The sequence below is a fragment of the Cobetia sp. Dlab-2-AX genome (assembly GCF_024124625.1).
Taxonomy (GTDB): Bacteria; Pseudomonadota; Gammaproteobacteria; order Pseudomonadales; family Halomonadaceae; genus Cobetia.
Genome location: NZ_JAMXRV010000008.1, coordinates 1 through 57,671, shown reverse-complemented (window position 1 = coordinate 57,671; position 57,671 = coordinate 1). Strand labels below are relative to the sequence as shown.

Annotated in this window: 40 protein-coding genes and 2 pseudogenes (1 of these 42 running past the window's edge); 14 read left to right on the top strand and 28 right to left on the bottom strand. The window is 53.0% G+C overall.

Translation table 11 applies throughout. The features are described from left to right. The 18 genes and pseudogenes from NH396_RS13390 to NH396_RS13305 form a co-directional block, all read right to left on the bottom strand. Positions 1-372 carry the 5' end (the start) of a glycosyltransferase gene (locus tag NH396_RS13390; RefSeq protein ID WP_253064337.1) on the bottom strand. 2,904 nt of this gene lie to the left of the window's left edge, so the window shows 372 of its 3,276 coding nt (coding positions 1-372); its start codon is at positions 370-372; the stop codon falls past the left edge of the window. Positions 373-441: 69 nt separating this feature from the next. After that, positions 442-579 carry a hypothetical protein gene (locus NH396_RS13385; RefSeq protein WP_253064335.1) on the bottom strand — a complete coding sequence of 46 codons (138 nt, stop codon included), beginning with the start codon at positions 577-579 and terminating at the stop codon, positions 442-444. Positions 580-604: 25 nt separating this feature from the next. Next, complete coding sequence (locus tag NH396_RS13380; RefSeq protein WP_253064333.1) at positions 605-1,684, bottom strand: ISAs1 family transposase; 1,080 nt, start codon at positions 1,682-1,684, stop codon at positions 605-607. Positions 1,685-1,782: 98 nt separating this feature from the next. Next, positions 1,783-3,299: pseudogene (locus NH396_RS13375) on the bottom strand (IS3 family transposase). A gap of 266 nt (positions 3,300-3,565) precedes the next feature. Then, positions 3,566-4,432: a class I SAM-dependent methyltransferase gene (locus NH396_RS13370; RefSeq protein ID WP_253064331.1), complete on the bottom strand. Its 867-nt coding sequence runs from the start codon at positions 4,430-4,432 to the stop codon at positions 3,566-3,568. A gap of 25 nt (positions 4,433-4,457) precedes the next feature. After that, a complete protein-coding gene (locus NH396_RS13365) occupies positions 4,458-4,700 on the bottom strand; it encodes a hypothetical protein (RefSeq protein WP_306424414.1) in 243 nt (80 codons plus the stop codon). Positions 4,701-4,732: 32 nt separating this feature from the next. Beyond that, positions 4,733-6,457, bottom strand: a complete 1,725-nt coding sequence (locus NH396_RS13360; protein ID WP_253064329.1) for a hypothetical protein — start codon at positions 6,455-6,457, stop codon at positions 4,733-4,735. A 769-nt stretch (positions 6,458-7,226) separates the two neighbouring features. Beyond that, positions 7,227-8,069, bottom strand: coding sequence for an ATP-grasp fold amidoligase family protein (locus NH396_RS13355; protein WP_253064327.1), 843 nt, complete (start codon positions 8,067-8,069; stop codon positions 7,227-7,229). Positions 8,070-8,097: 28 nt separating this feature from the next. Continuing rightward, complete coding sequence (locus tag NH396_RS13350) at positions 8,098-11,619, bottom strand: glycosyltransferase (RefSeq protein ID WP_253064325.1); 3,522 nt, start codon at positions 11,617-11,619, stop codon at positions 8,098-8,100. 102 nt (positions 11,620-11,721) lie between these two features. Then, the gene (wecC, locus tag NH396_RS13345) at positions 11,722-13,002 is read right to left on the bottom strand and encodes a UDP-N-acetyl-D-mannosamine dehydrogenase (protein ID WP_253064323.1); all 1,281 of its coding nucleotides are present in this window, start codon (positions 13,000-13,002) and stop codon (positions 11,722-11,724) included. Positions 13,003-13,104: 102 nt separating this feature from the next. Further along, entirely contained in the window at positions 13,105-14,235 is a 1,131-nt protein-coding gene (gene wecB / locus NH396_RS13340; protein WP_253064321.1) for a UDP-N-acetylglucosamine 2-epimerase (non-hydrolyzing), read from the bottom strand. A 43-nt stretch (positions 14,236-14,278) separates the two neighbouring features. Next, a complete protein-coding gene (locus tag NH396_RS13335) occupies positions 14,279-14,581 on the bottom strand; it encodes a hypothetical protein (RefSeq protein WP_253064319.1) in 303 nt (100 codons plus the stop codon). Between the two features lie 225 nt (positions 14,582-14,806). Beyond that, complete coding sequence (locus NH396_RS13330; RefSeq protein WP_253064309.1) at positions 14,807-15,565, bottom strand: hypothetical protein; 759 nt, start codon at positions 15,563-15,565, stop codon at positions 14,807-14,809. Positions 15,566-15,648: 83 nt separating this feature from the next. Further along, the gene (locus tag NH396_RS13325) at positions 15,649-16,734 is read right to left on the bottom strand and encodes a chain-length determining protein (RefSeq protein ID WP_253064307.1); all 1,086 of its coding nucleotides are present in this window, start codon (positions 16,732-16,734) and stop codon (positions 15,649-15,651) included. A gap of 91 nt (positions 16,735-16,825) precedes the next feature. Continuing rightward, entirely contained in the window at positions 16,826-17,515 is a 690-nt protein-coding gene (locus tag NH396_RS13320; RefSeq protein WP_253064305.1) for an ABC transporter ATP-binding protein, read from the bottom strand. After that, positions 17,512-18,342 carry an ABC transporter permease gene (locus NH396_RS13315; RefSeq protein ID WP_253064303.1) on the bottom strand — a complete coding sequence of 277 codons (831 nt, stop codon included), beginning with the start codon at positions 18,340-18,342 and terminating at the stop codon, positions 17,512-17,514. The genes NH396_RS13320 and NH396_RS13315 overlap by 4 nt, the downstream gene beginning before the upstream one ends. Before the next feature lie 26 nt (positions 18,343-18,368). Continuing rightward, the gene (locus tag NH396_RS13310) at positions 18,369-20,012 is read right to left on the bottom strand and encodes a polysaccharide biosynthesis/export family protein (RefSeq protein WP_253064301.1); all 1,644 of its coding nucleotides are present in this window, start codon (positions 20,010-20,012) and stop codon (positions 18,369-18,371) included. Positions 20,013-20,224: 212 nt separating this feature from the next. Further along, positions 20,225-20,653 (bottom strand): DVU3141 family protein, encoded by a 429-nt coding sequence (locus tag NH396_RS13305; protein WP_253064299.1) that lies wholly within the window; start codon positions 20,651-20,653, stop codon positions 20,225-20,227. A gap of 980 nt (positions 20,654-21,633) precedes the next feature. Here NH396_RS13305 and NH396_RS13300 point away from each other — a divergent pair. The 14 genes and pseudogenes from NH396_RS13300 (at position 21,634) to NH396_RS13235 (ending at position 43,940) form a co-directional block, all read left to right on the top strand. Next, positions 21,634-24,009, top strand: a complete 2,376-nt coding sequence (locus NH396_RS13300; RefSeq protein WP_253064297.1) for a capsular polysaccharide biosynthesis protein — start codon at positions 21,634-21,636, stop codon at positions 24,007-24,009. Positions 24,010-24,126: 117 nt separating this feature from the next. After that, entirely contained in the window at positions 24,127-25,506 is a 1,380-nt protein-coding gene (locus tag NH396_RS13295) for a capsular biosynthesis protein (protein ID WP_253064291.1), read from the top strand. Between the two features lie 132 nt (positions 25,507-25,638). After that, positions 25,639-26,538: an SDR family NAD(P)-dependent oxidoreductase gene (locus NH396_RS13290; RefSeq protein ID WP_253064290.1), complete on the top strand. Its 900-nt coding sequence runs from the start codon at positions 25,639-25,641 to the stop codon at positions 26,536-26,538. 398 nt (positions 26,539-26,936) lie between these two features. Continuing rightward, positions 26,937-28,658: an LTA synthase family protein gene (locus NH396_RS13285; RefSeq protein WP_253064289.1), complete on the top strand. Its 1,722-nt coding sequence runs from the start codon at positions 26,937-26,939 to the stop codon at positions 28,656-28,658. Then, a complete protein-coding gene (locus NH396_RS13280; protein WP_253064288.1) occupies positions 28,655-36,862 on the top strand; it encodes a type I polyketide synthase in 8,208 nt (2,735 codons plus the stop codon). The genes NH396_RS13285 and NH396_RS13280 overlap by 4 nt, the downstream gene beginning before the upstream one ends. A gap of 137 nt (positions 36,863-36,999) precedes the next feature. Further along, entirely contained in the window at positions 37,000-38,166 is a 1,167-nt protein-coding gene (locus NH396_RS13275) for a nucleotide sugar dehydrogenase (RefSeq protein WP_253064287.1), read from the top strand. Positions 38,167-38,413: 247 nt separating this feature from the next. After that, positions 38,414-38,623 (top strand): annotated as a pseudogene (locus NH396_RS13270) (IS5/IS1182 family transposase); the annotation flags it as partial. A 9-nt stretch (positions 38,624-38,632) separates the two neighbouring features. After that, positions 38,633-38,785 (top strand): hypothetical protein, encoded by a 153-nt coding sequence (locus NH396_RS13265; RefSeq protein ID WP_253064285.1) that lies wholly within the window; start codon positions 38,633-38,635, stop codon positions 38,783-38,785. A gap of 162 nt (positions 38,786-38,947) precedes the next feature. After that, entirely contained in the window at positions 38,948-39,286 is a 339-nt protein-coding gene (locus NH396_RS13260; RefSeq protein WP_253064283.1) for a hypothetical protein, read from the top strand. A 319-nt stretch (positions 39,287-39,605) separates the two neighbouring features. Beyond that, positions 39,606-40,940 carry an aminotransferase class I/II-fold pyridoxal phosphate-dependent enzyme gene (locus NH396_RS13255; RefSeq protein ID WP_253064281.1) on the top strand — a complete coding sequence of 445 codons (1,335 nt, stop codon included), beginning with the start codon at positions 39,606-39,608 and terminating at the stop codon, positions 40,938-40,940. 419 nt (positions 40,941-41,359) lie between these two features. Beyond that, the gene (locus NH396_RS13250) at positions 41,360-41,947 is read left to right on the top strand and encodes a hypothetical protein (protein ID WP_253064279.1); all 588 of its coding nucleotides are present in this window, start codon (positions 41,360-41,362) and stop codon (positions 41,945-41,947) included. Positions 41,948-42,289: 342 nt separating this feature from the next. After that, positions 42,290-43,066, top strand: coding sequence for a hypothetical protein (locus tag NH396_RS13245; protein WP_253064277.1), 777 nt, complete (start codon positions 42,290-42,292; stop codon positions 43,064-43,066). Between the two features lie 62 nt (positions 43,067-43,128). Beyond that, complete coding sequence (locus NH396_RS13240; protein ID WP_253064275.1) at positions 43,129-43,434, top strand: hypothetical protein; 306 nt, start codon at positions 43,129-43,131, stop codon at positions 43,432-43,434. Between the two features lie 2 nt (positions 43,435-43,436). Next, complete coding sequence (locus NH396_RS13235) at positions 43,437-43,940, top strand: glycine-rich domain-containing protein-like (RefSeq protein WP_253064273.1); 504 nt, start codon at positions 43,437-43,439, stop codon at positions 43,938-43,940. Between the two features lie 449 nt (positions 43,941-44,389). Here the strand turns inward: NH396_RS13235 and NH396_RS13230 are convergent, their stop codons facing one another. The 10 genes from NH396_RS13230 to NH396_RS13185 all read right to left on the bottom strand — a co-directional run bounded on the left by NH396_RS13230 (position 44,390) and on the right by NH396_RS13185 (position 57,227). Beyond that, a complete protein-coding gene (locus tag NH396_RS13230; protein ID WP_253064271.1) occupies positions 44,390-45,040 on the bottom strand; it encodes a DsbA family oxidoreductase in 651 nt (216 codons plus the stop codon). A 111-nt stretch (positions 45,041-45,151) separates the two neighbouring features. Further along, positions 45,152-46,339 (bottom strand): O-antigen ligase family protein, encoded by a 1,188-nt coding sequence (locus NH396_RS13225; RefSeq protein WP_253064269.1) that lies wholly within the window; start codon positions 46,337-46,339, stop codon positions 45,152-45,154. Between the two features lie 369 nt (positions 46,340-46,708). After that, the gene (locus tag NH396_RS13220; protein ID WP_253064268.1) at positions 46,709-47,875 is read right to left on the bottom strand and encodes a nucleotide sugar dehydrogenase; all 1,167 of its coding nucleotides are present in this window, start codon (positions 47,873-47,875) and stop codon (positions 46,709-46,711) included. Positions 47,876-48,121: 246 nt separating this feature from the next. Beyond that, positions 48,122-49,336 carry a glycosyltransferase family 4 protein gene (locus NH396_RS13215; RefSeq protein WP_253064265.1) on the bottom strand — a complete coding sequence of 405 codons (1,215 nt, stop codon included), beginning with the start codon at positions 49,334-49,336 and terminating at the stop codon, positions 48,122-48,124. 48 nt (positions 49,337-49,384) lie between these two features. Continuing rightward, a complete protein-coding gene (locus NH396_RS13210; protein WP_253064263.1) occupies positions 49,385-50,977 on the bottom strand; it encodes a heparinase II/III family protein in 1,593 nt (530 codons plus the stop codon). 229 nt (positions 50,978-51,206) lie between these two features. After that, positions 51,207-52,484, bottom strand: a complete 1,278-nt coding sequence (wecC, locus tag NH396_RS13205; RefSeq protein WP_253064261.1) for a UDP-N-acetyl-D-mannosamine dehydrogenase — start codon at positions 52,482-52,484, stop codon at positions 51,207-51,209. A 26-nt stretch (positions 52,485-52,510) separates the two neighbouring features. Continuing rightward, positions 52,511-53,650 carry a UDP-N-acetylglucosamine 2-epimerase (non-hydrolyzing) gene (gene wecB, locus NH396_RS13200; protein ID WP_290441780.1) on the bottom strand — a complete coding sequence of 380 codons (1,140 nt, stop codon included), beginning with the start codon at positions 53,648-53,650 and terminating at the stop codon, positions 52,511-52,513. A gap of 45 nt (positions 53,651-53,695) precedes the next feature. Continuing rightward, positions 53,696-54,736, bottom strand: coding sequence for a glycosyltransferase (locus NH396_RS17190; RefSeq protein WP_253064257.1), 1,041 nt, complete (start codon positions 54,734-54,736; stop codon positions 53,696-53,698). Between the two features lie 166 nt (positions 54,737-54,902). Then, entirely contained in the window at positions 54,903-56,123 is a 1,221-nt protein-coding gene (locus NH396_RS13190; RefSeq protein WP_253064256.1) for an O-antigen ligase family protein, read from the bottom strand. After that, a complete protein-coding gene (locus NH396_RS13185) occupies positions 56,124-57,227 on the bottom strand; it encodes a glycosyltransferase family 4 protein (protein ID WP_253064255.1) in 1,104 nt (367 codons plus the stop codon). Positions 57,228-57,671: the final 444 nt, after the last annotated feature.

Here is a 57,671-nt window from a genome sequence, read left to right as displayed (position 1 = left end):
AGACAAGGCACGATTGTTGCGCGGCAAACGCCCTTCACGTTTGCCATGCTCCAGATAATGTATCAGTGGATTCCACCCTGCATCGGCGACGTCAGGGTAGCGTCTGAGATACCAGCCACCATCAAAATCAGGCCCTGGTGCCAGCCCAGCCGCCGCCCCTTCCTTGAGATAATGCTGGATAGGCGCTCTCCGGGCAGACTGGTTACCTGCCAACATGGGTTGGCTCAAGTACCATGCAACATCAAATAGACTTGATTGTTCAATGAGCCGAAAACGCCGAGAATCAGCATGCCAGCGACGAATCAACTTGAAGATGACGCCCCTCTCTGCCCAAGACCGTTTCTTTACCTTACGATACCAGCCGTATTTCAACTATACTTCCTCGCTGTATTGAGTGGGGCCATAGCCCTGCCAGATACGCTTATATCTAGGCTAGTAATTTCACTTCAACACGTTAGCAATATCCTGAGCATATTGATTGGCTTGGCGCGCATCTCTGGCTTCCACCATGACACGCACCAGAGGCTCGGTGCCCAGGGAAAACGCATGAAAGCTTTCAGGCCGCGAGAATGTCAGCAAGATATGTCTCAACCAGTGCCGCTTTCTACTGTTTCCGCCGAATTCCGCCTTTGAAAGATTTCTCTCCTTTCAGGTAATTCAGCGCAATATGCCGGACCCTGGCGAGGTTTTCCCCCGCCTGTCCGCGGTGGATTTTGCAGGCATCTTCACGAAGCGCCACATCCAAAGACCAGTGGAGCTTGGCCTCAATATGCCAGTGCTGCCGAGCTGCTTCGGCGAGCTTCTTGGCGGTCAACTCGGCTGAACTAATGTAGTAGCGGATCATCGGCTCTTCAGGAGCCTCATCGCTCTCTTGGCGAAAACCCATCACCACTCCTAGCGTTTTCAAGCCCGGCCATTCGTAGCTAAGCTCTTGAAACTCTTCAGTAATCTCGCTCACAATGTGATAGCGCGTCTCTTGCCGGCCGCGGTTCTTTTCATCCGTGATATACGAGTCTCCCGAAAGCTCGCCACCCTGGTTATTGGGGATGCCGTCTCGAAGGCGGCAGCCAAAGCTGGCTGATTCCCCTTTACCGATAGCAGGTAATCGGCACCCTTCTGCAGGACCTGAGTGGCGATCTGTTCGGCAGCCCATGGCATCAATTGTCACCAAGCAGCCTTGCAGATTAAGTAGCTTTAGCAGCTCGGGAATCGCCGTAATCTCATTCGACTTCTGCGCCGTCTTCACCTGCCCTAGCACGACACCCTTAGCCGCGCTGAAGGCACTGACCATGTGGATCGCACCCTTGTTCTTGCCACGGCAATACGAGCCACGCAATGTCTTGCCATCAATGGCTACCACTGCGCCCTCAGTCACGTCATGGCAACTTTTCATCCACTCAGCGAATGCAGTTTGCAGCTGCTCGGCATTCACCAGGGCCATCACCCTGGCAAAGGTATCGTGACTCGGGACGCCAGTCTCAAAATCGCCGTACAGGCGAAGAAAGTCCAACTTCGCGTGGCCAAAATCTTCGATTTCATCCCAACCTTCTGCACCACAGATCACCGCACAGACGATCAGAAACAAGATATCCGACAGCTGATGCTGCACTTTCCACGCCTGGCGGAAGTCGGGAACAATCGATAAATGGTGCATAAGAGACGGTGTCAGCATCGGATCATCCATGAGCGAAAGCTGCTAAATGACCACATGAGGTCCTTTTGGTAAAGCGCTACGAGGCGGAATCTGTCAACATAGTTGGCACATGAAGTGGTTCTGGCTTTTTAAAACCCTATTGCCTGCGGTATCAGATCCCGCTCCGGATTCAAATGCACTATCTCCGGCAGGTCGAGTTTTCGGATGTCACCTGACCATCGCTCCGGGTGACGCTGCTTCGCGGCCTCGAAGACCTCTCGGCGCTGCGTCAGAATGCCTTTGGCCTCGCCGTCATGACGCTGGCTCGGCGTGACGTAGCGAAGGGCGCTGTGCCGGTGCTCATGGTTGTACTACTCGGTAAATTGCTAAACCCAGTCCTGAGCCTCGGCCAGGGTGGCGAACCCGTCGACGGGGAAGCCCGGCGGGTACTTCAGCGTCTTGAAGGCCGACTCGGCGAAGGCATTGTGGTTGCTGACTCGCGGTCGGCTGTACGAGGAAGTGATGCCCAGGTCATAGAGGTTTTCCAAGAAGGTCGCTGCCTTCATCGGGCTGCCGTTATCTGAATGCAGAATCAAGGGTTTATGACGATCTGTCAGGCGCTCTCGCCAGCAGGTTTTCTGAATCAACTCAGCGGCCAGCTCGCCAGTCTCTGTTTCATAGATTTCGTGCCCAACGATCTTGCGGCTGAAGACGTCCATGATCAGGTACAGATACCACCAAGTGCCGCGCGCGGGACCGGGCAGCCACGAAATATCCCAGCGCCAAAGCTGGTTCGGCGCCGTCGCCTGGTGAGTGGTCGGTGGGCGCTTACGCTGAGGGGCCTGCTGTCGGCCCCGGTGATGTTGTTGATCATATTCATGAAGCACTCGGTATATCGTCGACTCAGAGGCCAGGTAGCAGCCCTTGTCAGCCTAATCGGCCACGATGAAGGCCGGAGGGCGGCTTCGATACTCTGGAGCGTTGCACAACGCCACGATCGCTTTTCGCTCCTCGGGAGATAGCTTGTTGGCCGGTTCCGGGCGATCGGCGTCGGGGAGGCGGTCGGCCGTCACTTCGCCTTCTGCGACCCAGCGGTAGTAGGTCCGCACGCTGATGCCCATCACCTGACAGGCCTTGGCCAGCCGAGCCCCGTCACGCTGGGCGTCTTGCACCAGGGTCACGATGCGCTGGCGATCCGGGAGGCTGATCAGTCGTCCTCGTCGTGGGTCGTGCCCCTGATCGCCTCGGCTTTTTTTGACAGGGCCAACAGGGCCGCCGTCTCGGCGAGGGCCTTGTCCTTGCGGTGCAGCTCGCGCTCCAACTTACGGAGACGCTTTTGCTCGGCCTTGCGAGCCTGGCGTTGTTGCTTGGCCTGCGCTGCCACGTCGTCGTTGGCGTTCATGCAGGCATCCCGCCAGGCCTCCACCTGCTCGGGGTAGAGCCCACGCTCGCGGCAATAGCCGCTGAGTTCAGCCTCGTTCATCGGGGCCGTCTCCAGGACGATCTGGAACTTCTCCTGGCTGGTCTACTGGTCGGGCTGGGTGGAACGTGATGGCAAAACTTGTCCTCGCTCTCTGGCCTGTTTCCGCCAATTGTAGAGGGTTGTTGCAGTGATGCCTTCCTGTTTGGCCAATTCCGGGATTGTCATGCTCATAGGCGGCGCCATCTTCTTGAGGATGGCTTCCTTACGCTCTGTGGAATAACGCACGTTGATAACCTCTCAATCCGTTTAGGTGACAACTACGCTGGCAGATAGGGGAGGCCCGTCGTAGAGAGTTTTTCATGCATTTTCCCTGAAGCACCTACCGATACTCTCGATCATTGACGGCATAAAACGAGGATAGCCCGAGCGCTCACCGCGGGGGCCACCGTAAGAAAACAGCATCGAGCAGGCACTACGCCTCCACAACGCTGAGCAGGCGGCTCACCCACTCAGTCCTTGCCCTGCTCTTCCGGCAGGGAGAAATCCAGGCCCAAGGCACGCTCGGGGTGAGTATCGTCATCATGAACAGCCACCGCCGTCCCTGGCATCGGCGCCGGGACAACGACAGGCGCATCAGGGCGGGTCAAGCGACCAAGGCCCTTCTCCAACGGGTAATACGTCAGCTCAAAGCCGTGATCCTTAGCCCAGCGTTCGCAGATATCCTTCTCCTCATGGCGGATGGTGTCGTCCATCCACACCTCGGCATTCGGTGAGAGCTTGTCGGCTAGTGCCGGCAGCGCCGGGTAGCGGCTGAACAGGCAGGTTGCCCCCGGGGGGCCGTCCACCCAAAGCAGATCGATCTGCTCGATGCCTTCCAGCAGTGAGACCGGGTACCAGCGTGACGGCTTCTCGGCATCCTCAGGGTTCAGGTGTTCACCTTCCCAGGCTTCCAGGTCGCCAATGCGCAGATCCACCCAGCCTTCCAGCCGCTCGGCCTGCAGTGTGCCGAGGGTCTGTGCGCCGTAGTAGTCACTGTGCTCGATGGAGATCAGCTGGCCCGCACCGTTCTGGCGCAGGGCATCGGCAATCACCAGCGTAGAGGCCCCGCTGCCGAACTCCACAATCACCTGAGGGCGGGTGGCCATGATGTGCGCATGCAGGCGCAGCAGCACGTCCGGGGACGTTGCCCAGCCACGCAGCGGCGGCAGCTGGCCCTTGATAGCCAGGCGGCGCTGCAGCCAGGAGAGGCTTTCCAGCTGAGCATAGAGGCGGTCTTGGACTCGAACCAAGTCCCTTACTAGTTTTTTGGCATTATTATGTCCTTGCAAGAGAACCTTTTCTTCCATCTCCTGCAGTTTCTTATAAACTTCTTCCACCTCTACCCCCTAAACAAGTTAGTCATTACCAAAATATCCCGGGTGTACACCTTGTTTTTACATCTTCCAAATCTTCAACCATGCGGTTAGCCAAAACAACATCACTAAGTTCTTTAAAAGCATCAAGATCTGACACAACACGGGAACCAAAAAACTCGTTCGCTTCGAGTGCTGGCTCATACACCACAACCTCAACGCCCTTGGCCTTAATACGCTTCATGCCCCCCTGCATAGCACTTGAACGGAATTTATCCGAGCCGGTCTTCATGATCAGACGGCACCCTACAATTAGGTAGTTTTCTAATTTAAATAATAATCTATTTGAGAAAAAATAGAATAGTACTTTACTACATTCCTTGATTTCTTAGACTTTAGCCACTCTAGCTTTTTTATCAAAACATCTTTATCGACCTTAAAAATTTCTTTAGTGTAGCATCTGTCAATAACTTTAGGTGCGTTATAGAAAGAATGATTATATATATTTACCATCTCACCCTTTTCTTTAACAAGAGGCAGGGGAGATGATTTACTTCCTCTCGACCTAGAAGAAATACCTTTATCGTAATCTAAAGCATCAAACAACAACTCATCCCCATCATAGCGAGAGGGAATATGGTAACTTAGATCATAAAACCTCACGTCACTTGGCTTATCATACTCGTAATATGCTAGTTCTTCACACAATCTTTTTGTAACATCAAAAACAATTCTTCCACTAAAAAGAATGTCTGAAGGAACCCTTTGAGATAGTTCCAGCAGACTTTGAGATTGCAAAGCATGAATATCAACTTTTTCACTTCTATGAACTTTATTTCCAAAATGGTACTTCGCCCTAAAATTCAAATAATGGCGAATAAAAGCTGTTGCTGGGTCAGTTGTTCCTAATTTATAAAATGTTGACTCTATCTCCTCTCTTACAACCTCAGGGTGAGCGAAACTTTTTTCAGAAAAATCTCTCACCCATTTATTAACCAAGTCGCTATCGGATCTTCCATCATTTCGGCTGATAACTTTATCTACCATGCCTTGATAAAAACCCCTATACACTTCACCAAATCCACCTCCAAGCAAATAAGTTGGATAAGCATGGTGTATAGAAACTTGTTTAACCAAGGAATCAATAGAGTGATAGGAGAACTGATTATGTGACTGTATCTTTTCTAACAATGAATTAAAGGGCTGGCCAAATATACCGACATCGCCATTTTCAATGAACTTACCACCAAATCGACCGAGAATGGATGCTGATATATATAAGTCTCGACCAATGTCTCGGGTAGTGAACTTAACATCATCAACGTATCCACCTGCAAGAATTGCAGCATAAAGAAGTCTACTATCTCGACCACCAGTTAACGCTGCAATTACGGTACGCCCAGAACTTACTGCCTTGGATACATTATCAACAATCTCATTGGCACCTTGATCGATAAGCCTCCAGTATTCTTCGTGATTAACAACATCACAATAAGTATTATTTCTAACTGTTTCCACTGCGCCATTTGAAACTAAAAGGCTACTCCCATTTTCAAGCTGATAAACGCCTGTTATTGGGGTGTGGAAGGTTGAGGGTTGCATTGTGAAGGAGTTTTCGAACAAAAAATTACTTGCCAGCGCAGACAAATTCGGCGCGTATCTACCAATATGCTTATGTATAATATTTAACAAATGGAGAGAATTAGATACTAGCTGGTTACTGTAATAGACTGGAGACGATGAGAAAGGGTCAACGTTAATATTAGCTGTTTCATTCGAGTAAGACAACGCAATCCAGTCACCCACCGCATCGGGACAGGCGTCGAAAGCACAGGGACCTAATATTATCCTCCCACTTGAAGAAGTATATCCAGATACAACAGTCCCATTAGTGGGTAAATACCCTTCATATCCAAAAAAAAAGATTCTAAAACTCTCTTTTTCTATACAGACACCACCATATTTATTGCAAACATCAAGAACAGATCTTGACTTGCTTGTATCGACAACGAAGTCAAACTTACACCCCTTGTCAGCAAAATAATTCATGCTAACTACCCACCTCTCTTCTTAAAACTAAATATAAGAAAGCCACGCACCAAGATAACTAACAAGGGCTTTTGAAAAATAGACAAAAATGATATAGATTATTCAAAGTCTTATCAATTACCTGCGTAGCTGGAAAAACACATGAAAAACGTCACACCATAAATATGTCTGCAAAATAGGTCTCCAGCATCCATCGAGGATTATTTCTGTTATGGCTCCGCGTTGTGAGGTCGTCTCATCCAAAGATCCAGCTTAACCAGAATCCGTGATGCACGATAAACCACAAGCGCTTGTCGGAAATCTACAGATCTTGGGAGACGGCCAGCACCGGCATAACCTTGACTAGTCGCATGACGGCCTGCTCGAACAACAGGGTGAAGTCACTGCCAGGCCGCTCCTAGGGCACCTAGATGCGTTTGGCGCCATGCTCGGGCCACTTGATGTGCGGGACGCGTGCATATAGGTAGTACTGGTACTGGAAGAGGTTCAGAGGCCGACAAATCTTGTTGGCTAAGTAATGGGCAGGGCAGCCCTTACCACACTAGGGGAAGGAGTAGAGCTGCCTCGCTCGGCCTCAATATAGATGTCCAGACGGGGGCAACACGGGGTGGTATCCAGATGCTGGTCCTTGAGCACCCAAGGCGTTTCTAGCCCTAGGCCGAGGTTAGAATCTGTGTACCGTCCGTGCAATACCTCCTATCCATGTAGAGATCATATCCAGGCCAAGATAAGAGGGCAAATTCCACACCCAGCGCCAAAGAGCCTAAAATCACCTTGTGGGCTTTCTCTTCTTTCTAGCTGGCGGAAGAGACTCAATTTCTGGTATTTCCCATCTCCTTTTCATATAACCATCCAGCATCAGCGCCCCTAAATATTTATCAAACTCTTCCGAGAATGAAACTATATTCCCAAAATATGGACCACCTGGGGTTGGGGTTAATTCTCCTACATATGCATTATCACCTGTTGTATATAAATCAACACTTATAAAAGGTCTATCAATATGATTTGAAACTTTCTCCGCAATGCTGATCATTTCATTATAGTTACTTGGCTTTACATGCTCACCCAATTCAACATACTTTTTATTTGTCTTGACAAGGCTTTCATTAGTTGGTTCGAAATCACCATCGAAGAATGCCACATTATCAATGGGGTTATTTCGATCAATTTGGAGAATAAACTTAACAGAACCATCAAATGTATAAAGCTTATAGTCAAAAGGTATCTTCATAGGACCATTAAGGCCTTTAATAACTTCTTCGCCAATTATCCTTGAAGTTTTTGGATTGAAGCTTTTTTTAATTAAAGCAACCAACTCTTCCTTTGAGAAAAGCTTAGATCTAAGCTGTTCGAAATAGCCTCCCTTGACTTTATAAAGTATGAAAACGCCTCTTTTGGCTGCAAGATTAGTGAGTTTTATAACTATAGGGTCTGGCATTCCATCAAGAACCAAATCATCAATAGTGCTAATTTCAAAAAAAATCTTTGGTAAGGGCAACGCCAGCTCATTTACTATCTTTCGAGTCATTAACTTATCTATATATATTCTATTTGCATCTGTCTTTTTGACATGAGCATGTATGAAATCCGTAAAGTACTCACATTTCATGGGCTTTCTCTTATGAAAAGTTTTAGTATTAATTAAATGCAATATCTAGCATGAGGCCTGAACCCAGCTTTTTAGCAGCCTCAAGAAACTTGGCATCATCAATAGCCCAAGTATGATTATTGCCACTTGAATATCGGACGTGTACGAAATTAAACGGGTCTGCTGAAAACACTTTCCGCCCAGAATCTAGAAGGTCTTTGATGAAGATGGAGTCAGTCCCCTGCCTAACTTGAGTAAATTTGAGGTTTCCGGTCATTTTTCGACTCCAAACCAGAGTCCCTCCTTGGACACGCTTGAAATAGCGATAGTGTTTCCCCGGAAAGCGAAGTGCAAAATCATTAGTACTTTCTACATAGCAGAAGAAACTTGTTTTCCCCACGAGAGCGGCCCCAGAGTACTGCAGAGCCAGGCAGGAGTCTAAAAGGTAGTTAGGCCCGTAATGATCATCGTCATCTATTTTGGCCACTATATCTGTATCGCAGGCATCTAGCGCCAAGTTGAGCCCATCAGCAAGCACCTTATCTTCTCCACTGATGCGCATGAACTTGAAACTTTCAAACTCTTGGAATGCCGCAACAACTTCACTTTCATCAGTCTCTTCACCATGGGCGACATAGATAACCTTGACTTCAACACCATTCTGGGCCTTGAGCATCCTTGCAACATTGGCAGCAAACCACGGGCGCTTTGAGACACATACGGCAGTAACGCGGAAGCGTTCGACTCCTTCATCGTCTCTACCTTCCGCAACTTTATCTAATATTTCTGAGAAACGATGCCGATAGGTATTAGCACTATGAACAAATCGCACGCCCTTTGCCGCTATTTTCAAAGCATGGACATCATCGTCCAAAACTCGAGAAATCTTCTCTCGAGACTCTTGAGGTGTATTGGCAACCTGCACAATTTCGCTCAGTTCATTTTTTAGCGAATTTGCTGGTGAAGAAACTATTGGAGTACCACAACCGCAAAGCTCGTATATACGCCTTGCCAACATCGAGCTTGAATCCTCGACAGAGTTGACGTTAATCATCACACTGTATTTTTTATATACCTGGTCAGCAATTTTGTTGTAGGGCACAGCGGGCAGCAAACTAGCTTTATATTTCTCAGGATAGACCAACCCGGGCGCAGCATTTTCTAGAGATGAATAACGATCATAAATATCGAGAATACCCTTTTCCAAGGGATACTCGAATAGCATTTCAAGACGTTCAGCACGTGTTGGATACTTCTCACCATTCCAGCTACCAGCAAATGCAACACGCCCATTTTTTTCACCCTTCAGCAAAGGAGAGTGAAGCTTCTCTTGAGCAGCAAATTTCAGGAGATAAACTCGGTCGTGCCCAACGTCCTCTTTATACCGATCTATTACAGTGGCATCTGTTGTAAAGATGTAATCAAAGCAGCTGGCTGCATCAATGAAAACATCATAGTTAACGGGATCTTCCTTATTCCAAAAAACCGTAGGTATTTTCCGACGCTTGCACTCTAGGAGAAGCTCTAAGAGAGGCGAACCAAACTTACCTTTGATTTTTGACATGCAATAATTCCATGTGGCGCCATTTCCTCGCCACGCGCTTTCTGCAAAAAACATGTCAAAATCATCGTTGTCTAGCTGCTCACGCCAAGCTGCTTTGTCCGCTGGCACGAGGTTAAACTCATCCTTGAAGCAGTCTTGTGTAAACTCGTCCATGATCGTTAAGACATTATAGTTATTATCACTTTCTTTTTTGGAAACTTTGGGAGGGGGTACGTTTTCTCTCAAAACCTTAGACAAGTCAGCAAAAGCGGCTGAATCTGGATAAGAAGCCTTATGTACCAAGGACGAGATTTTCTTCTTAACACCAATCTCGAGTCCATCAACAGTCACTTTTACACTACGAGCATGGAAAAGCCTAAACCCAACCTTTATTTTTACGACCTCATCAGGCACTTCAAATTCATGGAGAGGTACTACGGCTCCCTGGCTGCAATGCAGGTACTTGTAATACGCTCCCAGCGGCTGAGACTTAGCCAAAGCTCCACAAGCGACATCTAGCTCACGACCATCTTGCCCGCAAGCTTTCACTAGCATGACCGCCTTGCGGTCAACTATGCCTTTTTTATTATGATATTGGACATTGCCCTTAACCGTAATGCTCTGCCCCTGGCTCACTTCTATCTCTCGCCAGTAGGTAGAGTTACTCAACTCAATCTTATCTTTTAATTTCTGAACTGGCTGCGACGGCAGCTCAGACTTTGAATTAATCACGGGCGCTACGACTTGCTTGGCAACCGCCTCACTCTCTCCGCCCTGCTGCCCTTTCTCCCCCTTCAATACCCTCACCATCGGCTCGATATGGGCCGAGAACAGCAGCTCGGTACTGGGCTGGGGAACAGGCAGCTTCAGTGCCCCCTGAAGGGCTTTGACTAGGCTTTGGGAACTCCCTGCTTCGAACGTAATCACACTCTCGAAATTCTGGGCGTACTCCACCAAAGGAGCGACATCGGAGACCACCAAACGCTTGCCGAACGCCAAAGCCTCGGCTGCCTTCATGGGCGGCACAAGCTGACACACAGTCGAGTTCTTACGAGGAATAACTACTGCATCAAACAATGAGTAATAGTCAGCTATCTGTTCATGCGGAACTCGACCAGCTCTAATTAGCCAAGGAATGCTCGCCACTGTCTTGATGCTTTCTACTGCCTGAGTGAGAGGTTGATCATCACCCACAAGTAGCAATTGAATTTTCTCACCAGCTTTAACCAGATCTGCGCAGGCCTTGGTCAGCACATCGAGACCTTCATAGGCAGTGAAGCTACCGATATAGCCGATAATTATGCAGTCTTTATCAATCCCAAGTTTTTTTCTGAGTTTATCATCACCCGACTTGAGAGCCGGCAGTTGACTAACCCCGTTAGGAACAATCGAAATTCTTGTAGGATTTACATCTCGGCGTGCCAGCTCTTCTCGCATTGCATGGTTGAGAGTGAATACGTGTCCTGCCTTGCGGGCCACGAAAGCGTCACGCTCTGCTTCCTGCCGGCACGCTTGGGTTTTGGCATACCCCGGCTCGCGTGCTTCACGCGATAGCTCCCAGAAACCTCGAACTTCATTATCAAAAGGTAGGCCGAGACGCTTGGCCGCGATCCAGGCCGGCAGCCCGACAATATAATTTGAAGCGGCGATGATCTTCTCAGGCCGATAGACACGAAACAATTCCGTGAAACGCTCAACACTAGCCTCAAGATGAGCACACTCCCCCTTCGGCACCTTCCCAGCAGGCCATCGGCTATGGAGATAGCGCACCCCGTCAATGGTGACTTCAGTCGTGACATCCGCCTGTTCATTCAACTCCCAGGGACGGCCCGGACGAACAAGACAAAGGACTTCACACCCTTGTGCGTTCAGAGCCTGTGCAATGCCCTGTGTTCGAATGGCGTAACCATTGCTGGCGTAGCTCTGTCCATGACTGACGACATAGGCCACACGCCCCGGTATGGGGAGTGTCAAGGGTGTGTCATCATGTTCGGCGAGACGCGTCGCAAGCTGCAGAAGATCGTCCATTGAGTCCTTCTTTACCCTTCAAAATATATACAGCGAAATCTACAAAGGCGCTCAATGAGCGCCTTTGTAGTCTACACAAGTCTGTGACCTGCTTGACTACACTTAAGGCAACAAGCCTACGGCATCGATCACCATGGATTTTTCTTTCACCGATTCGGCCTTGTGAATAAACGGCTTGTGTTTGACTAGTACACAGACAACATCGGCTTGCGCCAAGGCTTCATCCAGACTGACAAGAGATACATTGTCGGACTGAAGCCCCTTGGGTAGAGATTCGATATTGGGCTCCACCACTTGCACCATGCAGCCAAGCTCGGTAACTCTCTGGGTGATGCCCAAGGCCGGGCTTTCACGCAGGTCATCAATATCAGGTTTGAAGGCAACGCCTAGGCAAGCCACCGTGAGATCACGACGTGTCGCCCCCGGCTGACTGCGATGCAACTTCTCCAGTGCTTGGCCAACTTGGTCAAGCACCCACTCTGGTTTGTAGTCGTTCACCTCGCGAGCGGTGCGGATCAGACGCGTCTGATCAGGGCACGCTGCCACGATGAACCAAGGATCCACCGCGATACAATGCCCACCGACACCTGCTCCTGGAGACAGAATGTTGACGCGTGGGTGACGATTGGCCAGCGAGATAAGATCCCAGACATTGATATCAAGCTCGTGAGCAATAATCGAAAGCTCATTGGCAAAGGCGATATTTACATCACGGAAGCTGTTCTCTACCAACTTCGCCATTTCAGCAGTCCGCGCAGTCGTCGGCAGGCACTCACCCTCTACAACAATCTTGTAAAGCTCGCAGGCGACTTCGGCACACTTGGCCGTCATGCCACCAATCACGCGGTCATTCTCTACCAGCTCACGTACTACATGGCCCGGCAATACACGCTCTGGGCAGTGGGCAATACGGATGTCTGATGCCTCACCATGTGTTTGCGGGAATGTGAGGTCCGGACGAGCCTCAGCCAGCCAAGCGGCCATTTCTTCAGTCGTGCCAACCGGACTTGTAGATTCAAGTACGACCAGATTTCCCGGCACCAGTACCTTGGCAATCGCCTCACAGGCAGACTGGATATAACGCAGATCTGCCTTGTGGTTCTGGCCATTTTCGTCGGTGTGGAAGGGAGTCGGCACTGCCACCATGAAGGCGTCAGCAGGCTCTGGTTGAGTGGTGGCACGCAGATAACCTTCCTTGACTGCGGCATTCACCACCATATCCAGTTCCGGCTCAATGATATGTATCTTGCCCTGATTGATGGTATCGACAGCCCGCTGATCAATGTCCACACCAATCACCTTCTTGCGACGGGAGGCGAATACCGCTGCTGTCGGAAGGCCAATATAGCCAAGGCCAATCATCGAGATGGTATTAAATTCCATTAGTTTACCCTTGCATAGTGTCTAATAATAGGATAGTAAAGATAAAAACTTACAAGCTGAAAGATATGCGTCGAATCTTTTTATTTCTTGTACGACAATTTCTCATGCAGTGGCCACTTCTTTCGCGACCAGCGCATCCAGTATGCGTTTACAGGCCTTACCATCACCATAGGGGTTATGGGCATAACTCATCGCACTGTATAACTCCGGCTGATCTAGCAGCTTTGTCAATTCAGAAGTAATTACATCCACACTCGTTCCCACTAACTTGACTGTTCCTGCTTGCACTGCTTCCGGGCGTTCTGTCGTATTACGCATGACTAGTACTGGCTTGCCAAGGGAGGGAGCTTCTTCTTGAATGCCGCCCGAGTCTGTCAAGATGATATGCGCACGATTCATCAAATAGACAAAGGGGAGATAATCCTGGGGTTCAATCAAGGTGATATTGTCAACATCCGCTAGCAAGCGATTGACTGGTTCACGCACATTGGGGTTAAGGTGGACGGGATAGACAATCTGGACATCTGGGTGCGCCTTGGCCGTTTCCGCCAAAGCGCGGCAGATATTCTCGAAGCCCTCACCAAAGCTCTCGCGACGATGGCCAGTGACTAGCAGCAGACGCTTGTCATCTTTCAGAAAATCAAAGCGCGCGTGCAATTCATCCCCCAGTGGGCCTTCCTCAAGCTTCCTCACTACCTCAAACAATGCATCAATAACCGTATTGCCAGTGACATGAATATTGGCTGGGTCGATATTCTCTTTCAGAAGGTTCTGACGCGATGTTTCCGTTGGCGCAAAGTGCTTGGCTGCCAGTGCGCCTGTCAACTTGCGATTTGCCTCTTCCGGCCAAGGCGAATAAAGATTACCTGTCCGCAAGCCTGCCTCTACATGACCGACTGGGATCTGTTGATAATAGGCTGACAGGCTGGTGGCGAAGGTAGTTGCGGTATCTCCGTGCACCAGCACCATATCAGGCTTGAAGTCTGCTAAGACACTCTTCAGGCCCTGCAGTATACCGCAGGTAATGTCATTGAGATCCTGGCCGGGTTTCATCAGATTCAGATCATAGTCAGGCTTCAGCTCGAACAAGCCAAGCACCTGGTCCAACATCTCACGGTGTTGTGCTGTTACACAGACTCTGGATTCAAAGCGTTCATCTTCCGCAAGCTGCAAGGCGAGCGGTGCCATCTTGATAGCTTCTGGTCGTGTTCCAAATACCGTAAGAACTTTCATTTCATGACTCCTGATGTGAATAGCGCATACAGCTGAGGTTTTTCTATTTTTGACTCTGGGCGAGAACAAAGTACTTTTCCAGCAATGACTGGGTATCATGCAACTGTCTGGTGACTTGTAGAGAGGAGGCATTGACGGCAGCCCTATCGTTTTCACCAGCCGTCCCCTCCCCTTCAGTCATAGATACCTGCCCGTTCAAGGCTTTGATCGCTTGATCACATAACGACAGGTTTACTGCAACAATCGATTCCCCATAACATGCGGCAATTTTCTGGTACAACTTTCTCGCTGCATGAAAGTCACCCTGCTTAAACCGTTGTGCAGCATCCTCAATGATTTGTTGCATGAACTCTCCGCGGTTTCATCCCATCAACATGATGCATGATACGTCTAGATAAAATCGAATTGATACCTGAACAAACATCCTGTTTTATATATAGCTCAACTGACAGTTCTCTTCAGGGGTTCTCTTTACAAAGCATTGTAAGCACTGGAATTCACAGCCGACACTCTACACAAGTACGCTATTTCTACTTAGGATGCTCAGACACTACACTCATATCTTGAAATATTACGAAATTACCGGCAAGGGCTGCCTTTCTTCAGCCTTGCCATAACGTAGGTAATGCAGCAGGGGGTTCATGCCGACCTGGACCACATCGGGGTTGGAAGTGAGATACCAGATAGTGTCGAAGCGCGTACTCGGGTTTCTCCCCTCTCTAGCACCTTCATTAAGATAATGCTTGATTGGATCGAGCCCCGCCATAGCTACGTCAGAGTATTCAGAAAGATACCAGTCAGCATCAAACAAGGACGAACTCTGCAATACGTCATGATCTGCACTTTTCGCCTTTCTAGCCTTTCTAGCCTTCCTTCGTGGCAAAACTTCCTTTGCACGAGAGCAAGCCTCAAACAGTGCCAGCACATGAGCTGTATACTCCGACTCCCTTTCGCGCTGCTGGATTTCCAGCTCAGTGTTAAGCAGATGAATACGGTCCTCTAATCTTCTGGAAACTGCCTTTTCCTTTTTTAGCTTATCATCAAGAATTTTCACTTTTTGACCGAAGCCATCAAGTTCAGATTCGTAATCAAACAACAGCTCCCGAGCTTGAGCCAGAGTGCGCTTGTGCCGATTAGCTCTCTCGAGAGCTTCCTGGACATCGACGGGGTCTGGAGAGCCAAGGGCTGCCACTGCCTCTACCCTATTATCAGTCGACTTTTCTGAGCGACTATCTCCTTGATTCTTCTGGACCTCTGCGGCATACAGCTTCTGAAGCAGAGTCACTTGATCAAACAGGGCCATGTCGGCTGTGCCCAGAGATACTTTCATTTCACTCTCCTGCGCGATTTTCATTTCACTCCTCAGTGGTGACTGAGCTCGTTCGCTCTGCTCCTTCTATCCTTCACGCATCATCAGTCACGATGGTCACGAATTATCATCATCAGCATTGTAAAGATGAAACCGGAGAAAAGCATGAAAATAGCAAAGAGTGTCAGATTATACAGTCGCTCCGGTTTTTCAGAGTATTCCGGCAAGATGGGACTCTGCAGAATACTCACTTGTTTTAGCTTACGTGCTGCTTCAATACGCGTATTTTCCAGCGCTGCCAAAGCATTGGAATATGTCTGCTTGGCAAAGTCTGCACGTAGCTGCAAAGTCTCGTATTGACTGGAAACAGTATTGAGGGCATTTCCTGATTGACGTGCAAGTCGCTCTTTTTCAAGGTCTATCTGTTTTTCGAGTGCCTTTATCTCACTATCAATCCGCACCATCTCGCTCGAGCGTTTACTCTGATAACTGGACAAAGCACTCATACGCGCCTTATAGGTCGCCAGCTTGGCCTCCAGTGAAGACACCACAGTATTGAGACTTTCAACTGTCTGTGTAGGGGAAACAAGGCCATTTTCATTCTGGTAGTCCAACAGTTTCTGACGAGACTGCTCAAAACTGTCTTCCAAGAGGCTCACCTGCTTGTCAAGAAACTTGACTTGCTCTTCTGCCAAACGCTGCCCCATCTGATTCATGTGGCGCTCGCCTTCTACCAACAGAAATTGGGCCAGTTTCTGAGAAAATTCAGGTGTCCAAGCCTGGACTTCAATTTTCAATACGCCCGAGTATTCATCCATCTCTACTGCAACGCGTTTGAGATAGTATTCATATAACTCCTCAATAGGGGCAGCCTCATCATTCAAGCGAGCAATAATATCACCGTTCTGACTATAATGGGCGCGAAAGTCCATTTTTTCTTGTACTTTCTTGAGCATATCAACACTCAACAGATACTCACGCAACAAAAGCAAGTCACTATTTTTCTTGCTACCTGTCAATAAAGAGCCAAAACTCACTTCACTTGCAGTATTGATTTGTGGACTTTCCAATACTACCGTCGCCTTGGTGACATAGCGATCTTCGGCCCATACCGTCCAGTAAAATCCTACGAGCAGTATCGACAATAGGACAATCGCCCATTGTGGGTAACGCTTGATAAATACTGTCATGTAAATTCCCATAAAATAAATATTACTAATATAGAGTCATTAGAAAACAACAAGGAGTAACTTTTACTTTTCACCAATCGATAAGTATCGATCAGCGATGCTTTTTCTTGGCATCACTATCGGCATGATAAGCTTCGATAGCTTGATTAATATCGTCATACCAATATGCACAACCATTACTCAGATATATCCCCGCCTGACATAACTCCTGAAGAATCCCTTCTGAATGCGAGACCATGATCAGGCTGGCTTGCCCCACCTTGTCCTTGAAGGCCTTTGAAGCCTTCGCCTTGAAGGCTCTATCACCTACGGAAGTGGCTTCATCAGAAAGATAGACATCAAAGTCAAATGCCAGAGATAAGCCAAAATTAAGCCGGGAGCGCATGCCAGACGAATACGTGCGGATCGGCTCATCAAATGCACGGCCAATTTCTGCAAACTCCTGAACTCTTTGAATGATGGTTTTTACATCATATTGACTGCCATGCATTCGAGCAACGAACTTGGTGTTCTGGCGACCTGTCATGCTGCTTTGTAGGCCGGCGGCGAGCCCAATTGGCCAGGAAACGCGCGAATGGCGTATTACCTTCCCCTTTTGTGGAGTATCCATACCAGCAATCAACCGTAACAACGTCGACTTGCCAGCGCCATTGGCACCCAACAGGCCTACACTCACACCTGTGGGAATAGTCAGGTTGATGTCTTTCAACACCCATTGATCTTCAGCCTGACTATAGTGTGATTGATAAAAACGCTTGGAAAGATTCTGGATGTCAATCATTGGCTTTTCAGGCGCTCCTTGAAACGAACATGCATCAATAGCCCTAGTGCCAGAACTGAAAGTACCCAGCCCCAAAAGTATCTCATATCCGTACCATGTACGACCTGGTATCCCTCAAAGAACCCATGCCGCATGTATTCAAGGCCATGCACGATAGGATTCCACATGAGGTATTCCAATATCGAGTGCGGGAAATGATTCAGTGGCATGATGACGCCGGAAATAATCAGCAGCGGCAACGATATAATATTGATAATCTTTCCTATCTCAGGTACCAGTGTTCCGAGTACTGATGTCAGAAGCCCAATGCCCAGCCCCAGTAACCAGAGAGACAGCCACCCAAAGATTGCTTGAAACCCATTGTTAGGCAGGAATTCTGTACCGAGTAACTGACCACCAAGAACAAACAGCAGAAAGATGAAGGTGCGAATCAGACCATTCAGCACATTGCGAACAAGGACACCATCCACTGGCTGTACCTGACGATAGGCAAATAGTGCCTTGTTGGCATTGATGGCTCCCAAGCCTTGCATCATGCCTTCCCGCACCAAGAAGAACCCCATCAACCCCACGACCATCCAAGGGATGAAGGGTGCATTGACAATCAAGCTGTCTCCACGTATGTAGCTTCGAATGCCAATCATGACCAACATGAAAGCTGCAGGCTCGGCAATCATCCAGAACCAGCCCATGCGGTCCGTCATCGTTCTACCGACGGCTTCACGCATGAACATGGCGAACCAGACACTGCGCGTCACAGCCCAGGCGGAGCGGGCCTTAGGCCCGCTCTTGTCGTCACCTGTCGAGTGATTTGATGGTGGGGTCATGTCACCTTTCATGTCACTGGCCATGATCAGAGGTCTATCGCGACTTTAGTGGCGACGGCGACCTGATAGAGAATCTGCGTGATGCTGGTGGCCAGCTGCAGGTTCTTGGTCGGCGGTTCCGGCAGTACCAGAATCTGATCACCCGAGCGCAGCTCGACTTCCTCGGCGCGACGCACGGCGCCGTTCTGACGTACCACCAGAATCTGGTCGTCATCCGCATGCTGCGTGAAGCCACCGGCGCTGTTGATATAGTCCATCACCGTCATGCCCTGGGTGTAGACCATGGCCTGAGGCACCACGACTTCGCCACTGATCAGCAGGGAATCGCTGATTTCCGGAATGGTGATGACATCGCCATCCTGCAGGCGCACATCGGCAATGTTGCCGTCTTCACGTGCCACGACCAGTCGCCCGGTCGGCTCTTCCTTCTTCGCCTGCTCGACGAACTTTTCGATCATCTCGGCTTCCTGGACACGAAGCTCGGATTCTTCTGTGGTCGAGGAGGATGCGCCGAGATAGGTCGCCTGAAGACGCTTGAGGCTGTCCTGCAGTGCCTGAGCCTGCTGTTCCTTGACGCTTTTGCGGCGGATGGACACGCTCTGGTAATCGGTCAGCCCTTTCGGCACCCCTACGGCATTGAGCAGCTCGCCCAGGTGGGCATCGCGCGGCAGTGCATAGCGTGACGGGCCATAGAAGCTGCCTTCCAGCTGCACGACGATGGTCTCGTCACGCTGGTCGGCACTGAATAACACTTCATCCCCTGCACGCACATCAGCACCACGGAATCCCACCACCGGCAGATAACGCGAGATGGGCCCATCAGGGCGAGAGCCACGCAGCAGCACATGAGACACACCCGACTTGAGACGCGCCAGATTCAGGACATCTTCGCCACTCAGGCGCGAGTCGGTGAGCTCATAGCGATAGTCTCGCTCGACATCGCCGACCACGCTGATCGCCGGGCCACGCTCCTCGACGACGACGGTATCGCCATCGCGGAACTGCGGACGCGCGATCTCGCCATTGATCAGGAAGTCATAGAGGTCGACCGTATTGATGATGCGACCGTTACGTTTGATCTTGATGTTGCGGTAGCTGCCAAGCGCCTGGTCAATACCGCCGGCCTGATCCAGGAAATACAGCATGGAGTCATTCGGGGTACCGGCATAGCGACCCGGGTTCTTGACGTAACCGGTGACGAAGACACCCACTGGCTGCACACCCTGCAGGTTGGTGTAGACACTGACGTTTTCCGGATACACCTCCTGGATGGCACTGCGCACCTTGCCGTCCAGCTGAGCATTGGTAGTGCCCTGCACCATCACCGGACCGATACCCGGCAGGAAGATGTTGCCCTGGGCATCCACCGGCAGCACGGATTCGATCTCGACCCCACCCCACACCCGCAAGGTGATCTGGTCACCCGGCTTGATGGTGTAGCTGCTGTTGAGGCCATCGGCCATCATGCCGCGGAAACCACCACTGAAGAGGTTTTCGCCGAACGGCGGCAGAGAGTCCGGGTCGGTCTGCTGTTGAGATGTCAGCGGGCCATAGGTGCCACTGCGCCAGTCGGCACGCGCCTTGTCTTCCACGCTGTCCGTCTTCTGCGGAATGTTGGAAGCCTGGTCGCCACTGGACAGGATGGGACCACTGTCCAGCCCGACCGCCATGACAGGGCTGGCGTTTAGGCACGCTACCGCCACCAGGCACCCGGCCCGGAGCAAGAATCTGGAAATTGTCATCGGGCTAGGCCCCTCGTAGTGCAGAAATGGTGCAGTGTTGATCAGGAGTGCCAGTGCCGGTCATGCCAGCCTGCCCCTGTTGTCGTCGGTTCACGCTGAGCCCGACGCGGACCTGTCAGTGCGAAGGTGTCGCAAGCGCATCAGCGCGCCTCTTCTAGCAGGCCGGTCACCAGTCGCTGGGTCACCCAGGTGCCCTCGCCAGCCTTGCCATCATTGCTGGTACGGCAGGCCAGCTCCTTGCTCGGCAGGTCACGGTTGTTGGAGACCGTCAGCTCGCGACAGATGCGCCCACTGGCCGCGAAGTAGCGCTCATGGGCAACCACTTCGACGTTGCTGCCCCAGGGGCTGGTCGGCACCGCAATCACGCTGCCGGGGGCTGCGCTGTCGAGAAATGACGAGACATCCGCCGGCAGTGACGCAGCGCCGGCCAGATTGGCCAGGTTGGTGCTGCCGGCACCGGTGGATTCCGGATAGGAGGTCGCGCAACCGGTGATGGCCAGTGCCAGGCCTGCTGCACAGGCCAAGCGAACGGCACGGGTTGAAGCCTGACGATAAAATTTCTGGTTCATGAAAGTATCCTGATGCTACAAAGGGCCGCATACGCCGGTAGAACCGAGGTCCACACGGTTCACTGTGCGGCAAGAAGATTCATACGCCTCAAAATAAGCATGGCTGCAAGCAGCAACCAATTCATGTGGTAGAGCCTCGCCTGAGGAACTGGTAATGCCTATACGCCCGCAGGCTAGAGGTTGACACGCCGCTGAGTCACTTCGATGACGAATCCCTGCACCATTTCTGTTGATGAATCGGAAGCCAGCACGGCGAGGTACTAAAAAGCCACGACGAACACCTTGCCTGGATAGGGGCCAAGACAGGTGGCTTTCTCTTGAGCGACTTTGAAGAGGAAGGCGACACCCATGGCCTAGGTAAGCAGTCAGCAGGTGCCGGGGTAGAGGAAAAAGCCAAACAGCAAGGAAGGGGGCAGCCATGGCCATAGCGTGCCCGAAATGCGCAGATGCATTGACGCCCAGCAGAATCAACGACACGGCAGCGGCCATCATCAGCCACTCCGCCGGCCAACGATTCCAGACAAGCCCTGCCAACACACCTACCGTCACCACCAGGGTGACAAAAGCATCCATGTGCTGCGCGATTTCCATCTACTAGCCTTCCCTTGGCGTCCTGCCGCTTCTTCTGGTCAAGCCCTGCGCTTCACGTTCATATGAAGCTCAAGCATTAATGAAAATGCATCGCAGAGCGTGGCACTTTAGCAGCAAATCTATTACTGCTGAAGCGTGCAGTGAAAAAGCTGACAAGCAAAATAAAGCACAGGTTAATCATTTGCCTGCTACCAATATCGCGATCAAAGACTTGATTGAATTCGTTCGTCACTTTGCGTACTTTCCCTATTTGCGGACTCTGAGTCAACGGTCTCACACGACAGTCTCACCAAGCGTGCTGAGCATCACGAGTAAGCAGTCACTTTTCTTATCTGAAACGGACACCCTGCATGCTGAAGCCGGCAATGAACCAAGGATGGGAGCTTCTCATGCGTACTCTGCCCTGCGCCTCTCACGCTCGGCACGGATCAGCAGATGTCACTAATGACGCGACCTCTGGGGCATCGCTCTGTTTTTCTTCAGGTATCTATCGCCAACCACTTCTTGCTTGCTTCATTCCCGAGCTGCTGCCATTGACAAGAGGGCGTACACCCTTTTCGTGTCAGAACAATGACAACTCACCTGCCTTCAAGAATTTATCTTTCACTGCCAGTCGACGCGCCCTGACAGGCACGCTGAGCGAAAAAAATGTAGGAAAAGAACAACATCCGGCAGCGTGCGAGGCTGATTCTTTGCCAGAACTCGGGGCATCGAAAGGGATAAATACTGCGCCAGAATTCGCGGGCCAGAAATCCTCGACAAACATCATGCGTGTCGTCGGTTGGGGACATAAACCGACGGCGAAGCGCGCGCGCCAATATGCGCTTGAACATGGATTGCCCTACGTTGCATTGGAGGATGGTTTTCTGCGTTCTCTGACCCTGGCAAGCGCCGGTTACCCTGGCATGGCGATGGTGGTCGATCATCAGGGCATCTATTACGATGCGCGCCAACCGAGTGAGCTCGAGCAACTGATCAAGGAAGCACCGACGCGTCAGGGTGAGGTGTTGCTGGCGCGCGCGCGCGCGGCTCTCGAAAGCCTGCGCATGCATCGCTTGAGCAAGTACAACCATGCACCAGAGCGCAAGCTGCCAGCGCGAAAGCCTGGCATGCAGCGACTTCTCATCGTGGATCAGACCGCCGAGGATGCGTCTGTCGTGGGCGGCATGGCCAGCCCGGAGACTTTCCTTGCCATGCTGAGGGAGACCTGTGCCATCGAGGGAGTCGAGTTATGGGTCAAGGTGCATCCGGATGTGATCGCCGGCAAGAAGCGCGGCTATCTGCTGGAGGAGGCACGCAAGCTTGGCTGCACGCTGCTGAGTGACGATATCAACCCCTGGTGCCTGTTTGAACAGGTCGATGGCGTCCATGTCGTGACCAGCCAGCTAGGGTTCGAGGCCCTGATGGCAGGCCTGCCGGTGACCTGCCACGGCATGCCGTTCTATGCCGGCTGGGGCCTGACGGATGATCGGCAGCAATGCCCGCGCCGCGGCCAGCCACGCACGCTTGAGCAGGTGTTTGCCGCGGCCTATCTCGAATACAGCCGCTATGCCAACCCCTATACCCAGCAGGCCGCGACGCTCGAAGAGATCATTCAGCTGCTTGCAGACCAGAAGCGAATGGCTGCCAGACTGGCAGGTCACTGGATAGCGCCGGGGTACTCGCGCTGGAAGCGTAATTTCCTGCCCGGCTTCCTGGGCCCCTTGGCGCACTGCGACTTCGTCAAAAGCGATGCCATCGCACTGCAGAAGCTGCAAAAGACAGCTGGTGTCACCATCGTACATGATCCGCAAGCGATGTCGCAGCGCGAACAACAGGCCCCACACCCTACCCGCGTGCTGAGCTGGGCGAGCCGAACCACAGCAGAGCTGGAAGCCTCCGTCATTGCACAAGGGGGCGCTCTGTGGCGAATCGAGGACGGTTTCTTGCGCTCAGTCGGCTTGGGGGTGGATCTCACGCGGCCACTTTCGCTGATCCTCGATCCACTCGGCATGCATTTTGACGCCAGTCGCCCAAGCACACTGGAGCAGTGGTTGACAGATCATGATTTCACCGATGCCGAGTTAGGCCGCGCACGCCAATTACGCGAGCGCCTGATCACGTTGGGACTGAGCAAATACAATTCGGAAGGTGATGAATTACCGGACCTTCGCGCGATGGCCAAGGGCCGTGAGGTGATATTGGTCGTCGGCCAAGTGGAGTCAGATGCCTCGATACGCCATGCGTGCCCCGGGATACGCACCAATCAAGCTTTGCTTGAGGCGGCGCGGAAATTTCACCCTGAAAGCTACGTGATCTATAAGCCGCACCCCGACGTTGCCACAGGGGGGCGTAGTGGCGAGGTGGCGACTGAAGGCGGGACGTACGATCTCGAATTGACCAGCGGCAATATCAGTCGGTTATTTGAGCAGGTGGATCATGTACACACCCTCTGCTCGCTCGCCGGCTTTGAAGCCCTGATACGAGGTGTGCCCGTCACGACCCATGGCCTGCCCTTCTATGCTGGCTGGGGATTGACTAATGACCTAGTCGAGTGTCCAAGACGAACTCGGCACTTGAGTGTAGATGCCCTGGTGGCTGGCGCCCTGATCGAGTATCCCGTGTATGTGGCCCCTGAGCACGGTCACTTATGCAATGCCGAGACAGTCGTCACGATCCTGGAACAACAACGTGACAAGCTTCGCAGAGGTACCTTGAAGCCTGCATTGCCTTGGAAAACCCGTCTTTATCGAGGCTATCGCGCCTTATTCATCGGGAAGCATTGAATCATGTTACATGGACGTCTGGCATTGCCTTTCACCGCTTCAGCTTCCGCCCTCATGCCCGCGGACGCTCGCGCGCAAGAGAGCCTTGGGGAGCAAGGCCTTTCACCGACAACCTCCGTGGCTAGCGCGATCGAAAAACTGCGCCAGCTCAAGATGTCGGATGATGCCGTCCTGACACGCCCGCCAGTTCAGCCCGACGTCTCGCGTGGTGCTGAATTGCACACTCCGGAGCAGCCACCCTCTGCTCACATCCGACCGGGAGGCGGCCGCCGGCGCGTCTTCATGTTGCTGCAGGGGGTGTGCTCGCCCTTCTTCCTGCAGCTGGCGAAAAAGCTCAAGCAGGATGGCCATGAGGTCATCAAGGTCAACTTCAACAGCGGCGACAGCTTCTACTGGCGCCACGACAAGGCGTATGCCTATCGAGGCAAGCTCGAGGACCTCGGCGACTGGATCGCCGATCTGTGGCGCAAGCACCACGTCACCGATCAGGTGCTGTTCGGCGACCGACGCCCGGTACATCGTGATGCCGTTCTCAAGGCGGAATATCTCGGTATTCGTACCCACGTGTTCGAAGAGGGCTACTTCCGCCCCTACTGGGTGACGCTGGAGCGCGAAGGCGTCAATGGCCACTCCCTGCTGCCACGTGACCCCGACTGGTTCCGTGAGGCAGGCAAACACCTCGAAGATGCCCCCACGCCGCAGCGTTTCAAGGCGCCTTTCAGTGAGCGTGCGCGTCATGACATTACCTACCACCTGGCGGGCGCAGCCAATCCGCTGCTGTTCCCGCGCTATCGCCCGCACAGCATTCACGCCGTACAGGAATACGCGGGCTATGCGACACGACTGCCCTTGATGCGCTGGTACAAGCGGCGTGACGCCAAGCGTATCGATCAGCTGATGGGCAGTGGCGCGCCCTACTACATGCTGCCGCTGCAGCTGAATACCGATGCCCAGATACGCCACCACTCGCGCTTCGCCAACATGCAGGAAGTCATCCAGCGGGTGATGAAGAGCTTTGCCCTGAATGCGCCACGCGGTGCACGCCTGGTGATCAAGAACCATCCCCTCGACATGGGGCTGGTGGATTACCCGGGGCTGATTCGCTCATTGGAGCGCCGCTACGACCTGATCGGTCGTATCGTCTACCTGGAGAGCGGCAATCTGGAGAAGCTGCTGCAGCAGGCCAAGGGCATGATCACGGTCAACAGCACGACCGGCAACGTGGCGTTGCAGTATCGCTGTCCGACCTTCTGCATGGGTGACCCGATCTTCAACTTGCCGGGTCTGACCTTCCAGGGCTCGCTACATGATTTCTGGACCCAGGGCCAACGCCCTGACCCGACGCTCTTCCGACATTTCCGCAATACGGTGATTCATACCGTGCAGCTCAATGGCGGTTTCTACTGCAAGCCGGGCATGCAACTGGCCGTGGTGGGCGCGTCCAAGAGACTGTGCGCCGAACGCTCGCCGTTGGAAAACATGTTGAGCCGCTGCTGAACATGCAAAAAGACTGCTGGACTACGCAACAACGGTGAGACACGCCAATGATGGCAGCCTCTCTCACCCGACCATAACGAGAATTGCAAGGGAACTGCCGACCTTCGGTGTCGGGATTCAAGGAGACCAAAGATGACGGCCAAGCCCCCCCAGCAGCCAGAGCCCACCGACGCTGAATGCGCCGCTGGCACTCACCGAGCGGTTCATCGACCAGCAGATCATCGACCTGCAGAGAGCGACGCCAGTGCGCAAGCCGCGCAGGATGCCAGCCGCCTGCGGCGCGTCCTGATCACCGGTGCCACGGGCGAGATCGGCGGCGCCCTGGCGCGCGCCTACGCGGAGGCAGGCACCACGCTGATTCTCACCGGCCGCAAGCAGCGCAAGCTCGATGCGATCGCCAGCGACTGCCGCAAGCTGGGCGCCGAAGTGGAATGCACGGTACTCAACCTGTGTGATGAAGAGACCTTGTTCACCTGGTTGGATGAAGTCTGCGCGCGCGGCGTGCCGGACATCGCCATCGCCAATGCCGGCATGAATACCGATATCGGCCCCCAAGGCAACGGAGAGCGTTGGGAGGATTCACGCCGCCTGCTGCAGACCAACGTGATCGGCACGCTGGGGATGGCCCATCAACTGGCCATGGCCATGAAGCAGCGCGGCAGTGGCCAGCTGGTGTTGCTAAGCTCACTGGCGGCCTGGCATGGCCTGGCATTGACGCCCAGCTACAGCGGCAGCAAGGCGGCGGTCAAGGCGTATGGCGAAGGCCTGCGCAGCTGGCTCAAACCCCATGGCGTGGGTGTCACCGTCGTCATGCCCGGCTATGTCACCTCGCCGATGTGTGAGGCCATGCCAGGGCCCAAGCCCTTCGAGATGCCACCCGAGAAGGCCGCACGCCGCATTCTCAAGGGTGCAGCGCGCAACCGGGCGCGTATCAGCTTTCCCTTCCCGCTCAACTTCGGGTGCTGGTGGTTGAGTGTCCTGCCTGCCGGTATCTCCCAGCGCCTGCTCGGGTGGTTCAATTACACTCATTGATCGGGGCTTGCGTCTTCATGAGCCATGAACCTGAGCGGTGAGTCTGAGCCATGAGCCGGCCGGCCATGAACAGCGGGTAATGGCTCAGCGTTTTTCCATTGTCATGACAATGAGTTAGCGTAATACCCCAATACCTGCCACTGGCGTACATCGTGCAGAATTGATGGGAAAGACAGTGACGGGAACGCCATAGCGACAGTTGAACACGCTGGATCGATCAGGATCTGGACACCAGAGCGCCTGAAATTACTGCGGCGAGGGGCCGGATTACCGCTCCCCTCGTCGCCATGGATCTTGATCAGGGTCGAGTACTCGACCGGACACTACACAGCCTCTGCGACGGCAGAGGCTAACGAGGTCGGCATTACATGGAGTTTGTCATTGCGTTTGTGTCTTTTATGGCCGGGCCACTGCTGGTCGGTCTCGGGTCGACGCTGGGGCTTGAGCATCTGCTGTTGAAACAGATGACGACACCGCCAGCCGCATTCTGGCGTCGCCCCGTCAGTGCCCGGCTGGCACATGTCGGGTACTGGTGCGCCAGCTGGTCACTGTGCACCTTGATCACCCAGCGGCCATGGTTCTCGCTGATCGTCGTCAATGCGCTATGGCTGGTAGTGCTGCAGGTCAGCCGCACCAAGTACGTGTCGTTGCGCGAACCCTTCCTCAGCCAGGACTTCGAGTACTTCACCGACGCCATCAAGCATCCGCGCCTGTATATCCCCTTCTTCGGCATCGGGCTGACCATCGCCGCGACCACGGCAGGGGCGCTGGCGATCGGTCTGGGGCTCTGGCTCGAACCCGCGCTGGGCTTCTCCGCCGCCTACTCAGGCAACGCCGCTGTGTGGCTGGTGCCGCTGATCAGCCTACTGATCGGTGCGAGCCTCCTGGTCTACACCCTGGGCAAGCGTCTGGCCAGCAAGGTAATGCTGGTCCCCGAATTCGATCTGGCCGAACTGGGTATGGTGCCCTATCTGCTGGCCTATGCGCGGCTGGCGCGTCGCCCCCTCTCGCCACAGCACAATCCGCTGGATGAGGGAGAGCGCGAACTCGCCGCCACCCTGCGCGAGCTGGAAGACGAGGACGCCACCCAGGCGCTGCCCCATGTCGTCAGCGTACAGAGCGAATCCTTCTTCGATGCCCGTCGTGTCTATCCCCAGGTGCGTGATGACCTGCTGCCGAACCTAGACCGCTGCCACTTCACCGCCCTGGCGCAGGGCCTGCCGTGTGGTCGCTTGGCCGTGCCGGCCTGGGGCGCCAATACCGTGCGCACCGAAACCGCCTTCCTGACGGGGCTGACCGCCGAAGAGCTCGGCGTGCACCAGTTCAACCCCTACCATCAGCTGGCGCGTCGCGCCGTGCCCAATCTGGCCGCCAGCTACAAGGCAATGGGCTATCGCACGCTGTGCATCCATCCCTATCCCGGCACTTTCTACATGCGCAACCAGGTGCTGAAACAGCTCGGTTTCGATGAATTCCTCGACATCGCCCACTTCAGCGATGCCGACAGGAGCGGCCAGTACATCAGCGATGCCGCCGTGGCCGCCAAGGTGGAGGACTGCCTGCTGGAGGCCGGCGACACGCCGTTGTTCATCCAGGTGATCACCATGGAGAACCACGGCCCGCTGCACCTGGAAGCCTTCGACAGCGCACGTCTGCCGGAGTGGTATGACGGAGACCTGCCGGAGAACTGTCAGGAACTGGGCATCTATCTGCGTCATCTGGTGAATGCCGATGCGATGATCGATCAGCTCACCACCGCGCTGGCGCGACTGCCGTGCGGCGGGCTGCTGTGTTTCTATGGAGACCATGTGCCGATCATGCCCGAGGTCTATACGACCCTGGGTGAGCCCAATGGCGTGACCGACAGCTTCATCTGGTCCAGCGCCCTACCGGAGTCCGACGACACCGCCCGCCAGACCATGGCGGCCGTGCGCGACAAGGACCCGCAGCTGATGGAGTGGGTCCTCGACTGCGAAGGGCCCTTCAAGACTGACGAGCAATGCCGCAAGGGCGACCCGCGCGTCATCAATATCGATACATTAGGAAGTGCGCTGCTGAAGGCGACCGCGAAACATGCTCGCCACAGTGCCGTGACTCAGAAGTTCAGGAGCTTGTCATGACCCGACGCGTTGCAATCATCGGCGCAGCCAGCCGTTTCCCCGGCACCACTCAGGCCACCCTGTGGGACGACCTCCTGGCCGGCAAGGACATGGTGACCGAAGTCGCCGACGACCGCTGGAGCAAGGAGTCTCTCTCGCACCCGGACAAGAAGGCGCCGGGCATGAGCTACAGCTTCGCCGCAGGCTCACTGGGCGACATCACGGGCTTCGACCCGGCCTTCTTCGGCATCAGCCCACGCGAAGCCGCCAGCATGGACCCTCAGCAACGCATGCTGCTGGAGATGAGCTGGGAAGCCATCGAGCACGCCGGTATCCCGGCCGAGAAGATGCGCGGCTCACGCTGTGGCGTCTTCATGGGCATCGCCAGCCTGGATTATTCCTATCGCATGGCGGATGACCTGAGCGCCATCGGCCCGAATACCGCGACCGGCAATACCTCCAGCGTGGCCTCCAACCGCCTGTCGTATGCCTTCGATCTGCACGGCCCGAGCCTGTCACTGGATACCGCCTGCTCTTCTTCGCTGGTCGCCTTCCATCAGGCCTGCCAGTCGATCCGAAGCGGTGAGACCGACATGGCGCTGACCGGCGGCATCAGCCTGCACCTGCATCCGTACGGCTTCCTGATCTTCTCCAAGGCCACGATGCTGTCGAAGACTGGGCGCTGTCAGGTATTCGATGAGGCCGGCGACGGCTATGCGCGATCCGAAGGCGGCGGCGTCTTCCTGCTCAAGGATCTCGATCAGGCCATCGCCGATGGCGATCGCATTCTCGCCGTGGTGGCCTCTTCCGTGGTCAATACCGATGGCTACAAGTCCGGCCTGACCGTGCCCAACCCGGCGGCGCAGATCCAGTTGATGGAACAGGCCTGCGAGCAGGCCGGCATCAGCCCGGACGAGATCGACTACCTCGAGGCCCACGGTACCGGCACCGCAGTCGGTGACCCGCTGGAAACCCGCGCCATCGGTGCCGCCATCGGCCAGAAGCGCTCCAACCCGCTGCCGATCGGCTCGATCAAGAGCAACATGGGTCACCTGGAAACCGCCTCTGGCGTGGCAGGCCTGGCCAAGGCACTCGGCGTGATCGCGCACCGTGAAGTGCCCGCAACGATCAAGATCCAGCGCCTGAATCCGAAGATTCGCACTGACGAGTGGAATCTGGATATCGTCACTCAGCCGCGCAAGCTCAAGGCGGAAGGTCGCCTGGTCGTCGGCGTCAACTCCTTCGGCTTCGGTGGTGCCAATGCCCACGTGCTGCTGGAAAGTGCCCCCGAACAGTCGGTAGCGCCGCCGAGCAGTGAAGGTGAACAGACGCCGCCGCTGCGCCTGAGTGCCCGTTCGCCGCAGGCGCTCAAGCAATCCGCGCTGGAGCTGGCAGAGCACCTGCGTGAGCTCGCCGCCCGCGACATGGCACCGAGCCTCTACGATCTCGCCTGGCAGCTGGCCGCCCGCCGCGAGCACCATGTGCATGGCGCCCTGCTCAGCGCCGACACCTTCACCACCCTGCTTGAGGATCTCGACACCCTCGGCAGCGAAGGGGATCTCGGCGACCATCCGTGTATCACCCTGGCGGACCGTCTGCCGGCATTACCGAGCGCCAGTGACAATGATGCATCACCGCGTGCCACGACGAATGCCCCGACTCCCGTACAGGAGCGCGGCCCGGTGTTCGTGTATTCCGGCAATGGCTGCCAGTGGGCCGGCATGGGCCGTGCCCTGCTGGAAGAATCCGCCAGCGTGCGCGCCGGCCTGGAGCGCCTCGATGCCGCCTTCCGCAACTTCAATGGCTTCGAGCTGCTCAAGGAGCTGGACGGCAGCCTGAGCGAGAAAGGCGAGAACCGCCTGGACGCCACCGAGATCGCCCAGCCGACGCTGTTCGCGCTACAGGTCGCGGTCACCGAATGGCTGATCGAGCGTGGCATCCGCCCCGCTGCCGTCACTGGCCACAGTGTCGGCGAAGTCGCTGCGGCCTGGGCCAGTGGCGCGCTGACGCTTGAACAGGCCACCCGGGTCATCTTCCAGCGCAGCTACCACCAGGGGCGCACCCGGGGCACCGGCGCGATGATGGCCGTCGGTCTCGGCGAGTGCGAGATGCGCGAATGGCTGGAGCAGCCGCAATGGGCCTCGCTGTCACTGGCCGGCATCAATGGTCCGCGCGGCACCACCCTGGCCGGCGAGCGTGAGCTGCTGGAAACGCTGAGCAAGGAGCTCTCCGCCCAAGGCACATTCGCACGGGTGCTGGGACTGGATTACGCCTTCCACAGCCCGGCGATGGATCCGATCAAGCCCGGCCTGCTTGAATCCCTCGACGGCCTGACGCCCCGTGCCACCCATACCCCGTTCATCTCCACCGTCACCGGCAGCGTCATTGCCGGCGAGCAGCTGGATGCACGCTACTGGTGGGAAAACATCCGTCAGCCGGTCATGTTCGAGGCCGCCATCACCTCACTGGTCAACTGGCACGCCGACGCGGAAGAGAACGCTACCCTCGGACGCCATCGCCTGCTGATCGAGATCGGCGCGCACCCGATCCTGCGCAGCTACCTGAACGACATCCTCAAGGCGCGCAGTGAAGAAGCCCCCGCCGGCCAGGTGCTCGCGAGCCTCGACCGTCGCCATGCCGGGGTAGACGCCCTGGAGCATCTGCGCGGTCGCGTGCTGCTCTCCGGCGCTGTCGACATCACCGGCCTGTTCCCGGTCGCCGGTCAGTTCGTCGAGCTGCCAAGCTACCCGTGGCAACGCATCCCGTGCTGGCTCCAGACCACCAGCGAAAGCCAGCGTCTGCTGGATCGTCATTACGCACATCCGCTGCTCGGCTATCGTCTCGCCCAGCAACGCCTGACCTGGGAAGCCCAGCTCGATACCCTGAAGGTCGCGTGGCTGGCCGATCACCAGGTCGGCGATAGTGCCGTCTTCCCGGGGGCCGGCTATCTGGAGCAATGCCTGGCCGCCGCCCACGAATGGCAGGCCGCCAGCGCCGATGCGGACAGCCTGCCCGACGTGCTGGATCTGGAAGACTTCGAGATTCGCGCCCCGCTACTGCTCGATGACAGCACTCTGCGACTGACCCGCCTGTCGCTGGACAGCGCAAATGGCGCCATGCGTCTGGAGAGTCGTGAGACACGCGCGGAAGATGCCGACAAGTGGAATCTGCACGCCGTGGCGCGCGCCTTCACCGCCACGCGCGGGCGCCTGCTGGAGCGAGCCGCCCCGATCATGCCCACTCGCGCCGCCGATTTCGGCCGCGATGAGCACGTGGCGGCTGCCGCGCAACTCGGCCTGCATTATGGCCCGCACTTCCGCGCCGCCGAGCAGATCTGGGTCGACGCGGGCACCGACCACCACGCAGCGGGCACTGCGCGTCCGCAGGTACTGGCCCGTTTCTCGCTGACCAAGGAAATGGCCAGCCAGGACGCCGACTTCCACCTGCACCCCGGCGTGCTCGATAGCGCCTTCCAGCTGTTCATTCCGCTGCTGGGGGTGCTCAAGGGCCAGATGGAGGCCAGCAATGGCATGGCCTTCGTGCCGGTGCGTGTCGGTCGCCTGCAGGTGCGTGAGCAGGTACGCGCCTCGCAGATCGTCACCGCGCGTGTCGTGCTGCGCTCGCGTGGCCCGCACTCCCTGTGCGCCGACTTCGAGCTGTTCGATGCCGAAGGCCGCGCCGTGGCGGTTGCTGAAGAGGCCCGCTTCCGCGCCGTACGCTTGGGACGTGACGGCACGGCGCATCTGGATTATCTGGATATCGAACTGACTGCCGCACCGCACCCGCTCACTCAGCCGTCCGCCCCAGTCTTGAATCTCGCAGGCCTGGTGAATGACGCCATGCAGGCGTTAGAAGCTGCCGATGGCGGTGAGGGTGTTGGTGAGAATATTGCTGAGAGCGACACGGCCGCCAGCGCACAGACACTGTTGGCCGACAGCCAGTGCTTCCGCGATGAGCTGGAGCCGCTGCTCGACAGTCTGATGCTGGCCAGCGTCCACGAGACCCTGCTGCGTCACGCGGCGCCGGGCGACCCGGAGCTGGCCCATCTCGATCACGAGGCGCTATCGCGCTGGCAGCGCCGTTGTCCGCTGTACAGCCGTGCCCTGCTCGACTGGGCCGAGTCACAAGGCCTGACGGAAGCACTCGACAGCGGCGACTGGCAGATCAATTCGCTGGATCTGCCCGCCGCCAATGACATCTGGCAGCTGCTGGTACGCGACTACCCGGGCCAGTTCCCGCTGACGCATGCCGCCGGTCGCCTGCACCTGCATCTGGATGAATGGCTCAATCGCGGCATGCCGCTGGGCGGGACTCAGTCAGAAGGGGCTCAGTTGGACGGCACCGCTGATGAAACGACAGCAGACCGCGAGGCGCTACTCTCGGCGGATGCCAGCGCCGCACTGGAGCATCTGCGCCAGCCGCTGATCCCGACGCTGCTCAAGACGGCGGTCGGCAATGCCGGCTGGCAGTGGTTGAGCGCACAGCTCGATCAACGCATCAGCAGCGCGCTTGCCACACTGCCTGCCGGCCAGCGCCTCGATGTGCTGGAGCTGGGTGCCGGCGGCCCCTGGCTGGGCCAGCGTCTCGCGACACTGCGCGAGGCGGATGCACGCAACGGTCGCTACGCGGCGCTGGATTACCGCTTCGTGGCCGCCAGTGCCGGCGCCCTCAGTGAAGCCAATCGCCTGCAGGATGACTTGCCGCTGATCGACGTAATCGCAGGCGAGGCCTTCGAGGATACCGCCACGACCCGCAAGGCTCAGCTCGCCATCGTGCATCTGGACTTCGAGGCACCGTCACAGGCGCGCGAGCTGCTGACAGCGCTGATCGCCCGTCTGGCCCCCGGCGCGCAGCTGCTGCTGTGTGGCTGTGAGCCGGCGGCCTGGGCCGGGCCGATTCTAGCCCTCGATGATGGTGAGCAGCTGCGCAGCCATCCGGGCATCGCGCAATGGCAGCGTCTGTTGACCCAGCTGGGCCTCGATATCGAGTCGGCAGCGCCTGCCAGCGATCACCTGGCCAGCGATCACCTCGGTACCGAAACATCAGGCGCCTGGTGGCTGTCCGCGACGCTTGCCGCTCAGGCACCGCTTGCGGCTCTTGCGAAAACCGCTGAAGGCCAGTCGGCGGCAGGTGAATCAGTCGAGAGTGAATCATTGGAAAGCGAAGCAGTGGCACGCTTAGCCTCAGAAAGCCAGGCCGCCACGCTCTCCATCGCGCTACTGGATAGCCCGCAGGCTCCGGCGGATCAGGCACTGCTGACGCGCTTGAGCGACTCACTGACCGCGCGTGGTCATCAGGTCAGCCATCAGCGCCTGTCAGCCAACCTGCCCGCGGACGTATCCGCATTGATCGAGCAACTTGGCAACGTTGATCACCTGATCGCGCTGCCCAGTGCTGCGGCGACAGATGAGCAGAACGGTACGGATAGCACCAATGCCCTCCAGTGCGCCCGCCAACAGCTGCTGACACAGGTCGCCCAGGCCTTTGATAGCGCCCAAGAGCAGGACGACAGCCGCCTCGCCCCGACCCTGTGGGTGCTGACACATGACGTGGCGACGCTGTGGCAGACAAGCGACGCGCCCGCAGCGACGCCACCGGCGGATGCAGTCAGCTGGGGCTTTGCGCGCAGTCTGGCCAACGAGAGCCAGTCGCTGGCCATTCGCCTGCTGGATACGCCGAAGCTCGAGCACGACGCCGTCAGCATGCCTGCCCTGATGGACGAGCTGGTGCAGGAACTCGAAGCGCCGGATCACGAGCAGGAAGTGGTGCTGGATGCCACTGGCGCCCGCTTCGCGACACGTCTGCGTCAGGTGGCGGCGCCTCAGCAGGCCGCTGGCGCAGAGAATGCCCGCTTGCAGGCATCTGGAACCCAGCGCCACGGCGTCAGCCTCGGCTTCAGCCAACCCGGCCAATTGCGCAATCTGGAATGGCAGCCACGTATTCTGCCCGCCGTGGCAGCCGGCGAAGTCGAAGTACGTGTCGAGGCGACCGGCCTCAACTTCCGCGATGTCATGTACACCCTCGGCCTGCTGTCGGATGAGGCCATCGAACACGGCTTCTCCGGCCCGAGCCTGGGACTCGAGTTCTCCGGCATCGTCACTCAGGCCGGTGCCAATGCCGAATTCAAGGTTGGCGAGCGCGTGGTCGGCTTCGGCCCGGCCAGCTTCTCTGACCGGCTGGTAATCGCCGATACGGCGCTGGCCCATGTGCCCCACGGCGTCAGCCTGGAAGCCGCGGCGACCATCCCGACCACCTTCTTCACCGTCTACTACGCGCTCAAGCATCTGGCGCGGTTGGAAGAAGGCGAGAAGGTACTGATTCACGGCGCCGCCGGCGGCGTGGGCATCGCGGCATTGCAGATCGCCGAGTGGCTGGGCGCCGAGGTGTTCGCCACCGTCGGCTCTCCGGCCAAGCGCGACTTCCTGGCGCTGATGGGTATCGACAACGTCTATGACTCGCGCAGCCATGGCTTCGCCGAGGATATCCTGGCCGATCTCGCCGCACGTCAGCAGCGTGAGCCGTCTGTCGATGCTCGCGGTGTCGATGTGGTGCTCAACTCGCTGGCCGGTGAAGCCATCGCCCAGAATCTGCGCGTGCTCAAGCCGTTCGGACGCTTCTGTGAGCTGGGCAAGCGCGACTTCTACGAGAACACCCCGATGGGGCTGCGTCCGTTCCGCAACAACTTGAGCTACTTCGGCATCGATTCCGATCAGCTGATGAAGGAATGCCCGGGCCTGACCACGCGCCTGTTCCGCGAGATGATGGCGCTGTTCGAGGACGGCACCCTGGCGCCGCTGCCCTACACCACCTTCGATGCCAGTCAGGTGGTCGAGGCCTTCCGCTACATGCAGCAAGCCCGCCAGATCGGCAAGGTCGTCGTCACTCAGCGCGCAGCCGAACACGCCGCTGAGCAAACAAGTGCGGGGGCGGGTGCAAGTGCAGTGTCCCGTCAGTCCGACGCGTTAACGGCCAATGCAAAGGCACTGACGATCGACCCGGCGGGCAGCTATCTGGTCACCGGCGGTCTGGGCGGCTTTGGCCTGCGCAGCGCCGAGTGGCTGGCTGCAATGGGCGCGCGTGAGCTGGTACTGCTCGGGCGCTCCGGCGCGGCCAGTGAAGAAGCGCAGCAAGGTGTCGAGCGTCTCGAGGCCCAGGGCGTGAACGTGCATGCGCTGGCCTGTGATGTCGCCGATTACGCCGTGTTATCAAAGGTGTTCGCACGCTTCGGCAAGTCCGCTGACAGCGATGGTATCGCCCCGCTCAAGGGCATCATCCATGCCGCCGCGGTGATCGATGATGCGCTGATTCGCCATCTCGATGCCGAGCGCATCCAGCGCGTGATGACGCCGAAGCTGGAAGGTGCGCGCCTGCTGGATCGCCTGAGTGCCGAGCATGCGCTGGACTTCTTCGTGCTCTACTCCTCAGCCACCACCCTGTTCGGCAACCCGGGGCAGAGCGTCTACGTGGCGGCCAACCACTGGCTGGAGGGCCTCGCCGCCAACCGTCGTGCGCGTGGCCTGCCCGCCACCTGCGCACGTTGGGGCGCGATCGAGGATGCCGGCTTCCTGGCACGCAACGAGAAGACCCGCGAAGCGCTCAAGAATCGCCTCGGTGGCGACGCGCTGATGGCAGACCACGCGCTGGCCTGTCTTGGCGAGATGATCAGCGCGGATCAGCACGCCCAGGCACTCGGCCTGCCGGGACGCTCATTAGGTGTGCTGGAACTGGACTGGGGCGCGCTTGCACGCTTCCTGCCGACCGCCGCCACGCCACGCTTCGAGGAAATCGCCCGCCGCGCCGGTGAGGATGACAACAGCCAGGCGCAGCAGGATGATATCGCCGCGGCACTGGCGGGCTTGACCGGTGAAGCGCTGCAGACCGCCATCGTCGAGATTCTCAAGGGCGAGCTGAGCAAGATTCTGTTGATCGACGTAGCCGCCATCGACATCAACAAGAGCGTCTACGACATGGGCTTCGACTCGCTGATGGGGGTCGAGCTGATGACGGCGGTCGAGGCGCGCCTGGGCATCAGCATTCCGGTGATGATGATCAGTGAAGCCGCCACCCTGTGGCGACTCGCGGAGCGCCTGATGCACAAGATAGGCAATGCCGACGGTGAGGAAGCCGAAAGCAGCGCCGAAGACCAGGCCATGGCGCAGCTGGTGAAGCAGCATGGTGGCGAGACGGCCACGCTGACAGAGCGGGGAGAGATGGTCAGCAAGTAGTTAAATGCCCACTAGACTTGGCAAGGCACCGGATTCCTGGTGCCTTGCCATATTCAGTATTTATACCTGATCGAATCAGAAGATTGTTATTCAAAAACCTAGTTTAAGGTTAAAAGAACCATTGGGGGTAATTGTTGATGAAGATAGCTATTGCGGGCACCGGCTATGTCGGCCTTTCCAACGCCATGCTGCTCGCACAGCATCATGAAGTGATCGCACTGGATATCGTGCCAGAGAAGGTGGGAGGCCTGAATCGTGGTGTCGCGCCGATTGAGGACGCCGAGATTGACGAGTTTCTGGCACGTGGGGACCTGAATTTCCGCGCGACCCTCGACAAGGAAGAGGCTTACCGCGATGCCGATTTCGTGATCATCGCAACGCCAACGGATTATGATGCCACCACCAACTACTTCAACACCAAGAGTGTGGAGGCGGTGATTCAGGATGTGCGTGATATCAACCCTGACGCGGTGATGGTGATCAAGTCAACTGTGCCGGTAGGCTATACGGTAGAGGCGCGTGAGCGTTTCAATACCGAGAATCTGATCTTCTCACCAGAATTCCTGCGTGAAGGCAAAGCGCTGTACGACAACCTGCATCCGTCTCGCATCATCGTTGGTGAGCGATCCGAACGTGCCGAGGTGTTCGCTGGTCTACTCAAGGAGGCCGCGATCAAGCAGGGTGTTGATGTGCTCTTCACTGACAGCACCGAGGCGGAGGCCATCAAGCTGTTTGCCAATACCTACCTGGCAATGCGCGTCGCCTACTTCAATGAGCTGGATACCTACGCCGAATCGCATGGCCTGGATGCCAAGCAGATCATCGAAGGTGTGGGACTGGACCCGCGCATCGGGCAGCATTACCACAACCCGTCATTCGGGTATGGGGGCTACTGTCTGCCGAAGGATACCAAGCAGTTGTTGGCCAATTACCAGGAAGTGCCCAACAACATGATCCAGGCCATCGTCGATGCCAATACCACGCGAAAGGACTTCATTGCGGAATCCGTGCTCAAGCGCAACCCGCAGGTGGTGGGGGTGTATCGCCTGGTGATGAAGTCCGGCTCTGACAACTTCCGCGCCAGTGCCATGCAGGGCGTGATGAAGCGCATCAAGGCCAAGGGTATTGAAGTTATCGTTTACGAGCCGGTGCTGGAAGATGACACCTTCTTTGGTTCTCGCGTGCTGGATGATCTTGCCGCCTTCAAGCAGGAAGCGGATGTGATTCTCAGCAACCGTATGGCAGAAGAGCTCGCCGATGTGGCCGACAAGGTCTACACCCGAGACCTGTTCGGTAGTGACTGAAATTCGACTTATTAACAACAAGTGCTAATATTACGCCGCATACCTAGCATGCGGCGTTTTTTGTCTCTAACCCGATATATTGTCCAGTAATCACAGGCACTAACCTAAGGAATCGATGAACAAACTCTGCCGTTTGTGCCTGATCGCCACCAGCGGGGTAAAATCAGGCAATACCGCTATCGCCTAATAGAGCCACCCGATGAAGCAGAAATCATTCACGTAAACAGATCATCAGAACAGGAAGAAAGTGACTCGCCGAGAGCGATTTCTAGCCAAGATGGAGGTAATACTACCTTGGCAACGGCTAATCGATGCTCTGTCTCAAGTCCACTTCCCGAATGCGGCAGGCAAGCGAAACCGGCCGCCCATCGAGCTTGAGCGCTTGCTGCGAATCTACTTGCTGCAACAGCGGTATGGACTTGCTAATCAGGCGCCCGAAGACGCCATCTACGACAGCTAGGCAAACGTGCTGGTCAGCCGCGAGACCGCGACGCTGGAGCACAATGGAGAAACTCTGCCGATCAAGCCGGGCATGGTCACCACAGTGGACATCGAGACCGGCGAGCGCAGTGTACGTTCGTATTTCTTGAGGTCCTTCACGCGCCTGGGGCTATGCTGACATCTTGCGACAGTGCTAAATAACTCATCCCAACAGGATGAGCCTTATCCTTACCTAAGATATCATGCACGGAGTATTCACCGGACAACCCGGAGCGTCCGGTGAATCTTCAACTTACGATCGCCAATACTCGTTGGCCGTCATGACATGAGAGTGACCATCATGGACGAAATGACCATCCTATCCGTCAATGCACATCAGGGTCTCAACGATCATGCTCCCCTATCGCTCATGACCAGCGCCGAGGGCTTCACCCTACTACTCGCCAAGACCGACAGCGCGACCTATCTCGTGATCGCCCAGCATATGGGCCGCACGGTGTCGACGGTAGAGCTCGCCTCAGTACGCTATGCCGACTTTGTCATCCAGCTAATTGACGAGCACATTCGACAGCATCCGGGGCTAGAGTGTGAGGAGCTGGATATGCATATCCGACTCAAAGCCAGGGACCATATCCCCCGCACACCCTTGCCTGACGATTTCATGGCACCTGGTGCGTGATTCTTTCCATGATGTTGCAGGGGTAGCCGGGAAGACCGAGCGGCTAACGCATTGAAAAGGCATGCGAGTCTCGATAAGGGGCATTATTGAAGGTCGTAGCGACGACTCAGCGTCTCTTTGTTCCTACAACGCCAGCCCGCTTGGACTCCTCTATCGCCACGCCCTACCGTAAGCCTTGTACCCCCAGTGATACCTCCCCCGCGCTTCCCAGGACTTGCCCTCTTGCCCGCCTCGCCTCATCATCGAACGAAAGACCGCTTCTACTTCAAGGACTTCCTCTTTGGCAACCCGCAACTCCTCTGGTACATCCGCCAGTAACATGAAGCAGCAACTGCTCGACAAGGCGCGTGCGCGTCGCACTCGCCCGACCAATACGCAGTCGAATGATGAGGATATCTTCGCCCACAAGAGCGCTGAACCGCTTCAGATCAGCGATGATTTCGTGCGCTTCGATCGCCAACTGGGCTATCAGCAACTCAGCATGATGCAGCAGGCCGGTGCCGCCTTCGGCGTGCCGGAGCCCTTCTTCCGCGTGCATGACGGCTGTGCCGGTGCCACGACACGTATCGAGGGGCGTGAGCTGGTCAACTTCGCCAGCTACAACTACCTGGACTACTCGCGCCATCCGGAAGTGGTCAAGGCCGCGGCTGAGGCTGCCGCGCACTATGGCACCTCGGTATCGGCCTCACGCGCCGTCTCCGGCGAGCGTCCTATCCACCAGCAGCTGGAAGCCGCCGTCGCGCGTACCTACGACGTCGAGGATGCTGTGGTCTTCGTCAGTGGCCACGCTACCAATGTCTCCACGCTGGGCTATCTGCTCGGGCCGAAGGACCTGGTCCTGCATGACGAGTGGATCCACAACAGCTCGCTGGTCGGCGCCCAGCTGTCCGGCGCCCGCCGCATGCCCTTCGCACACAATGACCCAGACGCGCTGGAGGCGCTGTTGCGTGCCCAGCGTGGCAAGTTCGAGCGCGTGCTGATCGTCACCGAGGGCCTCTACAGCATGGACGGCGACGTGCCGGACCTGCCGCGCCTGATCGCCCTCAAGCACAAGTACCGCTGCTGGCTGATGGTCGACGAAGCCCACTCTTTCGGCGTACTGGGCGAGCGTGGCCTCGGCCTGCGTGAGCACTTCGATATCGAGTCCCGTGACGTCGATATCTGGATGGGCACAATGAGCAAGACGCTATCCGGCTGCGGTGGCTATATCGCCGGCTGCAAGGAGCTGGTCAGCATGCTGCGCTACTTCGCGCCGGGCTTCCTCTACTCGGTTGGCATGCCGGCACAGGTCGCCGCCCCGTCGCTGAAGATTCTTGAACTGCTCCAGGGCGATGATGCCAGGCAGCGTATCGCCCGCCTGCACGCCGTCTCCGGCTACTTCCTACAGCGCGCCCGCGCCCTGGGACTCGATGTCGGCGACAGCCTGGGCGTTGCCGTCGTGCCGGTCATCCTGGGTAGCTCGCTGGTGGCTGCTCGCCTCTCCAACCAGCTGTTCGAGACCGGCTTCAACGTCCAGCCCATCCTGCACCCCGCCGTGCCGGAGAAGAGCGCACGACTGCGCTTCTTCCTCTCCTGCGAGCATACCGAAGCGCAGGTCGACGCCGTCCTTGACACGCTCATGCAGCAGCTGAGCAATATCAAGGCGGGGTTGTGACTCCCCAACTATTCGATGCCCATAAACGACACAGCCCCGCTTTTCAGCGGGGCTGTGTCGTTTATACGCATGTAAACCTGCTGAGCCCGCTATATTCCTCAACGTTAATGCATTATCTAAATGTAAGACTGCTGAAGTAACACGAACTTGGTTCGCCTTCCATGGACTGACTGATTCCGTTGCTCGCTCATACAAAGAACAATCTTGGGATGAATGCCACTATTGTGCAAGACAAACAAAAAATTCCGCACCGGATTACGACATACTGTATATTCAGCTCGAGATGATCATTACAACTCCTGCCATGACTCCTCGACATTATCTATACAGGACTTACAAATCAGCGTTGATACATGACTGTCCAGGACAACGGAGTGTCCGACTCATCTCCATGAAGTACCAATACACACAGCAATCACATGGATGTACGCAAGATGTCGCAATCAACAAGTCTCTCCCTGACAGGGAAGATCGACAATGGGTTCTCACGATTTCTCTGTCAGGTATTGAATGCCATCAAGACTGGCATGCTCTGGCTGATCGGCCTGATGATACTGGCTTTGCTACCCTTTGCCATCTTTGAATACGGTGAAGGCCTGGCAGATATTTCGCTACTCGAATGGGCGTTCATGGCACTGCTGGGCTTGCTTCTGTGGCGGCATGTCAATTACTGCCAGCATTTCTCGACGGGCTTCTGGAGGGGGGCCAGTCGCTTGCTGATCTCTCTCGGAATTCTGACAGTAGTGGAGCTCGTCGTAATTGGCCTGTGTGAAATATTCCTCTGGCAGTCAGAATACGAAGATCTCCCAAGGAATTATCTTCTGGATGATGATCCGCTCGTAAAATTGGCAACTTATGCCAGTCTGCTGGTGGCGCTCTACCTATCAGCACCGACTGGAAACCGGCGCGCCATGACAACGGATGAGCCACAAGTGCAAGGGGACACACCCGCCACCGAGAAAGCAGAAGCTGACACGAGTGATACCTTCAAGGAGCCCACACTGTGAAGTCCATATTCAACAAATACACATCTTGCGCCTTACTAGTCACGCTGGCATTCACAGTGGCTCCAACCGCTCAGGCCAGAGACCGCTCGGAGCGCTTGATCCAGAGTTGTCATGAGCTGGTCGGAATCTATGCCAAGAGAGACGAGAAAAATCTACTGGCTGGCGTCACGACAAGCGTGTCAGAGGCCCTGCAGGCAGGTTACTGCATGGGCGTTCTGGATGAGTACCGTCGCCATGACAGGTGTTATTCCAGAGACTGGTTCACACAGGCACGAAAGATAGCGGACATGTCAGAAGATTACAGCAAGCGCATCTCGCTCAATGACTTGCTGGAGTTCTCTTGTGAGCGAAGCTGACGAGGGTAATTGGCGCGAAATATCTTCCGTGTACGAGGACTTGCTCTGCCGCAAGGTGGGGTTGAGCAAGCCTCTCAGTCGGCATGGCAAACTCTTGAACTCCATCAAGACGCTCGTCAGTGCACTGAGCCCCTCCATCAAGCACAAGGATGATGTCTCTCGCAGGGTTGATCGAAACAAGACGCAACACCTGCGTCTAGATTACACACCGATTGGTCATGGCTGTGACAGCCGGAATCGAGTCCGTATCAACCCCGGCGATGTCACCCTGCTCTGGAACGCCATCCTGCTACAGGGGATCTTCGGTGAGCCAAAGCTCGTCGTTCAGCTCCTTGAGCAGAAAGCCAAGCGCACCGAGCTGGTCGAGTGGGCACGCGAGCTGTTCTTCGAGCGGCAATCCCTGGCGGGCCTGGGCCTGTTGCGCCAGGAATTGATTCACTTGCTGGAGCGTTTGCCAGATGCCGACCTGAAGACGGAGGAACTGCCCAACCCCTTCGCTGATACATTGCCGCAGATGGGGCTGGGCCATCTACAGGGAAACGTACTCAAGGGGCTGGCCGCTCAGACAGCAGCCCTCTCCCAGGGAGACAGCATGATGGCCGCCTACTTGAGTGGTGACCTCGAAAAGGCCTATCAACAAGCGCTCCCGATCGAGACGGACAACGAGGTCCTGGCGAAATATCGCAAGCTGATCATCCGACGATACGAGGACGCTACCTCCTTCGACGCACTGCTGGACACCTTCCGCAAAAAAGATTTGTGAAGCATGCGGGTTGTGGAATCCACAAATAAATACTGGTTTCGTCAACCAAGACGGAGCCAGTCATGCCAACCATCGATACCATCCTCGCCCGCTGTCCCCATGAGGTCAGCAGCTGTTACCAGTCCAAGGCCATCCAGATAGATCAAGCCATGGCCAATGGCACGCCCTACCGGTCACTTGGCGGAAAACGCCTGCGCTGCCGCAAAGGCTATCTGCGCTTCAAGATCGGCCATGCCTGGCGTCTGCTCTATCAGCTGACCGCCAATGGCTATGAGCCCTGTGCCTTGATCAGTCGTCAGAGCTTCGATCGTGAGATGAAACGAAGGCGGGACATCAAGTTCTGCAATACACCCTCACAGGAGTCTTGATCATGAATGCCATCGTTTCTCTGAACCAACCCCTCGTGGATCGCCACGGACTGGGCATGAATGTCAGCCGTCTCGACTTTGATCGTCTCAAGCACAAGTACACGGCCTCCAGCGAAGCCGAAATGTCAGTTGAGTCCTGGGACAAGGCGGAGCGTGAGTATCGCCGCTTCCTGTCACTCAAGGCCTTCTACCCTGCTGTCTCGCTCGTGCCCAGCAAGGAAGTCGATGCCTTATGGCATGCGCACATCCTGGACACGCGTGCTTACCGCGAAGACTGCCACCAGGTATTCGGTCGCTTCATTGACCACTACCCCTACTTCGGCATCTACGGTGAAGACGACTACCAGCAATTGAAGGATGCCTTTGCACAGACGGTCGCGCTGTATGAAAAGCACTTTGGCGCCTATCCGGGCGGTGGCACTGAATCACAGGCAATGCGTTGTCAGGATCATGCTTGTCACGTACCTACCTCATGCGCTTGTCGCGTCGAGGGAGCCTGCAAGTAAGCGTCGCCTACAAGCATCTGAAGTCGATCAATAAACCATCTACAATGAGAGCTATCACAATGAAAAAAACGACCAAGATTCAAGCCACTACATCCAAAGCCCCTGCACGCAAAGCCCCGACTCCGAAAGTACCGAACCTGCCGAGCAAGACTGGCAACCCATCCGGCGGTGGTCGTGGCAATAATCCGCCCAAGAAGGCTCAAGGGCCGACGCCTAAAGCCCCTGCACGTAAAACCCCGGCTCCGAAAGTGCCGAATCTGCCGAGCACGACTGGCAACCGTTCCGGCAATGGTCGTGGCAACAATCCGCCCAAGCGTTCTTGACGGTGGTGTGTCTGTACTCTCCTGAGTGACTGACACCCCCCACAACCAAAAACGCGGCCCTGCTTTTCAGCGGGGCCGCGTTTTTTATCACGACAGGAATCAGTGGCGGAGCCAGGTGTCAGTGGCTCAAGACTGCTCAGCCATCAGCTCGCTCAGCACCTGCTCGAACACTTCCCTGGGCTGAGCACCGCTCAGGGCGCTGCGGCGGTTGAAGACGAAGGTGGGCACGCTGGAGATCCCCATCTGCTTCCAGTGGTTCTCATGCTGGACGACCTGCTCACGTGCCTCGGCGTCATCGAGCTGCGCAAGCCCTTCCGTGGCATCCAGTCCCACTGCTGCCAGCGAGTCCGCCATCACGGCGCGGTCCGACATGTCCTTCTGCAGCGTGAAGAAGTCCGCGAAGAACTGCATCATCAGGTCATGCTGCATGCCTTGCTCGGCGGCGTACTCGAGCAGTACGTGCAGCTCGAAGGTATTGACCATGCGCATGTCGTCGAAGTAGTTGAAGACCAGCCCTTCCTCAGCCGCCAGGTTGGCGAGGTTCTGGCGCGCCTCGACACTGCCCTTGGGCGTGGTGCCGTACTTGCGCTCTGAGTGCGCGCGCAGGTTCTCGCCATGCGCCGGCATGTCCGGGTTCAGCTCGAAGGGCTGCCATTCGATGTCGACCTTGTCTTCCAGGCCCAGTGACTGGATGGCGCTCTCGAGGCGCTTGTAACCAATGATGCACCACGGGCACACCACATCGGAGACGATGTCGATCTTGAGCTTGTCTTGCATATCCATTCTCCTGATCGGCGAGGCAACACGCCACACCGCTCGTCAATATTCGTGAGCGACTGCTCAAATTTGCGCGTACTGTAGACCCGTCACCTTCGCAGGTCAAAACACTCAGCGTATCTGTAGTGTCTCAAGGCGTCGCTCATGGGCGCGCAGCGTGCCCCAGACGATCGACAACCAGAAGGCGTAAACCATCACGCCGCTGGCCTGGGAGAACATCACCCAGGTCATCCCGAAGTCAAGGAAGGTCAGCGGCAGCAGTACCCCGGCGACAGCCAGTGAGCGCAATGTCAGGTCGTCACTGTCCAGGCGGCGATAGAAGAGGCGCAGCGGCACCAGATAGAGGGCCAGCAACGCAAGCAGCCCCAACAACCCGCGCTTGACCCACGCATCGAGAAACTCGTTATGGGGATGCTTATACGGTTGCACATGGCGGCTCAGCTCGCCCTGCTCGATCATCGCATCACGCGCCTCGGCGTAACCGGTCTCGCCCCTGCCCAGCCACGGCTGCTCGGCAATCATCAGCAAGGCGCCCCGCCACATCTCGAGACGTGCACCCGCGGAGGTGCCGGCATTGCGGTCCTCCACGTACTTGGTGACATCCGAGACACCGGCTTCGACACGCTGCTGGATACCGGTCGCCGGCGTCATCACCATCAAGGCGATCACCCCGGCACACATGAAGACGCCCAGGCGCAGCACACGCCGCGAGATCACCTCACCATAACTGCGATACAGCACCCAGGCCGCGAAGGGAAAACCGATCCAACCGCCACGCGTCCCCGACATCAAGGAGCCGATGATGCCGAACGCGCCACCGATCAACAGCGTCAGCAACCAATAGCGCCGCCGAGCCCCCACCTGGCTCATTGCCCAGCCCAAGCCTGCCAGACACATCAGCCCCATCAACATGCTGATATCGCCGAAATTGATGGTATTGGTGAAGCCACCCGCACGATGCACGCCCCACACCAGCTTCTGCCACATCGCCCAGCTGCCGGTCAGCACACTACCGAGGATCAACCCACCCCACATGGCCCCAAGCGAAGGTGGGCACGCCAACGCAAGCATCAGCACCGGCACGGCCAGCAACAGACGAATCGGCACGCCTGTCGTCTGCCATGCATCCCCCTGCAGCAAGATGCTCACCAGCAACAAGGCCGCGAGGCCTGCCACCACGCCGATCACTGCCAGGTCTTCCTTGTGGGCGGCCCCCAACAGCGCGCGCGGCTCTCGCAGCAAGCAATAGCCACTGATCAACACCAGCAACGCCGGCCCCACGCTATAGCCAGAAGGCATCACCAGGCTGAGCAAGCCGAACAGGAAGACACTGCAGGAAACGGCGCGCGATATGATAGGGGGAAAATACGAAGCAACTCCGGATGAATCCGAGCACGCAGCGGAAGCGAATGACGGCATACCTGGCCTTCCTGATCCAAAGATGACGACGTGAACGGTGATACGGTCATCTCGGCCGAATACGACAGAGAGTCATCGTGAGCTTGATGAGCGGGATAGCCTGACACAACTGCCCTCCTCGTTGGCATCAGGCGCGCAGCATGAAAGTCATCACCTGCTCCCTCTACCCCGTTCCCTGTGAACCCATACGAAAACGCCGCATCACTAGAATGCGGCGTTTGAGTTTTGATCAAGAATCAGAACTCTGGATCAATCGTTGCCGAATAGATCGCGGGTGTAGACCTTGTCGACCACATCAGCGAGCTCTTCCGCCATGCGATTGCTCAGGATGACATCCACCTCCTGCTTGAACGCCTCGAGATCACGCGTGACGCGTGAACCGAAGAAGGTGTCATCTTCCAGCACCGGCTCGTAAACGATAACTTCAATACCCTTGGCCTTGATGCGCTTCATCACACCCTGCATGGCACTGGCGCGGAAGTTGTCAGAACCTGACTTCATCACCAAGCGATATACCCCCACCACCTGAGGGTTGCGCTTGAGCACGGATTCCGCGATGAAATCCTTGCGCGTGGTGTTGGCATCGACGATAGCCTGGATCATGTTGTTGGGCACTTCCTGATAATTGGCCAACAACTGCTTGGTATCCTTCGGCAGACAGTAGCCCCCATACCCGAATGACGGGTTGTGATAGTGCTGCCCGATGCGCGGGTCCAGTCCCACACCTTCGATGATCTGCCTGGCATCCAGGCCATGTGACTCGGCGTAGGTATCCAGCTCATTGAAGTAGGCGACGCGCATCGCCAGGTAGGTATTGGCGAACAGCTTGATGGCTTCCGCCTCGGTGCTGTCGGTGAAGAGCACATCAACACCCTGCTTGATCGCGCCTTCCTTGAGCAAACCAGCGAACACCTCGGCACGCTCGGAGCGCTCACCGACGATGATACGAGACGGATGCAGGTTGTCGTACAGTGCCTTACCTTCGCGCAGAAACTCCGGCGAGAAGATCAGATTCTCGGTATTGAAACGCTTACGCGCCTCTACCGTATAGCTCACCGGCACAGTGGACTTGATCACCATCACCGCGTCAGGATTGATGTCGCGTACATCCTGAATCACCGCTTCAACACTGGAAGTATTGAAGTAGTTGGTAGTGGTATCGTAATCCGTCGGCGTCGCGATGATCACGAAATCGGCACCACGATAGGCCTCTTCCTTGTCGAGGGTAGCACGGAAATTCAGGTCCCCACGCGCCAGAAACTCATCAATCTCGGCGTCTTCAATCGGTGCGACACCACGGTTCAGCCCTTCCACCTTGCCTGGCACTATGTCCAGTGCGATCACTTCATGATGCTGTGCGAGCAGCATGGCGTTGGAGAGGCCGACATAGCCGGTGCCTGCGATGGCAATTTTCATTTGCTATAACTCCTCAAAAAATGTGTGAAAGCATCAGGCCTGGCACCGACACAAACATATAGTTATAACCAACAATAAACACTAAGTTATAACATTAAAATAAAACGATAGAGATTATTACATTTACAATTATAAAGTTTTCTAGTATAAAAAACAATACACTCCACAGACAAAAATATGTCAGGAGCAGAAAATAACAAATAACTAAAACATGGTTAAATAGAAATGATTTGAATATACCTATAATCAAGCTTTCGCAAAAGCAGCTAGCATCTTTTCAGCTTGGCAATCTCGAGAGTATACCTGAGCAGCATTCAAAGCACATTTACGAATAGCGTCACGCTGGACAGTATCATCTTTTAGTTTCTCTATGGCTTTGGCCATAGTAATTGGATCTTCCGGAGGAACACAAATACCGGCACCTGAGTCACGAAGAATTTCTGTAGCTTCCCCCTCCGGAAGTGACATCAGAACTGGTATACCCATTGCCATACATTCAAACATTTTAGAAGGAATAACGCTCTCGAATACAGGAGTGTCTCTCAGTGGAATCAAGGCTAAATCACATAACGACCAATATGCAGGCATTGCATCCTTGGTTTGACGTGGTATGAAACGAACATTCTGTAAATTATGATCTTTAGCTCTCGATTCAATCTCAGATTTAGCAGCTCCAGCACCGACAAAGACAAATACTATATCTTCTCTATGACGAAGATAAATAGCTGTATCCAAGACCTTGTCCAACGCATGAGCCATACCATGAGTGCCCAAATAACCAACAACAAACTTATCCTTAAGATTATATTGATACTGAAGGTTACAATTCGCTGCAATAGGAGAGTATCGGCTGAGATCAACTCCATTAAGTACTACATCAATCTTATCTCCTTCAATACCACGCTGGATTAAATCTTCTTTAAAGGCATGAGTTACGGCTACAATACGCCGAGCACGACGATAGAGGAACAGCTCTATTTTTTCGAGCATACGTATAATACGGCTATCCTTCATAGCACCCACTGCTACAATAGAAGCTGGCCATAAGTCACGCAACTCAAATATAAAGGGTTTGCGCCGCACAACAGATAGAAACCAACCGCTTACTGCTGCAAAAAATTGTGGAGAACTAGCTACAATTATATCAGGCTTTTTTTGGATTAAGCCGCCGACAAAACCACTACACATAAAGGAAAGATAATCTAAGGTACGCTTAAGAAAACCTTCATTTGAGGTGATGTAGCTTTTGACACGTACGACACGAATACCTTCAATTTCCTCCACTGTATACCATCGATTTTTATATCCATTAAAAACGTGTCCCTCTGGAAAATTAGGTGCGCAGGTAACCACTGTGACTTCATGTCCTGCACGCACCCAGCGAATAGCATGATCATAGAGGCGTGTGGCTGGAGCATTAGTTTCGGGCGGGAAATTATCAGAGAGGAAAAGAATCCGCATGGTAAAAGCTCTAGTTGAAAATTGATTAATTGAATAAAGAGAAGCGCTTCAGCCCCAAGAGAGACTGACCCTGCAGCAAGAAGAAGTCATGTTAACTACCAAGCATTGACTGTTCTGAGTATCGCCGAAACGAGGATGCCAAGTACTTAACTCTACGCTGGCCTCACCTCCTTCAATAAATAATACTATTTTTTCACCATTATGAGTAATCAAAAAACCACGATGAGAATTAGACATGATTAAAGACACATCTGGATGACAAAAATACCGTGCTACTGCTTGCTTATAAAGACCATTTAAGCGATCTTCGACTATTAATTTATTTTTCTCAAAAATCCATTTCCGGTAGTGTAAGACATTTCCCTTGAGCCGTTGATAACCATTATGACTACCACATATACTTAGCAAATTTTCTTCGTGATCAATCTGAACTTCACCAGGATATGCACGCCGCGCTACCCTGAAACCCGACCATACTTCTGAGGAGTTTTCACCATCTACAGCAACTGTATTATGGGCTAGTGTTGACCGTTGACGATGACGCTCACTATCTTCGCCGTATTGTGATGTTCCAGAATTAACGAATATACGCATACCATAAAGGCTTAACTCAAAGCTCAATGTATCTGCATGTGCATGACCAGGCTGATAATCAGGTCCTATTGGAGCAAGGTCCAGAAGAGCTTTACATTCTTTAGCCCAAGTAACAGCTATATAGCCGCTAGGGACTGCATGCTGAATGACTAAAGGATAGTCCTCGGCTATACCCGATGTCTTCAGACAAGAATCTTTCAAGCCCGATACTTGCAATTTTACTGCATACCGTTTCAAGTCTGTAAACTTTGGGCCGATGTCGAAGGCTGCATCATTGAAAAAGCTAATATCTCCATCTGGATGACACATCATTTCAAGCCAGTTCAGGCCCCTAGCCAAATAATCACGCCATAAGGTCACGCGTTTCTTTAATGATGGTAAGTCACTACACTCAGCAAGCATAATTAAATCAGCCAAATCCCATAAGAGTATAGCGTGGTACATCGGCGATCGCTCAAAATGACCACCATCACATAAAAACTGTTCTGGGATTTCCGCATCGAGAATAGTCAAGCCTTCCTGCAAAAAACGGTCTGCTAAATCTCCTTGCAGAAAAGCCCCTGCAAAGATAAGTGCTTTACCGTTCACGAACAGGTGATTAGCAAGAATATGATACTCGCGTTGTGCAGAAAGTGCTTGAGCTTGCCGTGCTAAGCTATTACACCACGCATCTGGAATACACTCCCTATTACCCCATACAGGGCCCTTGAACCATTTAACTAAATTCACTATACGTAGTGATAAAGTATAGGGCTCCCAACCATTTCCTGTAAGCACTGGATTAGAGTTGATCCAACTTGATACTAAGTCGCAATGCATTTCAAAGCGTGTCTCGGCCTCTTGAGCCGTAAGGTCGTCAAAGTAGTGGAGGTTGTACAACCAGAGTTTGGATTTTTCTGAACAATGCCAATCCTTACTTGTGGTCAAAAAACCGCGCTCTCCGAGGAACTTAAATTCGTTATTGCCAACCCAACAGGATGGCATCCATACAGGAGCCATCCATATATCTTGCCAAGGACGAACGAGTACTGGCGGCAGTGCAGACATAGCTTTCCGACGCACTCTACTGCGCAAAGCAAGATAGTAGAGACGCCAGCCAATTTGTGAAGGCTTAAGGAAACGGATTGTATGCAATAAGCGAGTAGCCCGATTAAACGTCATTGGTAAAGCTCATAAAGTAGGCAGCAATTAACGCAAGGCTGCTAATCATTAAAACCTAAAAGACAAATAGTCTTAGTCAAGAAGGCTGTTTGATAAAATGCTATAATTTGCTGATTTAGCTAGTCCATACCCCACGGGTATCAACGAGATATCGATTAGACAAGCGATCAAATTCTATTTTTTTAAATGCTTTGTGATCAACTAATAGTACAATGATATCTGCTTTTTCGAGTGCTTCCTCTATCCCTGAGAGTGTGGTCCCCTCCAAACTCGTAGGCAAAGTCGATATATTAGGTTCCACAACCAGTAAGTTGCTGGAAAGTTGTTTGTGTAACGCTTGCGTAATAGCAAGAGCTGGACTCTCACGTAAATCGTCAATATCAGGCTTAAAGGCCAAACCTAAGCATGCAACAGTTACATCTTTAGCTGTATAATGGGGGTGATGACCAAGAAACTTACCTATTGCTTGATTAACTTGGTCAATGACCCACTGCGGCTTACTATCATTTACCTCGCGGGCAGTACGAATTATTTTTGCCTGCTCAGGAGTCTGACTAACGATAAACCAAGGATCAACTGCAATACAATGTCCACCTACCCCTGGGCCTGGCTGCAATATATTTACACGTGGATGACGGTTAGCTAAACGAATCAGCTCCCATACGTTAATTTTAAGTTTATCACAAATAATTGATAGCTCATTAGCAAAAGCAATATTTACATCTCTAAAACTATTTTCTGTTAATTTTGCCATTTCTGCAGTACGAGCAGTTGTGATTATACTCTCACCCTTGACGAATATTTCATATAACGAGCAGGCCGCCTCTGAGCATCGCTGGGTTATCCCACCAATGACTCGATCGTTTTCAACAAGTTCTCTTACTACATGCCCAGGCAATACACGTTCAGGACAATGAGCTACACGAATATCCGATATCTCACCTACTTGACTAGGAAAAGAGAGATCTGGACGTGCCTCTGCAAGCCAAGCTTCCATTTGTTCTGTCGCACCAACAGGTGAAGTTGATTCAAGAATGACCAGATCACCGCTTTTCAAAACAGGCGCTATAGATAAACTTGCAGCTTTGATGTAGGTAAGATCGGGCACATGTGTCTTACCTTCCTCACGCTTGAATGGTGTTGGCACTGCGACAAGAAAAGCATCTGCTGGCTCTGCTTTGGTAGTTGCGCGTAAATAACCTTCATTGACAGCTGCATGCACAAGCATATCTAACTCGGGTTCGACAATATGAATCTCGCCTCGGTTGATGGTATCAACGGCCTTCTGGCTAATATCCACACCTATAACATGCTGACGACGAGACGCAATAACAGCCGCAGTAGGCAGGCCAATATATCCAAGGCCAATCACGGATATTGTATTAAAATTCATAATTTAATCCACTTGTATTCGTGTATTTAGGAGTAATGAGCGGCAAGAATGTCTAGAATACGATTACAAGCTTTACCATCTCCATAGGGATTATGAGCACGACTCATCGCATCATATGCAGAAGGATCATTCAAAAGACGATCCAATTCTAGAGTAATTTTTTCTACTTGAGTCCCGACGAGCTTTACAGTCCCTGCCTCTACAGCCTCAGGACGCTCTGTAGTATCTCTCATCACTAAGACAGGTTTACCTAAGGAAGGTGCTTCCTCTTGAATCCCCCCAGAGTCCGTCAAGATAATGTCGGATAGATTCATTAATGCGATAAAAGGTAAGTAGGTTAAAGGCTCAATCAAGTGAACATTGGGTATATCTGCTAATAAACGGTTAACGGGCTCTTGTACATTTGGGTTGAGATGTACTGGATAGATGATATTAACACCTGGGTTATTAACGGCTGTTTCTCGTAGAGCTTGGCAAATCCGTTCGAATCCACCACCAAAACTTTCTCTCCTATGCCCCGTAACCAAAATGGTTTTATTAGAATTTAATGCAGCTAAACCTAAAGGTAAATTTTCATATTGTGCTAATTCTGGATTAGTGTCGAGCTTTTCAATAACCGTAAATAAAGCATCAACTACAGTATTGCCTGTAACGCTTATCGATGCAGAGGGGATCCCTTCTGCTAATAAGTTTCTCTGCGACCGATCAGTAGGTGCAAAGTGTAGCGTGGCTAATGCTCCTGTAAGCTTACGATTTGCTTCTTCAGGCCATGGAGAATATATATTACCAGTACGTAGACCTGCTTCAACATGTGCGACTGGGATCTGTTCATAATACGCTGCTAACGAGGCTGAAAATGTAGTGGCAGTATCTCCATGAACTAAAATAATGTCAGGCTTTTCAATACGTAGTACACTACGCATACCCAAAAGAATAGTAGCTGTTACATCAGTAAGGTCTTGACCTGGGCTCATAACAGCTAGATCATGATCAGGTACTAGATTGAATAACTCTAGCACCTGATCAAGCATTTCCCGATGCTGCCCTGTTACACACAAACGATGGCTGAAACGCTGATCATTATCAAGGGCTAAGGCAAGCGGTGCCATTTTGATAGCTTCAGGTCGTGTACCAAAGACTGTTAGCACTTTAATTTTATTCATCATTTCACTCTTGAATTAATGTATGGGTATATTAATACTGATTAAGCTTTACACAACATTACCATTACTAATAGAGCAGAAAAATTCATAATGAATTTTTGCCATTTGTTCGATGTTATATTCTTGGAATGCACGTTCTTGCAATTTTTGGGCTTTCGTTTTTAACATCTCTTGATTTTCATAGATTTTATTCATATGCTCAATTACTTTATTGATATTAGAGAAATCTATGAAAGATTGATCTGACTCCTCAGCTAGAATATATTCTGGTGCATGATTAGAAGAACTATCTATAATTATAGACTTTCCGTGCCTAGCTGCGTTCATAACTAATAAGCCAACATGACCAGGGTTAACAACTACATCACACCAATCAAAGAAGCTATTTAACTTAACACCAGTAGTATGACCATATGTTTGAATATTATCGGGAAGATCGTCACTTCCTATTAACTTATCCATCCCCGGCCCTACTAACTTCAACTCAATATAGCTAAGTCTTTTTGCTAACTCTATAAGTCTATCAAGCCTCTTCCTTTCTTGATTTCGACCTACAAATAATAACTTTAATTTCTTAGAATCACTATACACACCAGCACGAAATTCTTTTTTACTGACTTCGGTATTATTAAAACTTATAACTTTTTTATTGGTAACTAAGGACAACTTCTTTTCAATGTTCTTAGAGTATACTAAACACCCTTGAGATTTATTTATTAATACTTTTTTAATTGTGTTAACTATCGGAGAATCATTTCTTCCATACACTTGTCCCCACCAGACTAGTTTTCTTCTATTTAAAGTTAAGGAGGATATTATTCTATTAACGTAGCGTATATTTAAGGCTACGCAAATTACATCGTAACCATCTTTATTAATATTTTTATTAAATGTTCGCTGAAATTTAAACCCTAGAACATTAAAAGTTTGAATCTCAATATATTTATATCCAACTCGTGTTACCGGAGGGGTAAGATTATCTTTAGTACATGACTGTGCAATTACTGTTAGATTCACATATGAAGATAATTCTCTAAGGAAAGTTTCTCTATAGTCTGGAGCGTGATCTAATATGAGTAGTACATTCACTTGCGCACCTTCCCATGCTGTATAAATACGTAAATACGTGAATTAAATCTTATTAACTACCAACAGATTTAATGCTCTATGTTATATTATATTTGTACATTACTACTTAGGAGTTATAACGTGGTAAATTTGTATATGGACACATACTTGATTGTACTATAGAGTGCTAGGATTTATGACATTGATATTTTCTTTGATGTTTTTTATTATGCCATACAATATAAGCAATCGAGGAAGCTCCTATTATTATTATTGGTTTGGCTGTATAAAAGTCGTAAGACTTAGAAAAATCTAAGATTAAGAATATATATATAGCCAGTAAGGACAAACCGGTAGTATCAAAAGCATTATTGTTAATATGTTTAATTAAATAATAGAAGGGAGTGATTATAAATGCCGAAAACAAAATAACTGCAACGACACCTCCATCCAACCATAATTGAAATATCCAGTTATGAGGATATCTACCCTCTATTCCACCAGCTAGTATGCCGCTTGAACCCAATCCATATCCAAAAAGTGGACTGTCATATATTGCTGATAATGAATTACCCCACAGTCCTCCCCTGCCACCTTCAGCTAGTTCTTCAGTAGGATTCATTAGACGAAGTAATCGTTGTGAGGTCCTTTCTACAAAAAAAGCAGCATAAAACAATAAAAACAATAGCGGCATAAAAAATAACCAATAAGCTTTTATAGCCTTGACAATGTATTTATTATTATTTTTAAGAAGTATAGATAGTTGAATTATACCCACAAGCAAAATTGATGCTACGCAAAATATCAGTGCTCCTCGTGCTAGACTCATACTAAGTGACAGCATTAAATAAAGAGATACAAGACACCAAGTAAACCTATTGTACTTAGAATACATTACTTTAAAAATTGATACTATAAGTCCAATTGCTATTGGTGATGCAAATGTTAAATAATTTCTATATATAATGTTGCTATTTTGAGCACTGTCTCCTTTATACATCATATTATATATAACAAACAAACTAATTGTTGACGCTATAATGACATAACCTAAGCATAAGTTGTAAACATCTTCACCGTTAATTGATATAACTATAGTTACAACTAACGATAAGAGAAAAAACAATAAAACTATATCGTTCACCCACTGATAATGAGACTGCGTCCATGCAACTGAAAGCAATAACCATGCAATAGATATAATAAATATAAACCCATATATAACTTGTTTTTTATATATTGATTTTTTATTATATATTGTTTTGAAGGACAGGAGTATAAATAGAAAAAGTGTTATTGGATATAAAGCATCACTAGTATTGAATAGGGTGGACACAACGCCAAAATACGATAACAATGCAAGTAATATTAGGCGTATTAAATTAGTCCATTTCGTGAAGAGCAACATTTACACATTTCTCTTATGGCATTCTTTTTGAATAATATTATTGCACAATTCTACCCATTGGTATATCCAATTATTATAACTAAATCCTTGTGTTAAACCGTAATAAGCATTTTTTCTGATTAAATCCAACTCATTAGTACTTTTAGTTAGAAGCTTATTCAAGTTAATCTCAAATTCTTCCTCAGTTGGTTTGGATAATTTGCCATTGACATTGTTGAGGATTAGATTACTCAAACCACCTACTGGCGATGACAGAACTATAGAACCTCTAGACCAAGCTTCAAGACATACTAAAGAAGTGCCTTCAGTAGAGAGACTAGGAATTAAGGTTATAGTATTAGCATCATATGCTTCCAGCCTATTTTCATATGGCAGCTTATATACCTTAATATTTTTATTATTATTGGCTAAATTGTTTATTAATTTCTCTTCAGGACCCTCACCGATAAAATGAAACTCGAGACTATCTGAAGCGAATTTTTCTGCGAGGTGAATAGCTATTCTTACTCCACGATGCTCTACAAATCTTCTCGGGAATATAACTTTATTCAACCCTCCACCTAAAGATGGTACTACCTGGTCATCAATATGCGCATAGTTAGGTATGTATGTAAGCGTATTCCAATTTAAAGGGGGATTAGTACTAGCGACAAACTGAGGATATGCCAAGTCAACACATACTAAATGATCAAATCGATTAACTAGTTTTGAATACTTATTTACTCTGATCGAGTTTCTTAATAAAGGAAAAATATTCCATAGCCGATTATACTGTACTGGTCGGTCCCATAGTATTCCATGCTGGATACCAACGCATGGTCCTATAATATTATTAGGTATTAGCGTTGATGTTCCTATTATATTAAGGGCTATATTACTAGTAACTGATTTACCAGCTTTCCAATCTTTGACTTTCACCCCGTAAAATTTAGATTTGTTATGCATGAATTCTAAATTTTCTTCCGCTGGAAAATATACCTCTACCTCGTAATTGTTATCAGCCAAGCCATTTGATAAGTCCCATATATATGTTTGGATTCCACCGACGAGTCTATCGCCTTCGGAATTCATCAATTTAGGAGCCCAAATACGGATATTATTCATAATATTTCCTACGATAAATTTGCATATTTAAAGACTAAGTTTAGGGAAGTTAAACATAACTGACACACAATTCATTTATATCTTATGTTATCGTACTAATATAATTTTCCATTGCTATACCTCAGTGCTCATATCTGATTCAATTAAGTAACTAGTTTTGTCTCAGGTAAGAATTATAGAAACTTATCTTATATAAATAAGTCTTACATATGAAATAATCTTAATAATCTATATGAGCTCTCAGCATGCATTATTACTCCTCTTTATTTACTATCCTAGGTAGATACAACATCCACTCTCTTATGCGAACTTAAAACCCTGAATTCAAGCAATAAGCGCAGCACCTGCAGTATCCAGCCCACCTGAGTATTCCCCTAGAAACACCTGCGCCGGTGTCCGGTAGCCGAGTCGCTTTCGAGGACGGTCATTCAGCTTTTCGACCAC

Excerpts from the sequence above, each read along its gene's own strand:
- NH396_RS13380 (WP_253064333.1), bottom strand. The coding sequence starts at position 1,684 with ATGGATGATCCGATGCTGACACCGTCTCTTATGCACCATTTATCGATT.
- NH396_RS13365 (WP_306424414.1), bottom strand. The coding sequence starts at position 4,700 with ATGAAGACCGGCTCGGATAAATTCCGTTCAAGTGCTATGCAGGGGGGC.
- NH396_RS13360 (WP_253064329.1), bottom strand. The coding sequence starts at position 6,457 with ATGAATTATTTTGCTGACAAGGGGTGTAAGTTTGACTTCGTTGTCGAT.
- NH396_RS13355 (WP_253064327.1), bottom strand. The coding sequence starts at position 8,069 with ATGAAATGTGAGTACTTTACGGATTTCATACATGCTCATGTCAAAAAG.
- NH396_RS13350 (WP_253064325.1), bottom strand. The coding sequence starts at position 11,619 with ATGGACGATCTTCTGCAGCTTGCGACGCGTCTCGCCGAACATGATGAC.
- wecC (WP_253064323.1), bottom strand. The coding sequence starts at position 13,002 with ATGGAATTTAATACCATCTCGATGATTGGCCTTGGCTATATTGGCCTT.
- wecB (WP_253064321.1), bottom strand. The coding sequence starts at position 14,235 with ATGAAAGTTCTTACGGTATTTGGAACACGACCAGAAGCTATCAAGATG.
- NH396_RS13335 (WP_253064319.1), bottom strand. The coding sequence starts at position 14,581 with ATGCAACAAATCATTGAGGATGCTGCACAACGGTTTAAGCAGGGTGAC.
- NH396_RS13330 (WP_253064309.1), bottom strand. The coding sequence starts at position 15,565 with ATGAAAGTATCTCTGGGCACAGCCGACATGGCCCTGTTTGATCAAGTG.
- NH396_RS13325 (WP_253064307.1), bottom strand. The coding sequence starts at position 16,734 with ATGACAGTATTTATCAAGCGTTACCCACAATGGGCGATTGTCCTATTG.
- NH396_RS13320 (WP_253064305.1), bottom strand. The coding sequence starts at position 17,515 with ATGATTGACATCCAGAATCTTTCCAAGCGTTTTTATCAATCACACTAT.
- NH396_RS13315 (WP_253064303.1), bottom strand. The coding sequence starts at position 18,342 with ATGACCCCACCATCAAATCACTCGACAGGTGACGACAAGAGCGGGCCT.
- NH396_RS13310 (WP_253064301.1), bottom strand. The coding sequence starts at position 20,012 with ATGGCGGTCGGGCTGGACAGTGGTCCCATCCTGTCCAGTGGCGACCAG.
- NH396_RS13305 (WP_253064299.1), bottom strand. The coding sequence starts at position 20,653 with ATGAACCAGAAATTTTATCGTCAGGCTTCAACCCGTGCCGTTCGCTTG.
- NH396_RS13300 (WP_253064297.1), top strand. The coding sequence starts at position 21,634 with ATGCGTACTCTGCCCTGCGCCTCTCACGCTCGGCACGGATCAGCAGAT.
- NH396_RS13290 (WP_253064290.1), top strand. The coding sequence starts at position 25,639 with ATGACGGCCAAGCCCCCCCAGCAGCCAGAGCCCACCGACGCTGAATGC.
- NH396_RS13285 (WP_253064289.1), top strand. The coding sequence starts at position 26,937 with ATGGCCGGGCCACTGCTGGTCGGTCTCGGGTCGACGCTGGGGCTTGAG.
- NH396_RS13280 (WP_253064288.1), top strand. The coding sequence starts at position 28,655 with ATGACCCGACGCGTTGCAATCATCGGCGCAGCCAGCCGTTTCCCCGGC.
- NH396_RS13275 (WP_253064287.1), top strand. The coding sequence starts at position 37,000 with ATGAAGATAGCTATTGCGGGCACCGGCTATGTCGGCCTTTCCAACGCC.
- NH396_RS13260 (WP_253064283.1), top strand. The coding sequence starts at position 38,948 with ATGGACGAAATGACCATCCTATCCGTCAATGCACATCAGGGTCTCAAC.
- NH396_RS13255 (WP_253064281.1), top strand. The coding sequence starts at position 39,606 with ATGAAGCAGCAACTGCTCGACAAGGCGCGTGCGCGTCGCACTCGCCCG.
- NH396_RS13250 (WP_253064279.1), top strand. The coding sequence starts at position 41,360 with ATGGATGTACGCAAGATGTCGCAATCAACAAGTCTCTCCCTGACAGGG.
- NH396_RS13240 (WP_253064275.1), top strand. The coding sequence starts at position 43,129 with ATGCCAACCATCGATACCATCCTCGCCCGCTGTCCCCATGAGGTCAGC.
- NH396_RS13235 (WP_253064273.1), top strand. The coding sequence starts at position 43,437 with ATGAATGCCATCGTTTCTCTGAACCAACCCCTCGTGGATCGCCACGGA.
- NH396_RS13230 (WP_253064271.1), bottom strand. The coding sequence starts at position 45,040 with ATGCAAGACAAGCTCAAGATCGACATCGTCTCCGATGTGGTGTGCCCG.
- NH396_RS13225 (WP_253064269.1), bottom strand. The coding sequence starts at position 46,339 with ATGCCTTCTGGCTATAGCGTGGGGCCGGCGTTGCTGGTGTTGATCAGT.
- NH396_RS13220 (WP_253064268.1), bottom strand. The coding sequence starts at position 47,875 with ATGAAAATTGCCATCGCAGGCACCGGCTATGTCGGCCTCTCCAACGCC.
- NH396_RS13215 (WP_253064265.1), bottom strand. The coding sequence starts at position 49,336 with ATGCGGATTCTTTTCCTCTCTGATAATTTCCCGCCCGAAACTAATGCT.
- NH396_RS13210 (WP_253064263.1), bottom strand. The coding sequence starts at position 50,977 with ATGTCTGCACTGCCGCCAGTACTCGTTCGTCCTTGGCAAGATATATGG.
- wecC (WP_253064261.1), bottom strand. The coding sequence starts at position 52,484 with ATGAATTTTAATACAATATCCGTGATTGGCCTTGGATATATTGGCCTG.
- wecB (WP_290441780.1), bottom strand. The coding sequence starts at position 53,650 with ATGATGAATAAAATTAAAGTGCTAACAGTCTTTGGTACACGACCTGAA.
- NH396_RS13190 (WP_253064256.1), bottom strand. The coding sequence starts at position 56,123 with ATGTTGCTCTTCACGAAATGGACTAATTTAATACGCCTAATATTACTT.
- NH396_RS13185 (WP_253064255.1), bottom strand. The coding sequence starts at position 57,227 with ATGAATAATATCCGTATTTGGGCTCCTAAATTGATGAATTCCGAAGGC.